Origin of the sequence: Luteococcus sp. H91, from assembly GCF_038433135.1 — a bacterium.
GTDB lineage: Bacteria > Actinomycetota > Actinomycetes > Propionibacteriales > Propionibacteriaceae > Luteococcus.
In genome coordinates this window covers 1-57,671 of sequence record NZ_JBCDMV010000023.1, presented here as the reverse complement: position 1 = coordinate 57,671, position 57,671 = coordinate 1, and the positions used below count along the sequence as shown (strand labels likewise).

General features: G+C 68.4%; 48 protein-coding genes (1 of these 48 running past the window's edge). 32 read left to right on the top strand and 16 right to left on the bottom strand.

What is annotated here, in order from left to right:
* Window positions 1-2,177, top strand: the 3' portion of a protein-coding gene (locus AAEX57_RS12380) for an FtsK/SpoIIIE family DNA translocase (protein ID WP_342092570.1). 325 nt of this gene lie to the left of the window's left edge; 2,177 of the gene's 2,502 nt are visible here — the last part of the coding sequence; its start codon lies off the left edge, out of view; its stop codon occupies window positions 2,175-2,177.
* Window position 2,178: 1 nt separating this feature from the next.
* On the opposite strand, the gene AAEX57_RS12375 is transcribed toward AAEX57_RS12380, so the two are convergent.
* Window positions 2,179-2,616 carry a hypothetical protein gene (locus AAEX57_RS12375; RefSeq protein ID WP_342092569.1) on the bottom strand — a complete coding sequence of 146 codons (438 nt, stop codon included), beginning with the start codon at window positions 2,614-2,616 and terminating at the stop codon, window positions 2,179-2,181.
* A gap of 135 nt (window positions 2,617-2,751) precedes the next feature.
* Here AAEX57_RS12375 and rimO point away from each other — a divergent pair, with 135 nt between their 5' ends.
* From rimO to AAEX57_RS12355, 4 genes are all read left to right on the top strand, one after another.
* Complete coding sequence (gene rimO / locus AAEX57_RS12370) at window positions 2,752-4,242, top strand: 30S ribosomal protein S12 methylthiotransferase RimO (RefSeq protein WP_342092568.1); 1,491 nt, start codon at window positions 2,752-2,754, stop codon at window positions 4,240-4,242.
* Between the two features lie 72 nt (window positions 4,243-4,314).
* On the top strand, window positions 4,315-4,935 hold the full coding sequence (gene pgsA, locus AAEX57_RS12365) for a CDP-diacylglycerol--glycerol-3-phosphate 3-phosphatidyltransferase (protein WP_342092567.1): 621 nt from the start codon (window positions 4,315-4,317) through the stop codon (window positions 4,933-4,935).
* Window positions 4,932-5,417, top strand: coding sequence for a CinA family protein (locus AAEX57_RS12360; RefSeq protein ID WP_342092566.1), 486 nt, complete (start codon window positions 4,932-4,934; stop codon window positions 5,415-5,417). Before pgsA ends, AAEX57_RS12360 begins: the two co-directional genes overlap by 4 nt.
* A 200-nt stretch (window positions 5,418-5,617) precedes the next feature.
* Window positions 5,618-5,884 carry a helix-turn-helix domain-containing protein gene (locus AAEX57_RS12355; protein WP_342092565.1) on the top strand — a complete coding sequence of 89 codons (267 nt, stop codon included), beginning with the start codon at window positions 5,618-5,620 and terminating at the stop codon, window positions 5,882-5,884.
* 53 nt (window positions 5,885-5,937) lie between these two features.
* Here AAEX57_RS12355 and AAEX57_RS12350 read toward each other — a convergent pair whose 3' ends face one another.
* Together AAEX57_RS12350 and AAEX57_RS12345 are read right to left on the bottom strand one after the other, a co-directional pair.
* Window positions 5,938-6,708, bottom strand: a complete 771-nt coding sequence (locus tag AAEX57_RS12350; RefSeq protein WP_342092625.1) for a DeoR/GlpR family DNA-binding transcription regulator — start codon at window positions 6,706-6,708, stop codon at window positions 5,938-5,940.
* Between the two features lie 109 nt (window positions 6,709-6,817).
* Entirely contained in the window at window positions 6,818-11,338 is a 4,521-nt protein-coding gene (locus tag AAEX57_RS12345) for an ATP-dependent helicase (protein ID WP_446721148.1), read from the bottom strand.
* A 57-nt stretch (window positions 11,339-11,395) separates the two neighbouring features.
* Here AAEX57_RS12345 and AAEX57_RS12340 point away from each other — a divergent pair, with 57 nt between their 5' ends.
* The 4 genes from AAEX57_RS12340 to rny all read left to right on the top strand — a co-directional run bounded on the left by AAEX57_RS12340 (window position 11,396) and on the right by rny (window position 15,191).
* On the top strand, window positions 11,396-11,590 hold the full coding sequence (locus AAEX57_RS12340; protein WP_342092563.1) for a DUF3046 domain-containing protein: 195 nt from the start codon (window positions 11,396-11,398) through the stop codon (window positions 11,588-11,590).
* Between the two features lie 225 nt (window positions 11,591-11,815).
* Window positions 11,816-12,871 (top strand): recombinase RecA, encoded by a 1,056-nt coding sequence (gene recA / locus AAEX57_RS12335; RefSeq protein ID WP_342092562.1) that lies wholly within the window; start codon window positions 11,816-11,818, stop codon window positions 12,869-12,871.
* 2 nt (window positions 12,872-12,873) lie between these two features.
* Window positions 12,874-13,434 carry a regulatory protein RecX gene (locus AAEX57_RS12330; protein ID WP_342092561.1) on the top strand — a complete coding sequence of 187 codons (561 nt, stop codon included), beginning with the start codon at window positions 12,874-12,876 and terminating at the stop codon, window positions 13,432-13,434.
* A 62-nt stretch (window positions 13,435-13,496) separates the two neighbouring features.
* On the top strand, window positions 13,497-15,191 hold the full coding sequence (rny, locus tag AAEX57_RS12325; RefSeq protein ID WP_342092560.1) for a ribonuclease Y: 1,695 nt from the start codon (window positions 13,497-13,499) through the stop codon (window positions 15,189-15,191).
* 36 nt (window positions 15,192-15,227) lie between these two features.
* Here rny and AAEX57_RS12320 read toward each other — a convergent pair whose 3' ends face one another.
* Both AAEX57_RS12320 and AAEX57_RS12315 read right to left on the bottom strand, forming a co-directional pair.
* Window positions 15,228-16,133, bottom strand: a complete 906-nt coding sequence (locus tag AAEX57_RS12320; protein ID WP_342092559.1) for an aldose 1-epimerase family protein — start codon at window positions 16,131-16,133, stop codon at window positions 15,228-15,230.
* 21 nt (window positions 16,134-16,154) lie between these two features.
* A complete protein-coding gene (locus AAEX57_RS12315; RefSeq protein WP_342092558.1) occupies window positions 16,155-17,051 on the bottom strand; it encodes a YwqG family protein in 897 nt (298 codons plus the stop codon).
* Window positions 17,052-17,172: 121 nt separating this feature from the next.
* Here AAEX57_RS12315 and miaB point away from each other — a divergent pair, with 121 nt between their 5' ends.
* Together miaB and AAEX57_RS12305 are read left to right on the top strand one after the other, a co-directional pair.
* Window positions 17,173-18,657 (top strand): tRNA (N6-isopentenyl adenosine(37)-C2)-methylthiotransferase MiaB, encoded by a 1,485-nt coding sequence (gene miaB / locus AAEX57_RS12310; protein WP_342092624.1) that lies wholly within the window; start codon window positions 17,173-17,175, stop codon window positions 18,655-18,657.
* A 110-nt stretch (window positions 18,658-18,767) separates the two neighbouring features.
* Entirely contained in the window at window positions 18,768-20,351 is a 1,584-nt protein-coding gene (locus AAEX57_RS12305) for a glycoside hydrolase family 10 protein (RefSeq protein ID WP_342092557.1), read from the top strand.
* Window positions 20,352-20,435: 84 nt separating this feature from the next.
* Here the strand turns inward: AAEX57_RS12305 and AAEX57_RS12300 are convergent, their stop codons facing one another.
* Window positions 20,436-20,636 carry an antitoxin gene (locus AAEX57_RS12300; protein ID WP_342092556.1) on the bottom strand — a complete coding sequence of 67 codons (201 nt, stop codon included), beginning with the start codon at window positions 20,634-20,636 and terminating at the stop codon, window positions 20,436-20,438.
* Between the two features lie 151 nt (window positions 20,637-20,787).
* Here AAEX57_RS12300 and miaA point away from each other — a divergent pair, with 151 nt between their 5' ends.
* The 4 genes from miaA to AAEX57_RS12280 all read left to right on the top strand — a co-directional run bounded on the left by miaA (window position 20,788) and on the right by AAEX57_RS12280 (window position 26,196).
* Window positions 20,788-21,747, top strand: coding sequence for a tRNA (adenosine(37)-N6)-dimethylallyltransferase MiaA (gene miaA / locus AAEX57_RS12295; RefSeq protein ID WP_342092555.1), 960 nt, complete (start codon window positions 20,788-20,790; stop codon window positions 21,745-21,747).
* Between the two features lie 14 nt (window positions 21,748-21,761).
* Window positions 21,762-22,595, top strand: coding sequence for a diaminopimelate epimerase (gene dapF, locus AAEX57_RS12290; protein ID WP_342092554.1), 834 nt, complete (start codon window positions 21,762-21,764; stop codon window positions 22,593-22,595).
* A gap of 43 nt (window positions 22,596-22,638) precedes the next feature.
* Window positions 22,639-24,123 carry a GTPase HflX gene (hflX, locus tag AAEX57_RS12285; RefSeq protein WP_342092553.1) on the top strand — a complete coding sequence of 495 codons (1,485 nt, stop codon included), beginning with the start codon at window positions 22,639-22,641 and terminating at the stop codon, window positions 24,121-24,123.
* A 135-nt stretch (window positions 24,124-24,258) separates the two neighbouring features.
* Window positions 24,259-26,196: an ATP-dependent DNA helicase gene (locus AAEX57_RS12280; RefSeq protein WP_342092623.1), complete on the top strand. Its 1,938-nt coding sequence runs from the start codon at window positions 24,259-24,261 to the stop codon at window positions 26,194-26,196.
* Between the two features lie 4 nt (window positions 26,197-26,200).
* Here AAEX57_RS12280 and lexA read toward each other — a convergent pair whose 3' ends face one another.
* Window positions 26,201-27,004 (bottom strand): transcriptional repressor LexA, encoded by an 804-nt coding sequence (lexA, locus tag AAEX57_RS12275; protein WP_446721147.1) that lies wholly within the window; start codon window positions 27,002-27,004, stop codon window positions 26,201-26,203.
* Window positions 27,005-27,281: 277 nt separating this feature from the next.
* On the opposite strand from lexA, the gene AAEX57_RS12270 reads away from it, so the two are divergent.
* Entirely contained in the window at window positions 27,282-27,677 is a 396-nt protein-coding gene (locus AAEX57_RS12270) for a hypothetical protein (protein WP_342092552.1), read from the top strand.
* 79 nt (window positions 27,678-27,756) lie between these two features.
* Here AAEX57_RS12270 and AAEX57_RS12265 read toward each other — a convergent pair whose 3' ends face one another.
* A complete protein-coding gene (locus tag AAEX57_RS12265; RefSeq protein ID WP_342092551.1) occupies window positions 27,757-28,554 on the bottom strand; it encodes an RDD family protein in 798 nt (265 codons plus the stop codon).
* A gap of 113 nt (window positions 28,555-28,667) precedes the next feature.
* Here AAEX57_RS12265 and AAEX57_RS12260 point away from each other — a divergent pair, with 113 nt between their 5' ends.
* The 6 genes from AAEX57_RS12260 to AAEX57_RS12235 all read left to right on the top strand — a co-directional run bounded on the left by AAEX57_RS12260 (window position 28,668) and on the right by AAEX57_RS12235 (window position 35,296).
* Entirely contained in the window at window positions 28,668-29,063 is a 396-nt protein-coding gene (locus AAEX57_RS12260) for a DUF2752 domain-containing protein (RefSeq protein WP_342092550.1), read from the top strand.
* A 283-nt stretch (window positions 29,064-29,346) separates the two neighbouring features.
* Window positions 29,347-29,838 carry a transcriptional regulator NrdR gene (gene nrdR, locus AAEX57_RS12255; RefSeq protein WP_342092549.1) on the top strand — a complete coding sequence of 164 codons (492 nt, stop codon included), beginning with the start codon at window positions 29,347-29,349 and terminating at the stop codon, window positions 29,836-29,838.
* Between the two features lies 1 nt (window position 29,839).
* A complete protein-coding gene (locus AAEX57_RS12250) occupies window positions 29,840-32,734 on the top strand; it encodes a vitamin B12-dependent ribonucleotide reductase (RefSeq protein ID WP_342092548.1) in 2,895 nt (964 codons plus the stop codon).
* A 258-nt stretch (window positions 32,735-32,992) separates the two neighbouring features.
* Window positions 32,993-33,949, top strand: a complete 957-nt coding sequence (locus AAEX57_RS12245; RefSeq protein ID WP_342092547.1) for an aldehyde dehydrogenase family protein — start codon at window positions 32,993-32,995, stop codon at window positions 33,947-33,949.
* 298 nt (window positions 33,950-34,247) lie between these two features.
* The gene (locus AAEX57_RS12240; RefSeq protein ID WP_342092546.1) at window positions 34,248-34,838 is read left to right on the top strand and encodes a CueP family metal-binding protein; all 591 of its coding nucleotides are present in this window, start codon (window positions 34,248-34,250) and stop codon (window positions 34,836-34,838) included.
* A 254-nt stretch (window positions 34,839-35,092) separates the two neighbouring features.
* Window positions 35,093-35,296 (top strand): hypothetical protein, encoded by a 204-nt coding sequence (locus AAEX57_RS12235; protein WP_342092545.1) that lies wholly within the window; start codon window positions 35,093-35,095, stop codon window positions 35,294-35,296.
* Here the strand turns inward: AAEX57_RS12235 and AAEX57_RS12230 are convergent.
* Both AAEX57_RS12230 and AAEX57_RS12225 read right to left on the bottom strand, forming a co-directional pair.
* Window positions 35,209-36,504, bottom strand: coding sequence for an acyltransferase (locus AAEX57_RS12230; RefSeq protein WP_342092544.1), 1,296 nt, complete (start codon window positions 36,502-36,504; stop codon window positions 35,209-35,211). The genes AAEX57_RS12235 and AAEX57_RS12230 overlap by 88 nt on opposite strands.
* A gap of 27 nt (window positions 36,505-36,531) precedes the next feature.
* Entirely contained in the window at window positions 36,532-37,056 is a 525-nt protein-coding gene (locus AAEX57_RS12225) for a ferritin (RefSeq protein WP_342092543.1), read from the bottom strand.
* A gap of 90 nt (window positions 37,057-37,146) precedes the next feature.
* On the opposite strand from AAEX57_RS12225, the gene AAEX57_RS12220 reads away from it, so the two are divergent.
* The 5 genes from AAEX57_RS12220 (at window position 37,147) to hrpA (ending at window position 44,930) form a co-directional block, all read left to right on the top strand.
* The gene (locus AAEX57_RS12220) at window positions 37,147-38,094 is read left to right on the top strand and encodes an AEC family transporter (RefSeq protein WP_342092542.1); all 948 of its coding nucleotides are present in this window, start codon (window positions 37,147-37,149) and stop codon (window positions 38,092-38,094) included.
* A 33-nt stretch (window positions 38,095-38,127) separates the two neighbouring features.
* Entirely contained in the window at window positions 38,128-39,102 is a 975-nt protein-coding gene (locus AAEX57_RS12215) for a T3SS (YopN, CesT) and YbjN peptide-binding chaperone 1 (protein ID WP_342092541.1), read from the top strand.
* Window positions 39,103-39,159: 57 nt separating this feature from the next.
* Window positions 39,160-39,555 carry a pyridoxamine 5'-phosphate oxidase family protein gene (locus AAEX57_RS12210; protein ID WP_342092540.1) on the top strand — a complete coding sequence of 132 codons (396 nt, stop codon included), beginning with the start codon at window positions 39,160-39,162 and terminating at the stop codon, window positions 39,553-39,555.
* A gap of 101 nt (window positions 39,556-39,656) precedes the next feature.
* On the top strand, window positions 39,657-40,538 hold the full coding sequence (locus tag AAEX57_RS12205) for a universal stress protein (RefSeq protein ID WP_342092539.1): 882 nt from the start codon (window positions 39,657-39,659) through the stop codon (window positions 40,536-40,538).
* Window positions 40,539-40,994: 456 nt separating this feature from the next.
* Window positions 40,995-44,930 (top strand): ATP-dependent RNA helicase HrpA, encoded by a 3,936-nt coding sequence (gene hrpA / locus AAEX57_RS12200; RefSeq protein WP_342092538.1) that lies wholly within the window; start codon window positions 40,995-40,997, stop codon window positions 44,928-44,930.
* A 4-nt stretch (window positions 44,931-44,934) separates the two neighbouring features.
* Here hrpA and AAEX57_RS12195 read toward each other — a convergent pair whose 3' ends face one another.
* Window positions 44,935-45,819, bottom strand: a complete 885-nt coding sequence (locus AAEX57_RS12195) for a LysR family transcriptional regulator (protein WP_342092537.1) — start codon at window positions 45,817-45,819, stop codon at window positions 44,935-44,937.
* Between the two features lie 70 nt (window positions 45,820-45,889).
* Between AAEX57_RS12195 and AAEX57_RS12190 the strand changes: the two genes are divergently transcribed.
* From AAEX57_RS12190 to AAEX57_RS12180, 3 genes are all read left to right on the top strand, one after another.
* Entirely contained in the window at window positions 45,890-46,873 is a 984-nt protein-coding gene (locus tag AAEX57_RS12190) for a YeiH family protein (protein ID WP_342092535.1), read from the top strand.
* Window positions 46,874-46,907: 34 nt separating this feature from the next.
* Window positions 46,908-47,765, top strand: coding sequence for an acyl-CoA thioesterase (locus tag AAEX57_RS12185; RefSeq protein ID WP_342092534.1), 858 nt, complete (start codon window positions 46,908-46,910; stop codon window positions 47,763-47,765).
* A 214-nt stretch (window positions 47,766-47,979) separates the two neighbouring features.
* On the top strand, window positions 47,980-49,611 hold the full coding sequence (locus AAEX57_RS12180) for a DUF222 domain-containing protein (RefSeq protein WP_342092533.1): 1,632 nt from the start codon (window positions 47,980-47,982) through the stop codon (window positions 49,609-49,611).
* On the opposite strand, the gene AAEX57_RS12175 is transcribed toward AAEX57_RS12180, so the two are convergent.
* The 3 genes from AAEX57_RS12175 to AAEX57_RS12165 all read right to left on the bottom strand — a co-directional run bounded on the left by AAEX57_RS12175 (window position 49,559) and on the right by AAEX57_RS12165 (window position 53,440).
* Window positions 49,559-50,080, bottom strand: coding sequence for a hypothetical protein (locus tag AAEX57_RS12175; RefSeq protein WP_342092532.1), 522 nt, complete (start codon window positions 50,078-50,080; stop codon window positions 49,559-49,561). The two genes, AAEX57_RS12180 and AAEX57_RS12175, sit on opposite strands and share 53 nt — an antisense overlap.
* Window positions 50,081-50,231: 151 nt before the next feature.
* Window positions 50,232-51,152 carry a sigma-70 family RNA polymerase sigma factor gene (locus AAEX57_RS12170; RefSeq protein ID WP_342092531.1) on the bottom strand — a complete coding sequence of 307 codons (921 nt, stop codon included), beginning with the start codon at window positions 51,150-51,152 and terminating at the stop codon, window positions 50,232-50,234.
* 158 nt (window positions 51,153-51,310) lie between these two features.
* A complete protein-coding gene (locus AAEX57_RS12165; protein WP_342092530.1) occupies window positions 51,311-53,440 on the bottom strand; it encodes a S9 family peptidase in 2,130 nt (709 codons plus the stop codon).
* A 193-nt stretch (window positions 53,441-53,633) separates the two neighbouring features.
* Between AAEX57_RS12165 and AAEX57_RS12160 the strand changes: the two genes are divergently transcribed.
* Complete coding sequence (locus AAEX57_RS12160) at window positions 53,634-54,974, top strand: RNA polymerase sigma factor (protein WP_446721146.1); 1,341 nt, start codon at window positions 53,634-53,636, stop codon at window positions 54,972-54,974.
* Entirely contained in the window at window positions 54,974-55,489 is a 516-nt protein-coding gene (locus AAEX57_RS12155) for a GNAT family N-acetyltransferase (protein WP_342092529.1), read from the top strand. Before AAEX57_RS12160 ends, AAEX57_RS12155 begins: the two co-directional genes overlap by 1 nt.
* On the opposite strand, the gene AAEX57_RS12150 is transcribed toward AAEX57_RS12155, so the two are convergent.
* On the bottom strand, window positions 55,486-56,922 hold the full coding sequence (locus AAEX57_RS12150; RefSeq protein WP_342092528.1) for an FUSC family protein: 1,437 nt from the start codon (window positions 56,920-56,922) through the stop codon (window positions 55,486-55,488). The genes AAEX57_RS12155 and AAEX57_RS12150 overlap by 4 nt on opposite strands.
* Before the next feature lie 71 nt (window positions 56,923-56,993).
* A complete protein-coding gene (locus AAEX57_RS12145) occupies window positions 56,994-57,533 on the bottom strand; it encodes an NUDIX hydrolase (RefSeq protein WP_342092527.1) in 540 nt (179 codons plus the stop codon).
* Window positions 57,534-57,671: the final 138 nt, after the last annotated feature.

Below are 57,671 nucleotides of genomic sequence, written 5' to 3'. Positions count from 1 at the left end.
TCTGGTTCCTGCTGGCCGGCCCGGTCGGCGGGGCAATCTATGTGGCCGTCGCCAGCATCTTCGGCGGGCTCAGCTTCGCCGTGCCGCTGCTGTGCTTCGCGATGGCCTGGCGCACCCTGCGCCACCCGGAGCGCAATGGCGCCACCGGTCGACAGGTGGTCGGGTGGACTGCCTTCCTGCTGGGGCTGCTCGGCCTGTTGAACATCGCCCACGGCCTGCCGCGGCCCAGCGAGCCGGAACTGATGCGTGAGGCCGGCGGCATCCTGGGCTACATCTCGTCCAGTCTGCTGGCCGATCTGCTGACCGTCTGGGTCGCGGTGCCGCTGCTGGTGCTGCTGATGTTCTTCGGCATCGTGGTGATCATCGGCGTGCCGATCCACGTGATGGTGGATCGGGTGCAGGAGGCCCGCGAACTCGCCGCGGAGCGACGCGCCGCCCGCCCGCGCCCGCAGATCGAGTACGGCGCCGATGAGGCCTACGACACCCCGCTGATCAAGGGTGACCTTGCTCCGGACCCGTCCGGTGACGACGAGGTCTTCGACGTGGACGCCTTCGAACCGAAGGAGCTCACCGGCAAGCCGGTGGTTGCGGGGCTGCCGCCCGAGAAGGCCGAATCCGTGGCGGCGGGCAAGATCGAGGTCAACCAGCCGTTGGAGGCGCCGAACCGCACGCCGATCCCGCAGCGGGTGGAACAGCTCACCCTCTCCGGTGACGTGCAGTACATGCTGCCGGATTCCGGCACCCTGAAGCCCGGCAGTGTGCCCAAGGCCCGCTCCGAGGCTTCCGACCAGATCGTCAGCCGGCTCTCCGAGGTGCTCAGCCAGTTCGAGATCGACGCCCAGGTCACCGGATACACCCGTGGCCCCACGGTCACCCGCTACGAGGTGGAGCTCGGCAATGCCGTCAAGGTCGAGAAGGTCACGGCGCTGAGCAAGAACATCGCCTACGCGGTGGCCTCGCCCGACGTGCGAATCCTCAGCCCGATCCCCGGCAAGTCCGCGATCGGCATCGAGATCCCGAACCTGGACAAGGAGGTGGTCAGCCTCGGCGACGTGCTGCGCTCCAACAAGGCTCGCAATGACCATCACCCGATGGTGGTGGGTCTGGGCAAGGACGTCGAGGGCGGCTTCGTGATCGCCAACATGGCCAAGATGCCTCACCTGCTGGTGGCCGGTGCCACCGGCTCCGGCAAGTCCTCCTTCGTGAACTCGCTGATCACCTCCATCATGATGCGCGCCACGCCCGACGAGGTGCGGATGCTGCTGGTGGACCCCAAGCGGGTGGAGCTCAACCACTACGAGGGCATCCCGCACCTGGTCACTCCCATCATCACCAGCCCGAAGAAGGCCGCGGAGGCCCTTCAGTGGGTGGTGAAGGAGATGGACATGCGCTACGACGATCTGGCGGCCTTCGGTTTCCGGCACGTCGACGACTTCAACAAGGCGGTCCGCGCCGGTCAGGTGCAGGTGCCCGAGGGCAGCGAACGAGTGCTCGCGCCATATCCCTACCTCCTGGTGGTGGTCGATGAGCTCGCCGACCTGATGATGGTGGCCCCCCGCGACGTGGAGGACTCGATCGTCCGGATCACCCAGCTGGCCCGTGCCGCCGGCATCCACCTGGTGCTGGCCACCCAGCGTCCGTCCACCGACGTCGTCACCGGCCTGATCAAGGCCAATGTGCCCAGCCGGTTGGCCTTCGCCACCAGCTCCATGACCGACTCCCGGGTGATCCTGGACCAGCCGGGTGCCGAGAAGCTGGTGGGCCAGGGCGATGGGCTCTTCCTGCCGATGGGTGCCGGCAAGCCGGTGCGTGTGCAGGGCTCCTGGGTCACCGAGGCGGAGATCCGCGAGGTGGTGGCCCACGTCACCGAGCAGCTCAAGCCGCAGTACCGCGAGGACGTCACTGCCGCCGCCGGCGCCAGCAACAAGGTGGCCGAGGACATCGGCGACGACCTGGAACTGGTGCTGGATGCGGCCCGTCTGGTGGTGGAGCTGCAACTGGGTTCCACCTCGATGCTGCAGCGCAAGCTGCGGGTCGGCTTCGCCAAGGCCGGACGCCTGATGGACATCCTGGAGACCCGTGGCGTGGTCGGCCCGTCGGAGGGTTCCAAGCCTCGCGAGGTGCTGGTCAAGCCCGACGACCTGGAGGACGTCCTGGTCAACCTCGCCAACGGCTGACTCAGGCCGCAGCCACCCGGCTGTCGTCCATCCGGACGGTCCCGGTGGTCGTGGCCAGGTAACACCCCAGATCCGTGACGCCAGCGTCCTGGCACGCCAGTGCCAGGGCGCTGCGCCATGTCTGGTCCCAATGGGTCTGCACGGTGGCGCCGCGCCGGGCGATCGCCAGGGCCAGTGCCCCGCCGGGGCAGACCTGGCTCACCACCTCGCACAGCCGGTGCACCAGCTGGTGCTGCTGGAACTCGTCGCAGCCCACCGGCACGTCGTCGATGGTGATCGGTTGCAGCAGCCGCAGGTCGGGGCTGGCCAACAGGGCCAGGATCGTGCCCTTGTCACGATCGCTCTGGCGGGCAAACAGGTCAACCACGCCGCACAGCAGTTCGGGATCGTCCAAGGCGTGCTGGTCCCAGTCCTTGGGGAGTTGCTCGAAAGTAGTCATGCCGCCATCCCATGTGCTGCGCGCGTTTCCGGCAAGGACCAGTTGCTGGCCTGTGGACAATTCCTCGGTCGCTCGGAATCTGTGGACAAGTTCTCAGTTCCGCGAGGCGGCCGGCCGGGTGATAATTGACGGACCATGACTGACACCACGCTCGGCACCGTCCCGGATCACCTGACCACCGTCCATCTCGTCACGTTGGGCTGTGCCCGCAATGAGGTTGATTCCGAGGAGCTGGCGGCCCGGCTGGAGGCCGGCGGCTTCCGGCTGGTGGACGACCCGGAGACCGCGGAAGCGGTGATGGTGAACACCTGCGGCTTCGTGGAGCAGGCCAAGAAGGACTCCGTCGACACCCTGCTGGCCGCCGCGGACCTGAAGGAGTCGGGCAGCACCAAGGCCGTCGTGGCGGTCGGCTGCATGGCGGAACGCTACGGCATCGAGCTGGCCAGCTCCCTGCCGGAGGCCGACGCGGTGCTCGGCTTCGACGACTACTCCGACGTCGCGGACAAGCTGAACCGGATCCTGCACGGCGAACACCTCGACTCGCACGTCCCGCGGGATCGTCGTACCCTGCTGCCGCTCACCCCGGTGGCCCGACGCCAAGCCGCCGAGCAGGTCTCCGTACCCGGCCACCACACCGGCCTCCACACCGAGGACCTGGCCGACCTGGCGCCAGGCGTGGTGCCCCAGAGCGGACCGCCGGTGCTGCGACGCCGGCTGGGTCACAGCCCCAGCGCCCCGCTGAAGCTGGCCTCGGGTTGCGACCGGCGCTGCGCCTTCTGCGCCATCCCGTCCTTCCGCGGCTCCTACCTCTCGCGCACCGCCGACGAGATCCTCGCCGAGGCCCGCTGGCTGGCCGAGCAGGGCGTCAAGGAGGTCTTCCTGGTCAGCGAGAACACCTCCAGCTACGGCAAGGATCTGGGTGATCTGCGCAGTCTGGAGAAGCTGCTGGCGGAGCTGTCCGGCGTCGACGGCCTGGACTGGATCCGGGTCAGCTACCTGCAGCCCGCGGAACTGCGACCCAGCCTGATCGAGGCGATGGCAGGCACCGACAAGGTGGTGCCCTACTTCGACATCAGCTTCCAGCACGCCTCGGCGTCGGTGCTGCGCCGGATGCGCCGCTTCGGCGACCCGGAGAGCTTCCTGGCCCTGTTGGAGCAGGTGCGTCGGCACGCCCCGCAGGCCGGCATCCGCTCCAATGTGATCGCCGGCTTCCCGGGCGAGACCGAGGCCGACGTCGAGACCCTCAAGGAGTTCATCACCGCCGCCCGGCTCGACGTCCTGGGTGTCTTCGGCTACTCCGACGAGGAGGGCACCGAGGCCGCCGGTCTGGGCGGCAAGCTGGATCCCGACGAGGTGGAGGCCCGGCGCAGCGAACTGGCGGACCTGGCCACCGAACTGTGTGACCAGCGCGCCGAGGAGCGGATCGGCGAAGAGGTGGAGGTACTGGTCGAATCCGTCGTCGACGACGATGGCGAGCCTGCCGTGATCGGCCGGGCCAGGCATCAAGGGCCGGAGGTGGACGGTTGCACCGAGCTGCCCGACGCCGACGTGCGCGTTGGCCAGATCGTTCGGGCCACCGTGGTGGACAGCCTGGGCGTCGACCTGGTGGCGAGCATCCACGGCTGAACGGCGGCGGAGCGTTATCGTGTGGTGCACGGTCGCTTCCCCGGCCCCGTCCCGACCACAACGAGGAGACCCATGAGTTCCGACGGCCCGGCCGCCAAGGCCCCCAGCCAGTGGAATGTGCCCAATGTGCTGACCGGCGTGCGCATGGTGCTGGTGCCCGTCTTTGCCTGGATGCTGCTCAGCCACCCGCACGAGTGGGACTGGCGGCTGTGGACGACGGCGGTCTTCTGCATCGCCATCGGCACCGACTACGTCGACGGCAAGATCGCCCGCAAGTACAACCTGGTCACCAATTTCGGCAAGCTGTGGGATCCGATCGCCGACAAGGCCCTGACCGGCATGGCCTTCGTCGGCCTCTCGATCCTCGGCGAACTGCAGTGGTGGGTGACCATCATCATCCTCGTGCGGGAGTGGGGGATCACCATCCTGCGCTGGGGCATCATGAAGTACGGCGTGATGGCGGCCAATCGCGGCGGCAAACTGAAGACCTTCATCCAGGCGCTGGCGCTGGTGCTCTACCTGATGTGGCTGCCCCGGCTGCCCGAACCCCTCCAGTGGCTTGCCTGGGGCCTGATGGGCGCGGCCTTGGTGCTGACCGTCCTGACCGGTCTGGACTACCTGCGTGAGGCCTCCCGGATGCGACGCGAGGCGCTCGCCCGTTGGGCCGAGGAAGGGCACCCGGGGCGCCCGTGAGTGCGTCGGCAACTGAGCTGATCGCGGATCTGGCCGCCCGGGGACTCACCCTGGGCACCTGCGAATCGCTGACCGGCGGGCAGGTGGCGCAGAGTCTCACGGCCGTCCCCGGTGCCTCGGCGGTCGTGCGTGGGGGGCTGGTCACCTATGCCAGCGACCTGAAGGCCAGCCTGGCCGGTGTCGACGCCGACTGGATCGCACAGCATGGGGTGATCAACCGGACCACGGCGGAGCAGATGGCCATCGGGGCCCGACGGGCGTTGGGGGTTGATCTGGCCCTGTCCTGCACCGGGGTGGCCGGCCCGGACCCCCAGGACGGAGAATTTCCCGGTACCGTGTGGATTGCCGTTTGTGGGCCCAGACCCGATCAGGTGACCAGTCGACTGTTGCGGTTGACCGGTGACCGGCAGGCGATCCGGACCCAGACGGTGGGAGCACTGCTGGCACTGCTGGCCGAGCTTTCCCAGCAATTTCACGAGTGACTGAGACTGTCGGGCAACTCCTCGAACCCGAGGTGACATTTTTCACGACATCTGGTCACCCAAAGGTGGGTAATTGGCGAATTTTCTGTGCGTTGGCTGAATCGGATCCCCACTTTTGGAATGGATCGTGGAAGCTTTGTTGTTGTACGCATCGTGACCGCGCCGAGGCTGGAGCGGACTGTCGAGAGAGTGGTGGCCCCATGAAGCCTGTGCTGGTCCGTGAATTGCTTGGTGAGACCCTCCGTGAGCAGCGCTTCGCCCAGGGACGCACCCTGCGGGAGGTGTCCATGGCCGCCCGGGTGAGTCTGGGCTACCTTTCCGAGGTGGAGCGTGGCCAGAAGGAGGCCTCCAGCGAGTTGCTGAGCTCCATCTGTCAGGCGCTCGAGGTGCCGGTCTCGGTGATCTTCGGGACCGTGAGTCAGAAGTTGGCCGCCGCCGAGAACGCCCGGGTCAACGTCGCCGCCTGAGCCACCCGCAGCAAGAACTTTCCCAAGACCCCGGCCCAAGTGCCGGGGTCTTGTCATGCCTCGGCAGGATCCTCCTCGGCCGGCACGATCCTGACGTCGACTCCCGCCTGCCGGATTCGCGCCAGTTCCGCCGGGTCGGCCTGCGAATCCGTCACCAGCACGTCGATCTCCTGCAGACTGGCCAGGCGGGCCAGCGTCACCCGCCCCAGTTTGGAGCCGTCAGCCACGGCGATCACCCGCTGGGCGCGCTCGATCATGGTGTGGTTAGTATGCGCCTCCACCTCGTCGTGAGTCGTCAGGCCACCGGCCACGCTGACACCATCGCAGCCGACGATCGCGGTGCCCACATTGATCTGCTTGAAGGTGGCCTCGGCCAGCGAACCCACCAGTTCCAACGAATTGGGGCGCAGGATGCCGCCGGCGATCAGTACCCGGGACTGGCCCTGTCCGGCCGCCTCCAGGGCCAGTCCGACCGAATTGGTGATGATGGTCAGGTCGTGTCGGTGGTGCAGGGCGCGCAGCACCTCGGTGGCGGTGGTGCCGCCGGTCAACGCGATCGCGTGCCGGCCACCGGGGATCAGGGAGGCGGCGGTGTGCGCGATCGCCTGCTTCGACGCCCGGTGGGTGCCGTCGCGCAGGCTGACCGGCAGCTCGTTGGCGGGCCCGACGCTGCGGGCCCCGCCGTGGGTGCGCACCAGCAGGCCCTGCTCGGCCAGGGTCGCGACGTCACGCCGAATGGTGGCGGGGGAGGCCTGCAGTCGCTCCGACAGTTCACTCAGTTGCAGGGTGCCGTGCTCGGACAAGGCGGCCAGGATCTCCACCATCCGGGCCGATCGTTTGACGGAGTGGGACACCTCGGCGGCCATCGGGCACCTCCAGACTCAGGTGATGAGCGTTCGCTCACCATTGGGTGATCATATCGCTCATTCTGGGTCAGGGGTGGCGCGGGGTCGAGCGGAGTCGGAAGCCCTGCGGCGTCATCGTGAAGCCAGCAGCGGTCAACAGCCCTCCAAGGTCACGCTGCGTCAGTACCGGTTGGGAATTCGCCTTCTCGATGGTGATGGTGCCCAGGCGGGCGGTCCTCACTCCGTCGGCGACCGCCTGCAGCGCACGGGCAAGACCCTCCTCGTCGGCACCGAAGGTGACCAGGGTGTGCACCCCGCGCTCCAGGTAGAGGACGGGCAGGCCGTCATCCAGCACCACCAGAGCGCCGGCCTTGCGAGCGGGGCGGTGTCCGTCGCTGGCGGGCCACGGCAGGGCGGCTCCATAGGGATTGGCCGGATCACAGGCCGCGAGCAGCAGCGGTGCGGATTGCGGCAGGGATTCCCGCAGCCGGTCCACCGCCCCGGGCAGGGCGAATTGTGCCGCTCCCAACCCCTCCACGAAGTAGCCACGTCGGGCCACGCCGGTCTCCTCCAGGGCGAGCAACACCCGGTAGGCCTCGCTGAAATTGCCGCCCATCGGCTCGGTGAGCACGCTGCCGCGGGTCAGGATGCCGTAGCGGCCCAGCTCCAGCCCCAGCTCGGCCAGCCGCCGGGCCGTCGGGTCCGAATGCGTGGAACGGACCGCCGCCCAGCGTCCGCCGACGCCCTGCGGCGGCAGCGCGATCCGGGCCGGGCGCATTGTGGCCCGACGCGAGGGCCGGGCAGTCGTGCGGTGCTTCAGCGCACCGCGACCGCTCATCTTGCGTAGCGGAGCGAGGCTGGTGCAGGTGACCTTCCCGGCCCAGACCAGCTCCCACAGGGCATCCTCCGCGGCGCTCTGGCCGACCTCGTCGGGCGAGATGTCTGCCAGTCGCCAGGCCCCGCCGTCGGCGAAGCGGGTGAACAGTTGGTGGGCCAGCTCACCGAGCGACGGCGCATCGGGCCGGCTGTCATCCGCGTCGGTGAGCACACAGTCGGCGGGCCACAACTGCACCCAGCCGTCGTGCCGGCCAATCGCGCCCCGACCGCTCCAGACCACCTCGCCGGAGGTCAGCGCCTCGTCCAGCAGCGACGGCTGGTAACCGGCCACCCGGGCGGGCAGTACCAGGCTCTCCAGCATCGACGCCGGGATTGGATAGCCCGCCAGCGCCTCCACCGCCGCCAGCAGCGCCTCCAAGCCACCCGACGGCTCATCCACCTCTTGCCAACGCACCAGATGCCGGGCGAACTGCCGCTGGTCGACGGCCTCCACCCCGGCCCGCAACGCCGCCAGCGTGCGGCGCTTGACCAGCGAGAGCACCTGCTGGCGGATGAACTGCGCACCGCCCAGGTCCGAGCGGCCGAAGTCACCGGCCACCAGCTCCCCGGCGCGTTGCCGCTTGGCCAGCAGCCCGGCGACGCTGCCCTCATCGACACCATGGCGGGCCGCCAGTTGGGCGGCGGTGAAGACCACATGGCACTGGCTCCAGCGGGTGACCAGTCGGCCCAGCGCGCGTGCCGGCTCGGTGCTGTCACTGGGCGCCGCGATCCGGGCGGGGACCGGGATGCCCAGGGCATCGCGCAGCAGCGCAAAGTCGTCGGCCACCGCCAGGTATTCCTGCCCGCCGAGCCGGTACCGGGCCACCCGACCGGCTGCCTCCAATTCGGCCAGCCAGGGGTCTGGATCCTCCGCGGAGCGCGCCCGGCACTCGTCGGGGCACAGCGGCCCAATGGTGCGCAGTACGTCCCACAGGTGCTCGGCGGTGCGGGCCCGACGGTGCTCCGCCAAGTGCTGCAACTCCAGCTCCAAATCCGCCATGACCTGCTCGTCCAGCACCTGCTGAGCGCCCTCCCGGCCCAGCAGTTCGGCCAGCAGTGCCGGGTCCAGGCTGAGCGCGGCCAGCTTGCGCTCGGCCAGCGGCTGGTCGCCGTCGTAGATGAACTCGCCGATGTAACCGAACAGCAGGCTCTTGGCGAAGGGCGAGGCTTCTTGGGTCTGCACCTCCACCAGTCGCACCCGCCGGCTGGCGACGTCGCGCAGCAGCGCGGTCAGGGCCGGCAGGTCGAAGACGTCCTCCAAGCACTCCCGCATGGTCTCGAGCACGATCGGGAAGTCCGGGTACTGACTGGCAACGGCCAAGAGCTGCGCGGCCCGCATGCGCTGCTGCCACAAGGGGGATCGACGGCCCGGGTCGCGCCGGGGCAGCAACAGGGCCCGCGCCGCGCATTCCCGGAAGCGGGAGGCGAACAGCGCCGAGCCAAAGACCTGGTCGGTGACAAGCTGCTCGACCTCGTCGGGGTCAACGAGCACCAGGTCTAGTCCGGGGGGTGTGGACTCCACGTCGGGAATCCGCAGCACGATTCCGTCATTGCTGGCGGTGGCCTGTGCCTCGACGCCGAAACGTTCCCGTGCCCGGGTCTCGATCACCAGCGCCCAGGGCTGCAGCACCGCGGTGCCGAGGCTGGAGTGCAGGCAGACGCGCCAGTCGCCCAGCTCATCACGGAAGCGTTCCACGACGATGGTCTGGGCGTCGGGCAGGACACCGGTGGCCTCCAGCTGTTCGGCCAGGTAGCCGACGAGGTTCTGACGGGCGCTGGCATCCAGCCCGGTCTGCGCCAGGATCTCGTCGGCCCCGTCCCCGGCCCGTTGCAGCTGCCGGGTGAACTCGCCGATCGCGACGCCCAACTCGGCGGGGCGGCTGGGGGAGTCACCCCGCCAGAAGGGCAGCCGGCCGGGCAGGCCGGGGGCGGGGGAGACCAGCACCTGGTTGGGAGTGATCTCCTGGATCCGCCAGGACGTGGTGCCCAAGGTGAAGACATCCCCGACGCGGGACTCGTAGACCATCTCCTCGTCCAGCTCGCCGACCCGTCGACCGGCCTGGTGCTTGCCGCTGGCGGTGCCCTCGCCTACCAGGTAGACACCGAACAAGCCGCGGTCCGGGATGGTGCCGCCGGAGGTGGAGACCAGCCGACGCGTCCCGGGGCGGCCGCTGATGGTCCTGGCGGTGCGATCCCAGACCAGCCGCGGCTTGAGCTCGGCAAAGTCCTCGCTGGGATAGCGGCCGCTCAGCATGTCCAGTACCGCCTCGAAGGCCGAACGAGGCAGCTCCCGGAAGCCGTCGCTGCGGCGCACCAGCCGCCAGACATCTTCCACCGGCCAGGTCTGCTCGACGCACATGCTGACCAACTGCTGCGCCAGGACGTCGAGCGGGTTGCGCAGCCGGTGCACGTGCTCGATCCGGCCCTCGCGCATCCGGGTGACCAGCACGGCCGATTCCACCAGGTCTCCGCGGTGGGTGGGCAGCAGGACACCCTCGCTGATCGCGCCCACCTGGTGCCCGGCGCGGCCGATCCGCTGCAGCCCGCTGGCCACCGACGGTGGGCTGGCCACCTGGATCACCAAGTCGACTGCCCCCATGTCGATCCCCAACTCCAGCGAGCTGGTGGCCACCACGCAGGGCAGGTTGCCGGACTTCAGCTCGGCCTCGATCTCGGCGCGGCGTTCCTTGCTGACCGAGCCGTGGTGGGCCCGGGCGATCACCGGCGAGCGGCTGCCGTCATTGCCGGCACTGGCCCCGGACTGGGCCATCACCTGGGCCGGTGGCAGGGTGGGCGTCGGGTTGGCACCGTCCGGGTCGAGCCGCTGGGCGTGCAGGTCGTTCAGGTGGGAGGTGAGCCGTTCGGCCACCCGTCGGGAATTGACGAAGCAGATGGTGGAGCGGTGCGTGTCCACCAGCTCCAGGATTCGGTGCTCCAGGAAGGGCCAGATCGAATTGGACACCGGGGCATCCGGATCCGTGAGGTCGACGCCGGGTGGGCTGGACAGATCGGTCATGTCCTCCAGCGGCACCTCGACGTCCAGCTGCCAGGTCTTGGCCGCGGGCGGGCTGACGACGTCCACCGGCCGGTCCCCGCCCAGGAAGGCGGCCACCCGCTCGGGTGGCTGCACGGTGGCCGACAGCCCGATCCGCTGGGCCTCGCCGGGGGCGGTGCGCAGCGCGTCGAGCCGTTCCAGGCTGAGCGCCAGGTGGGCGCCGCGCTTGGTGCCGGCCAGGGCGTGCACCTCGTCCAGGATGATCGTCTCGATGTCGGTCAGGGTCTCGGCCACCTGACTGGCCAGCATCAGGAAGAGCGATTCCGGGGTGGTGATCAGGATCTCCGGTGGATGGGTGAGCAACCGTCGGCGATCCGCGGCGGGGGTGTCGCCGGAGCGCACCGCCACCCGGATCTCGGGGGCGGGCAGACCCAGCCGCTGGGAGGCGAGCTGGATGCCGCGCAGCGGTGCGCGCAGGTTGCGTTCCACGTCCACCGCCAGGGCCTTCAGTGGGGAGACATAGAGCACCCGCACCTTGCCGGGGCGGGGATCGGCGGCCAGCCGGTCCAGGGAGTGCAGGAAGGCGGCCAGGGTCTTGCCGGAACCAGTGGGGGCGATCACCAGGGCATGCCGCCCGCTGCCGATCGCCCGCCAGGCAGCGCTCTGCGCGGGCGTCGGGGCGTCGAAGACCCCGCCGAACCAGGCCTGGGTGGCTGCACTGAAAGTCATGCACGCCATTGTGGCGCGCCCCTGTGACAAATTCCGTGGTGCCCGCAGCGCGGCTAGGCTGTGCCGGTGAGCGAGACCGAACTGTGGCGACGAATGGCCGAACATCTGCCGCCCGGCCGGTTGGAGATCTGGGCCGAGTCGATAGTGCTGGGTGATCTGGGCGGGCGCACCGTGCAGGAGGCGATTGCCGACGGCCTGCCCTTCACTACCATCTGGCGGGCGGTCTGGGCGATGTTGGATCTGCCTGCGAGCTATCGGTGACACGCCGCGTGCGGGACTTGTTTCGTTCGAACAGGCGTTCTACTATGAACACGTATCGAAGCCACGACGCCCACCGGGGCGACCTCTGAGAACTTGTCCACAGCCCGAGTTGTCCACAGCTCGCGGCTGGCCCTGAAAAAATGTCAGAGGCGATTTCTAGAGTCTGTGGTGTTGGTTCGAACACTCGCTCATCCGGGCAGATCCCGGTCAGGAAGGAAGGCCGTCATGGCTGTCGCAGATCGTCAGAAGGCCCTGGAGGCCGCGCTCGCCCAGATCGAGAAGGCCCACGGCAAGGGCACGGTGATGCGCCTGGGCGAGGAGACCCGGGTGCCGATCGGGTTCATCCCCACCGGATCGGTGGCGCTGGACATCGCCCTGGGCATCGGGGGTCTGCCCCGCGGGCGGATCGTGGAGATCTACGGCCCGGAATCCAGCGGCAAGACCACCGTCGCGCTGCACGCCATCGCCAATGCGCAGAAGGCCGGCGGTATCTGTGCCTTCATCGACGCCGAGCACGCGCTCGATCCGGACTATGCGCAGAAGCTGGGGGTTGACACCGACGCCCTGCTGGTCAGCCAGCCGGACAATGGTGAGCAGGCGCTGGAGATTGCGGACATGCTGGTCCGTTCCGGTGCGCTGGACCTGATCGTGATCGACTCGGTGGCCGCGCTGACCCCGCGCGCCGAGATCGAGGGTGAGATGGGCGACTCGCACGTCGGCCTGCAGGCCCGGCTGATGAGCCAGGCGCTGCGCAAGATGACCGGCGCCCTGAGTTCCGCCGGCACCACCGCCATCTTCATCAACCAGCTGCGCGAGAAGATCGGCGTGATGTTCGGTTCGCCCGAGACCACCACCGGTGGCAAGGCGCTGAAGTTCTACTCGTCGGTGCGTCTGGACGTGCGTCGGATCGAGACGCTGAAGGACGGCACGGACATGGTGGGCAACCGCACCCGCGTCAAGGTGGTCAAGAACAAGGTGGCCCCGCCCTTCAAGCAGGCCGAATTCGACATCCTCTACGGCCAGGGGATCAGCCGCGAGGGCAGCCTGATCGACATGGGCGTGGAACACGGCATCATCCGCCGCGCCGGCTCGTGGTTCACCTATGGAACCGACCAGCTGGGCCAGGGCAAGGAGAATGCCCGCAGCTTCCTGAAGACCAATCCCGAGGTGGCCAACGAGATCGAGGCCAAGATCCTGGCGGCCCTGGGAATGGGAGACCAGCCGGAGCCCGAGGAGGTCCCGGAGGGGATTGATCCGGAGACCGGCGAGATCACCTTCTGAGCGTGGCCTTCAACCAACGGCCGCGTCGGCGGCCTGCCCGGGAGGCTCCCATCGTGGGGGTCTCCGGGCAGGCCGACGACCCGGATGCCGATCCGCTGGCCGTCGCCCGGGAGATCGCCCTGCGTCGGTTGACGCTGCGCGACCACTCCCGACGCGAGCTGGATGACGCGCTGGCAGCCAAGGACGTCCCCACCGACGTCCGGGAGGAGTTGTTGGAGCGTTTCGAGGAACTCGGGTTGGTCAATGACCAGAACTTTGCGGAGCAGTGGACCAGGGCGCGGCGCAATTCCCGCAAGCTCTCCAAGGCCGCGGTCCGGCGGGAGTTGCAGACCAAGGGCGTCGATCGGGAGCTGATCGACGAGGCACTCGAACCGATCGACCATGACAGCGAGGTGGAGCTGGCCACCGAGCTGGCACGCAAGAAGTGGCGCACGGTGCAGAACCTGCCGCGCCAGGTGGCCTACCGACGGATGGCGGGTGCCCTAGGGCGCAAGGGCTACTCCTCCAGCGTGGTCAGCCAGGTGCTGCGCGACGTGATGCAGGCCGATCCGGAAGAGCTCTGAACTCCTTGTCATCGCGGCATCGCCCGGTTGCACCGGGTTCAGCGGCGCAATAGCCTCAGCCCATGACTTGGGTGTGGATTGCGCTGACCGTGCTGGGCCTGGCCCTGTGCGTGCTCGGCGTTGCGCTGGTGGCCCTGCTGCGCCGCGGCCGTGACCCACAACCGGCCGCCGTGCAGCCGCTGGCCAGCCCGGTGGTGGACGAGCAGGTGATCGCCAACCGGATCGCCGAGGCCGTCGCGGCCCGGGAGGACCGGATCGTCGGCCTCACCGCCGAACTGGCCCGGCGTGACGAGCGGCTCACGGAGCAACAAGCCGAACGCGCCAGTCTCGACCAGCTGGGGGCCGATGCCCGGGCGCTGCGCGAGCAGGGCGAGCGCAAGCTGGCCGAGGCGGCCGCCACCCAGGCCGCGGCCGAGGACTTTGCCCGTCGGGAACGGGCAGACCTGCGTGAGCTGCGCACCCAGCTGGAGGCCCGCGAACGCCGGTTGGGGGAGCGGGAGGAAAGGCTGCTGGCCGAGAGCCAGACCCTGGAGGCCCGCTCCAGCCAGCTGGTGGAACTGCGCGGCCAGGCCGAACGGCTGCGCGACCAGTTGCAGGCCGATCAGCAGCAGGCCGCCGAGGAGTTGCAGCGCGTCGCCGGGCTGGATCGGGAGCAGGCCCACGCCGAGGTGATGGCCCGGGTGGAGCACGAAGCCCGGCTGGAGGCCACCGCCCTGGCCCGCGACATCGAGCAGGACGCCACCCGGGATGCCGAATCCCGGGCCCGGGGGATCATCGTCACCGCCATCCAGCGGCTGGCCGCGGAGCAGACCTCCGAATCGGTGGTCAGCACCCTGGACCTGCCCAGCGACGAGATGAAGGGCCGGATCATCGGCCGCGAGGGCCGCAACATCCGCCACTTCGAGCAGGTGACCGGCGTCAACGTGATGATCGACGACACCCCCGGTTCGGTGCTGCTGAGCTGCTTCGATCCGGTGCGCCGCGAGGTCGCCCGGCTCACCCTTGACGAGCTGGTGGCCGACGGCCGGATCCACCCCGCCCGGATCGAGGAGGTGCACGAGCGTTCCCGTGACCGGATCGAGCAGCGGATGCTGCGCGCCGCCGAGGATGCCCTGGCCGAGGTGGGCATCTCCGACCTGGATCCGGCGCTGCTGCCGATCATCGGGGCGCTGCGCTATCGCACCAGCTATGGCCAGAATGTGCTGCGCCACCTGACCGAATGCGCCCACATTGCCGGGATGATGGCCAGCGAACTCGGACTGGACGTCGCCACCTGCAAGCGCGCCGCCTTCCTGCACGACATCGGCAAGGCCCTCACCCATGAGGTGGAGGGCACCCACGCCATGATCGGCGGCGAGCTGGCCCGACGCCACGGCGAGCACCCGGACATCGTGCACGCCATCGAGGCCCACCACAATGAGGTGGAGCCGCGCACGGTGGAGGCGGTGCTCACCCAGGCCGCCGACGCGATCTCGGGCTCCCGCCCTGGCGCCCGTCGGGAGTCGCTGGAGGCCTATGTGCAGCGGCTGGACCGGCTGGAACAGATCGCCAGCGCGCATGACGGCGTCGATCGGGTCTTCGCCATGCAGGCCGGTCGCGAGGTTCGGGTGATGGTCAGCCCCGAGGTGGTCGATGACGTCACCTCGCACGCCCTGGCCAAGGACATTGCCCGCCAGATCCAGGACGAGCTGACCTACCCCGGCCAGATCCGCGTGACGGTGGTGCGGGAATCCCGGGCCAGCGAGATCGCCCACTGAACGGCCCCAGGACCAGTCCCGCGAGGCAGTTCGGCCTCAGACGGCCTCGCTGCGCAGTCCCCAACGGCAGCTGAAGCTCTCCCCAGGCTGCAGCAGCACCAGGTCGTCGTGGGTGGGGCCCGGGTTGTAGGCGTCGGGGCCCACCGTCATCGGCTCGATCGCGATGCTGCACCGGTCGCCGGGGGTGTACACCTGCAACCAGTCCATCTCCTCGCCGGCCCACAGGACGGTCCGGAAGCTCTCACCCTGCAGGACGGCCTGCCATTTGCCGTCGGCGACGACGGCGGTGGTGAAGGCGGTGTCCAGCTCCAGCCCGGCCACCGGCAGGGGGCCGCGCCGGTCAAAGACGGTCCCGGCCACGTCGTGCAGTTGCACCGGCAGCAGCCGATCGTCGGATTCCAGCCGTCGGGCGAAGGGCAGCACCAGCAGGTCATCGTCGACGCTCTCCTCGCCATCGGGCGGCAGCAGGTAGGGGTGCGCCGCATAGCCGAACGGCGCCGCGGATTCGCCCAGATTGCGGGCGGTGACCTCAATGCCGAGCCCGGCCTCGGAGAGCTGGTGGGTCACCAACAGCTCCAGGGTGCCGGGCCAGCCGTCGCTGGGCTCCAGCAGCAGCCGCTGGGTGAGGTGCTCGTCGCCCTGCTCGACGGTGGTCCAGAGCAGGTCCTTGACCAGGCCGTGGATCGCATTGCCCCGCTCGGGTTCGTTGACGGGCAGCTGGTAGTCGGTGCCCACCAGACTCCACTTCCCGTCGCGGATCCGGTTGGGCCAGGGCATCAGCTGCTGGCCCTGGCAGCCCTCGGGGGATGAGTCCTCGGAAAAACTGGTGACCAGTTCCCGGCCGTCGACGGCATAGCTGCGCAGCCCGGCCCCCAACTCGGTGACGACGGCGCGCTGGCCGCCCAGGGTGAGGACGTGCTGGGTTCCGGTGGGGGTGCTCATGCGGTCAGCCTAGGACCTTCATCATCCGGACTGCATCTCGAACCAACAACGGTCAAAGCGTGCTGCGGCCAGGTCATTGATTCGGATGTTGAAGTACACCGCGCCACCGTCGCACCAGGTGAAGGATTCTCCTTCTCCCAGTTGCAGCAACAGCCGCCACTGTCTGGCCTCTGGGGCGTCCTTCCAGGTCTCGTCGACGGTCGGTTCTCGGCCTTCATCAATGCCGCGCAGCATGGCGGCGGCGCGCGGACGGGTGTCGGACTGCACATGATCCGGGGTGCCCAGGAGCCGATGTTCGGGGGCAGGTGAACAGGGGAGGGGAACGAGCCGCAGGGGATCGTCCGAATCCAGCAGATCGTCGTAACCTCTCAGGTGCATGCTGAGTTGCCAGTAGGCATCTCGCTGTTCCTCGGTGAGATCGAGGTCTTCCATCTCCAGCAACGCGAGGTCTGGCCAGGTCATGATGCTCTGCGCCCGCACCGGGGTGTCAAACTCCCACTGGTCGGGCGGCGGCGGTCCGTCTGCGCGATCCGGCAACTCGCTCTCCGGCGTGTGGATGACCGCAAAACCCGAACGATCCGACGTATTGTGCCCACTCGCGAAGTCTCGGTCGTCCAGATAGTCGCAGAGGAAGAAGCTGAGCACCCCGTCCCGGGGCAGCAGCCCGTCGATGTCGAAGGGGTGCAGCTCGGCCAGGTCGAGTTGCGCCAGCAGGCGCAGCGGTTCGCCGCGACGGGTGGGGACCTGGCCGACGGGCATCCGCGGGCGGCCACCCAGCCGGCTCCAGACTCGAGCATCCTGATCCTGGGTCAGTCCAATCGCCACTTGGGCCAGGCCCGCGATGGTCTGGGCATGCTCCGCGAGCCCCGCTGTGCAAAGAAGTTGCCGGAACTGTTCACGCGCCAGGCTGGGGTCCATGGGGAGAGCCTGCCACCGGCAGGGGCCAGGATCGGCTCCGGGTCACACCCGAAATTCCGCAACCGGGCAGGCGGCAAACTACAGTTGTCCCACCATGTCGAATGCCAGCACCGCCCCCACCATGCCCGCTCCCGCCGACGGCCAGCCCCGCAGTTACCGGGTGATCACCTACGGCTGCCAGATGAATGTGCATGATTCGGAGCGGATCTCCGGCCTGCTGGAGGACGCCGGTTTCGTCCGCAATGAGCGCGAGGTGGCTGACGAGGGCGGAGCCGACATCGTCGTCTTCAACACCTGCGCGGTGCGGGAGAATGCCGACAACCGGCTCTACGGCACCCTGGGGCACATGGCCGCGGTCAAGCGCACCCGACCGGGCATGCAGATCGCCGTCGGCGGATGCATGGCACAGAAGGACCGCGACGTGATCGTCGGCAAGGCCCCGTGGGTCGATGTGGTCTTCGGCACCCACAACGTCGGCAAGCTGCCGATCCTGCTGGAGCGCGCCCGGGTGGAGGAGGCCAGCCAGGTGGAGATCGTCGAGGCGCTGGAGACCTTCCCGTCCAACCTGCCCACCCGGCGTGAATCGCCCTATTCGGCGTGGGTGAGCATCAGCGTCGGCTGCAACAACACCTGCACCTTCTGCATCGTGCCGCAGCTGCGCGGCAAGGAGACCGATCGTCGCCCCGGCGACATCCTGGCCGAGATCCAGGCATTGGTGGACGAGGGTGTGCAGGAGATCACCCTGCTGGGCCAGAATGTCAACACCTATGGCGTCGAATTCGGCGACCGCGCGGCCTTCGCCAAGCTGCTGAGGGCCTGCGGCGAGATCGACGGACTGGAGCGGGTGCGTTTCACCAGCCCGCATCCGGCCAGCTTCACCAGCGACGTGATCGACGCGATGGCCGAGACCCCCAATGTGATGCCCAGCCTGCACATGCCCTTGCAGTCGGGCTCGGACAAGGTGCTGCGCGAGATGCGCCGTAGCTACCGCAGCGAGAGGTTCCTGCGGATCCTGGACGAGGTGCGCGCCAAGATCCCGCACGCTGCCATCACCACCGACATCATCGTCGGTTTCCCGGGGGAGACCGACGAGGACTTCGAGGGCACCATGCGGGTGGTCGAACAGGCCCGGTTCAGCGCCGCCTTCACCTTCCAGTATTCGATCCGCCCCGGTACCCCGGCCGGTGTGATGGCCAACCAGGTGCCCAAGCCGGTCGTCCAGGAGCGCTACGAACGGCTGCTGGAGCTGGTGAACCGCACCGCCTGGCAGGAGAACCAGAAGCTGGAAGGCACCGAGGTGGAGGTGATGTTCGCCGCGGGGGAGGGCAAGAAGGATGCCGAGACCCAGCGGATGAGCGGCCGCGCCCGGGACAATCGGCTGGTGCACGTCGCGGTTCCGACCGATCCGGCCGAGCGCCCGCGCCCCGGCGACATCGCCACCACCATCATCAGCCACGCCGCCCCGCACCACCTCAATGCGGATGGCGGGATCAGCAACCTGCGCCGCACCCGCGGCGGCGACGCCTGGCAGGCCCGGCACGACGCCCCGCCCGCCCCGAAGGGCGTCGGGCTGGGGATGCCAACCTTCGGCCTGCCGAAGAACTGACGCTCGCCGGGGCGCCGGTGAGTCGTTCAGCCGAAATTCACCACTGCTGTCTAACCTGACCTCCGATGCGCGTCGAGCCCCCGATCGGCGCCCCACCGAGAGGATCCCCGATGCCCCGACGCCCAGGCCTTCGCGCCCGTCAGGCCCTCCCCGTCGCCCTGCTGGCCACGCTGTTGGCCGGCGGAGTGGCCCCCGCATCCGCCAGCGCGGCCCCCAAACGGGTCTACCAGCCGGGTGATGCCAGCACCTGCAGCGTGAATCCGAAGCTGGCCAAGCACAGCATGCGGGCCATGTGGATCGCGTCGGTCAGCAACCTGAACTGGCCCAGCCGCGCCGGCCTGTCCCCAAAGCAGTCCCAGGCCGAGCTGATCGGCCTGCTGGAGCTGGCCAAACGTAATGGCCACAATGCGGTGGTCCTGCAGGTGCGTCCCACCGCCGACACCTTCTGGCCCAGCAAGCGCGAGCCCTGGTCGCACTGGCTCACCGGCACCCAGGGCCGCAATCCGGGCTGGGACCCGATGGCCTTCGCCGTCCAGCAGGCCCATCAGCGCGGGCTGGAACTGCATGCCTGGGTGAATCCCTACCGGGTGGCGCAGGACGCCACGGGCAAGAAGCTGTCCGCCAGCCATCCCGCCCGCAAACACAAGGACTGGACGGTCTCCTACGGCGGCAAGCTGTACTACAACCCCGGCCTGCCGCAGGTGCGCAAGCACGTGGTGGACACCATCACGGAGATGGTGGCGAAGTACGACGTCGACGCCGTGCACTTCGACGACTACTTCTACCCCTACCCGGTCAGCGGCAAGAGCTTCAACGACAGCGCCACCTATGCCCGCTACGGCAAGTCGATGGGGCTGGCCGCATGGCGCCGCTCCAACATCAACCTGCTGATCAGCGACACCCGCAAGGCCATCCAGCGGACCCGTCCCGGCACCCAGCTGGGCGTCTCGCCCTTTGCGGTCTGGCGCAATGCCCAGACCGATTCGCGTGGATCGGCCACCACGGCCGGGGTGGAGACCTACGACGACCTGTACGCCGACACCCGCACCTGGCTACGGGCCGGCATGGTGGACTACCTGGTGCCGCAGGTCTACTGGTCGCGCAGCCTGAAGGCGGCCCGCTATGGCACGGTGACCCAGTGGTGGGCGGATCTGGCCCGGCAGAGTCCACGATCGAATGTCTACCTGGGGGAGGCCAGCTACAAGGTCGGAGCCCCGGGTGACAAGGCGTGGCGCAACAGCCGGGAGCTGGTCTCCCATCTGGAGCTGGTCAGCAAGCAGCGCGATGCGCGCGGCCGTGCAGTACTGCAGGGGCACATGTTCTTCGACGCCTCATCGGTGCGGGCCAACAAGCTCGATGCCCACCGGATCGTGGCTCGAGAGTGGTACGGCAAGCCGGCCCTCACTCCCCGCACGCCCTGGCTGGATTCCCGGGCACCGGCCGCCCCGTCGGTGAAACGGGTGGGCAATGACCTGCGGATCCAGGCTCCGGGGGCCACCCAGCTGGTCATCTACCGGGTGGTGAAGCCGGGCCGGGTGAACGGCTGTGACCTGGCGGACACGCGCTTCGTCGCCGCCGTGGTGAACAACACCGGGCGTTGGACCATCCCGGCCGCCCAGCGCGGCAATGCCGCTTGGTTGGTGAGCGCGGTGGATCGCGGCTCCAACGAATCGGCGGTCACCCTGGTTCGCTGAACCGGCGTCACCCGGCCCAGGACGACGGCGGGGCGGATGCCGTCGCATCCGCCCCGCCGTCGTGTCCTGGGTGATCGGTGAGGATCACAGGTTGCCGGTCTTGTCCTTGATGAAGTCCTGGCCCCGGTCCACCTTGTCGGCGTACTTGGCGTCGGTCTTGCCGTCGACGAAGTCACCGGCCTTGTCGACGCCCTGGTCAACCTGCGCCTCGTGGCTGTTGACAGCGTCGCGCGCCTTGTCGGCATTGCCGGTCAGCGCATCCTTGGCCTTGTCGAAGATTCCCATGCGGTACTCCTAGGTTCGTGGGGCGACACCCCCTTTGGGGTGGCTTCCACCTCCATCGTCGCGCCGCGTGGTCCGCCTTTCAACGGCATCCGCTGGCAGCTGAATGGCAAACATCTTGGGCCGACGGGCGTGTCGCGGCCACAATGGGGGTGTGACCCTCCCACTGCTCGTGATCAACGGCCCCACCGCCTCGGGCAAGTCCAGCCTGGCCATCGAGGTCGCCCTCGCGCTGCGTGAGCGGGGTGTACCCAGTGAGATCGTCAATTCCGACTCGATGTTGATCTATCGCGGGATGGACATCGGCACGGCCAAACCAAGGGCAGCGGAGCTCACGCTGGTCAAGCACCACCTGGTCAACTGCTGCGAGGTGACCCAGCCCGCCTCGGTGGCGGAATTCCAGAAGCAGGCCCGCGAGATCATCGCCGAGCTGCGCGAGCGCGAGGTGCTGCCCGTCCTGGTCGGCGGGTCGGCGCTCTACGTGCATGCCATCTTGGACGAGTTCAGCTTCCCGGGCACCGATCCCCGGGTCCGGGCGCGCTACGAGGATCGGTTGGCTCAGCTGGGAGCCGAGGCCCTGCATGCCGAACTGGCCCAGCGCAGTCCCGTCGTCGCCGCCGGAATCCTGCCGGGCAATGGGCGCCGGATCGTGCGGGCGCTGGAGGTGCTGGAGCTCACCGGAGGGTTCACCCCAACGCTCCCCGAGTGGAGCTATGCCGTTGCCGGCGTGCTGCAGTTCGGGCTGGAACTCGACCGGGAGACCATGGACCGCCGGATCGACGAGCGGGTGGAGCAGATGTGGGCCGACGGCCTGGTGGCCGAGGTGGAGGCCCTGGTGCCGCAGGGCCTGCGCGACGGGCTGACCGCCTCGCGGGCCCTGGGCTACCGGCAGGTGCTGCAATTCCTGGATGGGGAGCTGACCGAGCACGAGGCCCGGGAACGCACCAAGAGTGGTACCCGCAAATTTGCCCGCAAGCAATTGGGCTGGTTCCGGCGCGACCCTCGGATCGTCTGGCTGGCGGCCGGCGACCCGACCAATGCCGAGACCATCGTGGCGGCCGCCCTGTCCGCACTCGACGGCGTGGACCCCGAGCTCGGCGACGTCGAGCAGTGAGTAGCGTTGATCGCATGAGGAAATGGAGTTTCGCCAAGGGGCACGGCACCAAGAACGACTTCGTGATCCTGCGGGACCGGCACGGCATGGTCAAGATGAGCGATGCCGACGTGCGCTACCTGTGCGACCGGCGCGGCGGGATCGGCGGCGACGGGTTGTTGCGCGTCACCCTGGCCAGCTCCATCCCGGAATGGGAGGGCGACCCGGACCTGTGGTTCATGGACTACCGCAATGCCGACGGCTCGATCGCCGAGATGTGCGGCAACGGTCTGCGGGTCTTCATCCGCTACCTGCTGGAGGAGGACATGGCGGCCGGTGAACAGATCACCGTCGCCACCCGCGCCGGCCTGCGCCACGCCTGGCCGCTGATCGACGGCCGGATCCGGACCGATCTGGGCACCGTCACGCTGGCCGACGAGCCGGTGGAGATCACCACCGGGGACTGCAGCTGGCAGGCCACCGAGGTCAGTGTCGGCAATCCACATGCCGTGTGCTTCCTGGCCGACGGGCAGGAGCTGGACGGCCTGGACCTCACCCGGGAGCCGAGCTGGAGCCCGGCCGAGCGCTATCCGCACGGCACCAATGTGGAATTCGTCGAGGTGCTGGAGGAGCGGCACATGCGGATGCGGGTGCACGAGCGCGGCGCGGGGGAGACCCTGAGCTGTGGCACCGGCACCGTCGCGGCCGCCGCCGCGTACGCTCGGCGCGCCGCGCTGGGCGACGGCGAGATCCGGGTGGATGTGCCCGGCGGTTGGCTGACCGTGGAGTTGGCCGGGGACCGGGCGATGCTCACCGGCCCCGCCGTGATCGTCGCCCGAGGCGAGGCCTGGCTGCCCGATTCGCTGTAATTGGCTGGCATTGCCTGGGCCGGGGTGACAAGCTTGTCCAACGATGACTCCACGCCGTTACCCTGACCCCAGCCCCGAGCCCGACGACTTCGACGACCTCTACGAGGACCTCGACGTCGATCCAGACGGCGAAGACCCCGAGGCGCTGGCCGCCGACTACGATCATGACGGCCTGCAACTGGACTTGGCCGAACGACTCTCGCTGAAGCGCGTCGCTGGCATGTCCACCCAGGTGGAAGACATCAGCGAGGTCGAATACCGAGACCTGCAGCTGGAACGCGTCGTGCTGATCAGCGTCTGGACCACCGGCACCGAACAGGACGCCGAGAATGCCATGACCGAGCTGAAGGCGCTGGCGGAGACCGCCGGCGCCCAGGTGCTCGAAGGGCTGATCCAGCGACGCAAGTCGCCCGACCCGGCCACCTACATCGGCCGCGGCAAGGTGGACGAGCTGCGCGAGGTGGTGGTGGCCACCGGCGCCGACACTGTGATCTGCGACGGTGAGCTGCAACCCGCACAGCTGCGCAACCTGGAGGACCGGGTGCGGGTGAAGGTGATCGATCGCACCGCGCTGATCCTGGACATCTTCGCCCAGCACGCCGAGAGCGTGGAGGGCAAGACCCAGGTGGAGCTGGCCCAGCTGCAGTACCTGCGCCAGCGGTTGCGCGGCTGGGGTGGCAACCTCTCCCGTCAGGCCGGTGGCCGGGCGGCGGGCGGCGCTGGCATCGGTGGCCGTGGCCCCGGTGAGACCAAGATCGAGACCGATCGTCGCCGGATCAACACCCGGGTCGCCATCCTGCGCAAGCGGATGCGCGAGCTGGACGCCACCCGGGAGAACAAGCGCGCTGACCGCAAGCGCAACCGGATCCCGTCGATCGCGATCGTCGGCTACACCAATGCCGGCAAGAGTTCCCTGCTGAACCGGTTGACCGACGCCGGGGTGCTGGTGGAGGACGCCCTGTTCGCCACCCTGGACCCGACGACGCGTCGGCACACCACGCCGGACGGCCGGGTCTACACCCTGACCGACACCGTCGGTTTCGTCCGTCACCTGCCGCACGACCTGGTGGAGAGCTTCAAGTCGACGCTGGAGGAATCCGCCCAGGCCGACCTGCTGCTGCACATCGTCGACGGTTCCGACGCGGATCCGGTGGGCCAGATCCAGGCGGTGCGCACCGTGCTGAACGACATCGACGCCGGGGACGTGCCCGAGCAGCTGGTGATCAACAAGACCGATCAGGCCAGCACCGAGGCGCTGCAGATGCTGCGCACCCAGTACCCGGAGGCGATCTTCGTCTCCGCCCGTACCGGGCAGGGCGTCGACCAGCTGCGCGCCGTCGCCGAGAGCCGGCTGCCCAGCCCGGAGATCAGCATCGAGGCATTGATCCCCTACGAGCGGGGTGACCTGGTGGACAAGATCCATCGCAATGGGCAGTTCATCACCATCGAGCACACCGGCGAGGGCACCCGCGTGGTGGCCCGGGTGCACCCCGAGCTGGCCGGTGAGCTGGAGCCCTTCGCCAGCTGATCCGGGTAGGCTGGATCGGTGCCCGACGCCGAGGAGAACCAGACCGACCAGACCGCCGCCAAGCACACCTCCGCCGAGGTGCTGCAGGCGGCGGTCGCGGCGATCGGCGGCACCCCGCGCGAGGGCCAGCAACGGATGGCCGAAGCCATCGAACGGGCCATTGACACCGGGGAACACCTGCTGGTGCAGGCCGGCACCGGCACCGGCAAGTCGCTCGGTTACCTGGCGCCGGCGCTGCTGCACGTGCAGGGCAGCCAGCAACGGATCGTGATCGCCACCGCCACCCTGGCGCTGCAGGCCCAGTTGGCGAATACCGACATCCCCAATGCGCTCAAGGCCGTCGCCCAGGTCACCGGCCGGGAGCCCAAGCACGCCATTCTCAAGGGCCGCACCAACTACGCCTGCCTGCTCAAGATCCGCGACGGGGTGGTCGACGAGCAGGACACCCTGCTGGGCGGTGCTGATCTGGCCGCCAACCTGAAGCAGTCCAAGGCCGACGCGGAATCCGTGCTGGGCGCCGAGGTGCTGATGCTGCGCGACTGGGCCGAGGAACAGATCAAGACCAAGGGACTGGCGGACAAGGACGACGCCCCCGCCCACACCCCGCGCGCCTGGGGCCTGGTCTCCATGCCGGTGCGGGAATGCCTCGGCGTGCAGCGCTGCCCCTACGGCACCGAGTGCTTCGTCGAGGCCAGCCGGGAGAAGGCGCGCGGATCGGATCTGGTGGTCACCAACCACGCGCTGCTGGCGATCGACGCGATGCATGGGGGCACCGCCCTGCCCGAGCACGACATCGTGATCATCGACGAGGCGCACGAACTGGTCAGCCGGGTCACCGGCGCCGCCAGCGACGAGCTCAGCCCGCAGACCGTGGAACGCGTCGCCAAGCGGGCGCTGCCGTGGCTGAGCGATGACCTGGGGCTGGAATTCCTGGAATGCGGCGACATCCTGGCCGCCGCGCTGGAGGACACCGAGCTGGCTCGGATCACCCAGCCGTGCGCCGCCACCACCGCGTTCGAGACCATTCGCGACGTCTCCCGCCGGGTGGTCACCGGGCTGGGCAGCAAGGCCGAGAAGGGCAAGAAGGACGTCGACCCCGAACAGCAGCAGGCCGCCAGCGCCGTCAAGGAGGTCTTCGACATCGCCGAGCGGATGGCGGCGCTCAGCAGCAATGACGTGGTCTGGGTGAGCGAGCGGGAACGCTTCGGGCGGCAGGCGCAGGTGGCGCCGCTGAGCGTCGCCGGGTTGATGCGCGAGCGGGTGCTGGGCGAGGCGACCACCATCATGACGTCGGCGACGCTGAAGATCGGCGGCGACTTCAACCAGGTGGCCGGGCAGATCGGGCTGCGGAAGGCGGACCGGCTGGAGGGGGAGCGGCACGATCCGGACAACCCGCTGGCCTGGCGGGCGCTGGACGTCGGCACCCCGTTCAACTACCAGCGGCAGGGCATCCTGTACTGCGCCACCGGACTGCCCAATCCACGGCGCGACGGGATCACCCAGGAGGCGCTGAGCGAGGTCGCCGAGTTGGTCTGGGCGGCGGGCGGCCGCACCCTGGGGCTGTTCGCATCGCAGAAGGCCGCCGAGACCGCCGCCGCACACGTCCGCAAGCAATTGCCCAAGATGACCATCCTGTGCCAGGGCGACGCCCAGCTCTCCGAGCTGACCCGACGTTTCGTGGCGGAGCCGGAGGTCTGCCTGTTCGGCACCGTCAGCCTCTGGCAGGGGATCGACGTGCCGGGCGAGACCTGCGAGCTGGTGATCATCGACAAGATTCCCTTCCCGCGCCCCGACGACCCGCTGATGCAGGCCCGCCAGCAGGCGGTGGCCGAGGCCGGCGGCAATGGCTTCATGTCGGTGGCGGCCACCCATGCCGGGCTGCTGCTGGCCCAGGGCGCCGGCCGGCTGATCCGACGGGTCAGCGACAAGGGCGTGGTGGCGGTGCTGGATCCCAGGCTGGTGACCGCCCGCTATGGCGGCTTCCTGCGCGCATCGATGCCGGACTTCTGGATGACCCGGGATCGGGAGGTTGCCGTCCAGGCGCTACGACGCCTGCAGGCCGCGCGGGAATAGTCGATCAGACGCGGCGCAGGACCGCGACCACCTTGCCCAGGATCTTCGCGTGGTTGCCGTCAATGGGGGAGTAGGACTCGTTGTGCGGCAGCAGCCAGACCTGGCCGGGGGTCTTCTTCAGCGTCTTGACGGTGGCCTCGTCGTCCAGCAGCGCCGCGACGATGTCTCCATTGTTGGCGTCGGGCTGCTGCCGGACCACCACCCAGTCGCCGTCGCAGATGGCGGCCTCCACCATCGAGTCACCGTGCACCTCCAGCATGAAGGTGACGCCGTCACCGACCAGCTGCTTGGGCAGCGGGAAGACCTCCTCGAGGTGTTCCTCGGCCAGGATCGGGCCGCCGGCGGCGATCCGGCCGACCATGGGCACGTTCACCGCACTGGGGAAGGCATCGTTGATCCCGGTGATGTCCCCGGTGGGTTCGGCGGTGGGGGCGGACGCTTCATGCTGCGCCTTGAGCGAATTGGGTAGGTGCAGTTCCATCGCGCGCGGCTGGCCGGGCTTGCGGTGGATGAAGCCCTTGAGCTCCAGCTGCTTCAGCTGGTGGGCGACGCTGGAGGAGCTGGCCAGGCCGGCGGCGTCGCCGATCTCCCGGAAGCTCGGCGGGTAGCCGTGGGTGGCCAGCGAGTCGCGGATGATCTCCAGCATTCGTCGCTGGCGTCCGCTCAGGCCGTCGACGTCGACCGGGCCGTCGGGCAGCATCTTGATCCGTCCACGGCCTGCCAGTTCCCGACGAACCTGCTCATTGGTGGGGCGGCCCACGGGGCGCTTGCCCTTCTTGCCGGTCTTCTTCTCGTCGCCTGTCGCCATGGCTCAATCCTAGACTCCACAGGTGTTCGATTCAAACGCTTGTTCGAGGTGTGTCGGGCTCTTCCTGGGTGTGGCATCAGGCGTCCCGCAAAAAATGTCAGAGGCGCCTGTTTGACTCATGCTAACCCTCGATCGGGTGGTCTTCCCCGGAGGAGACGGCACGCCATTCGAACGACTGTTTGAATGGATCGGACGGGGGCGCTAGTATTTGTGTCGAACACTCGTTCGAAGGCCGGATGGGTCCTCGAGCAGGTTCGCCCAAGACCAAGGAGTAACCATGAGTGCATCGCTGATTGCCAAGGCCGAGGCCGTCACCCCGGCTCCGACCCGCCGCCGCGTGCGTGAGCCGCAGCTGCGGGGGCCCCAGGCTCGTCCGCAGGGGCTGGCCGCCCCGGGTGGCCGTCCGCTCCAGCCGGTTGCTCCGGGTGGGCACGGCGTCCCCGTCCAGCTCGTGCTGGACGTCCCGCTGCCGAGGCGCACCGTCCCCGCCCCGGCCGGTTCCGGCACGCGGGTGCAGCTGACCGATCGCGGGATCCTGGCCATCGTCATCCTGTTGGCCGTGATTGCGGTCGCCACCGTCGTGATCGGCCTGGTCTCCTTCTTCAGCGTGAGCAATGCACCGCTGGAAGAGGGCGCGCCGCAGCAGAGCGTCGCCGCCAGCCTGCAGAGCTAGCCCGCGCGCAGCGAAGGCCCCGACCCAATTGAACTGGTCAAAGGGGTCGGGGCCTTCGCGGGGAGCCGCTTGGCTGTGCCTACTTGGTGTCGATCACCAGAGTGCCGACGATCTTGTCCGCGATGGTCTGGCGCTTCTTGTCCCACAGCGGGAAGAGGTAGCCGACAAGACAGATGATCGCGTCGATGAAATGGGCGAGCTGGCGCAGGAAGGCCTTCAGTGGGCCGATCGGCTGGCCGGTCTCCTCTCTGACCAGCTTGGTGCCCATCACCTGGCGGCCGACCGAGACGCCATTCTTGCCGTCCCGGTAGACCATGTTGTAGAAGAACCAGGCCCACGCGAGGAGCATGAGGATGATGCCGAACGTGGGGTTGGTGCCCTCTGGCATGTTGGGATCCCATGTGCTCTCCAGGCCAACCATCGGCTCGGCGATGCGGTACAAGATGCTGTAGGGGAGCCAATCGATGATGTAGCTGGCCACACGCTTCACCCACGGGGTCAGCTTGGCGCCGCCATAGGGCTGGCCGTAGCCGGGCTGGGCGTACATCGCATTGGGGTTGGCCATCGCATTCGGATCGCCATAGGCCGGCGCGCCATGGATCTGCTGGCCATAGGGATCGCCAGTGGGCTGGCCGTAGGGATTGGCCGACGGCTGCGCGTAGGGGTCGCTCGCGGAAGGCTGCGGGTAGGCCTGCGGCTGCTGGCCGTAGGGATTGGCCGACGCCTGGCCATAGGGGTCATGGGCGGCCGGCTGCACCGGCTGCGCCGGCTGGCCGTAGGGATTGGCCGGCGGCTGGCCGGCCGGATTCTGGTTGCCCGCATTCTGCGGATTCCACGGGTCGTTGTTGGGGGTGTTGTTGTTGGGGAAGTCGTTCACAAGGGCCTCCGGGTTGGTGATCTGCCTTGATGCTAGGGGGCCAGTGGGGCAGCTGGAGCGCCACACACCGTTGCCCGGTGAGTCTTCAGCCGAAAGCGGGCAGAATCGACCACATGGAAGCCCCATCCTTCGACGCCAACCGCGCCCTGCGCGGGGTGGGTGCGTTGGCGCTGGTCGCTGCCGGGCAGCTGGGGCTGGTGCTCGTGCTGGGGCGGGGTGTGCCCTGCCCGTTGCGTGCCACCACCGGACTGCTCTGCCCGGTCTGTGGCAGCACGACGGCCGGTCTGCACCTGCTGCGGGGCGAGTGGCTCGCCGCCTGGCAGGCCAATCCCTTCGCCCTGCTGGTGGGGGCGGGGCTGACGCTGTGCACGCTGGCCTGGCTGGTGGAGGCTCGCGGTGGCCCGGCGCTGCGCCCGCCGCGGTGGCTGCGGCCACTGACCTTCGATCGGGTGCTGGTGCTGATGGCCGGTCCGGCGCTGGTCTTCGCGGTGCTGCGAAACCTGCCCTGAGATCGGCTGCGCGGGGAGCGATTGTGCGCCCGGCGAAGCATCCGGTCAAGGCGGCACGCGGGGCTGGTCGGGAGTTGCCGAAAAGCCAGCCGACGCGCCGCCGACACACCTCTGAGAGCGGTTTGACGTTGTGTCCCGAACGACCTACGGTAGCTACATCTAGTGGTTGCAGGCGTGTGATTCATCTACAGCTAGTGGTTGAAGGCACAAGGGTTGCCCACTTGTCCAGTCCATCGACGACACCTTCGGGTGCATGTCGTCATGCGCCCGAAAGGAGCCCGCCATGCACTGTCCCTTCTGTCGCAATGCCGACTCCCGGGTGCTCGACTCCCGGGCCGCGGACGACGGTTGCAGCATTCGCCGTCGCCGCCAGTGCCCGGCCTGCGAGCGCCGGTTCACCACCATCGAGCAGGTCCAACTCTCCGTCGTGAAGAAATCCGGCGTCGCCGAACCCTTCAACCGGGACAAGGTGATCTCCGGCGTCCGCAAGGCCTGCAAGGGCCGCCCGGTCAGCGAGGCCGATCTGGCCCGGCTCGGCCAGCGGGTGGAGGAGAGCCTGCGGGCCAGCGGCCAGGGGGAGATCCCCACCGACGAGGTCGGCGTGGCCATCCTCGACCCCTTGCGGGAACTCGACCCGGTGGCCTACCTGCGCTTCGCCAGTGTCTACCAGCACTACCAGAGCGTCGAGGACTTCGAGACCGAGATCGCCCGCCTGCGCAGCACCACACCCAAGACAAGCTCCCAATCCGACGATGAACCCACCGAAGAAGGCTGATATGACCGAGACCACCAGGACCACACGCCGCAGCACCAAGAAGGCGCCCGGCCTGACCATCGAACGCGTCTTCTCCACCGAGGGTGTCCATCCCTATGACGAGGTGACCTGGGAGAAGCGCGACGTCGTCCAGACCAACTGGAAGACCGGCGAGAGCGTCTTCGAGCAGAAGGGCGTCGAGTTTCCCGACTTCTGGAGCCTGAATGCCTCCACCATCGTCACCACCAAGTACTTCCGCGGCGCCCTGGGCACCCCGCAGCGCGAGACCGGCCTGAAGCAGCTGATCGATCGCGTGGTCACCACCTACTCCAAGGCGGGCCTGGAGCACGGCTACTTCGCCACCGAGGCCGACGCCCAGGTCTTCGAGGACGAGCTGCGCTGGATGCTGCTGCACCAGTACTTCAGCTTCAACTCCCCGGTCTGGTTCAATGTCGGCACCGCCAGCCCGCAGCAGGTCAGCGCCTGCTTCATCCTGAGCGTCGACGACTCGATGGATTCCATCCTGAACTGGTACAAGGAGGAGGGCTTCATCTTCAAGGGCGGCTCCGGCGCCGGCCTGAACCTGTCCCGGATCCGTTCCTCCAAGGAGCTGCTGAGCTCCGGCGGCACCGCGTCGGGGCCGGTGAGCTTCATGCGCGGCGCCGACGCCAGCGCCGGCACCATCAAGTCCGGTGGCGCCACCCGTCGCGCCGCCAAGATGGTGGTGCTGGACGTCGACCACCCGGACATCGTGGAATTCGTCGAGACCAAGGCGCGCGAGGAAGACAAGATCCGCGCCCTGCGCGACGCCGGTTTCGACATGGATCTGGGCGGCAAGGACATCACCAGCGTCCAGTACCAGAACGCCAACAACTCGGTGCGGGTCAGCGACGAGTTCATGACCGCCGTCGAGGGCGACACCATGTTCGGCCTGAAGGCCCGCGGCGACGGCCGCACCATCGAGGAGGTGAAGGCCACCGAGCTGTTCACCAAGATCGCCACCGCCGCGTGGGAGTGCGCCGATCCGGGCATCCAGTACAACGACACCATCAACGACTGGCACACCAACCCGAACACCGGGCCGATCACCGCATCCAACCCGTGCAGCGAGTACATGAGCCTGGACAACTCGTCCTGCAACCTGGCCAGCCTGAACCTGCTGAAGTTCCTGGGTGACGACGACGTCTTCGACGCCGAGAAGTTCACCAAGGCCGTCGAGCTGATCATCACCGCGATGGACATCAGCATCTGCTTTGCCGACTTCCCGACCGAGGCGATCGGCGAGACCACCCGCAACTTCCGCCAGCTGGGCATCGGCTACGCCAACCTGGGCGCCCTGCTGATGGCGCTCGGCCTGGGCTACGACTCCGAGGGTGGCCGGGCGCTGGCCGCCGCCATCACCTCGCTGATGACCGGCACCTCCTACCGGCGCAGCGCCGAGCTGGCCGCCGTCGTCGGGCCGTACAACGGCTACGCCGAGAATGCCGAGCCGCACCAGCGGGTGATGCGCAAGCACCAGGCCGCCAGCGAGGCGCTCAAGCCGCTGCACACCAATGACAACCTGGTGGCCAAGGCTGCCGCGGACCAGTGGGAGCAGGTGGTCAGCCTGGGCGCCACCAACGGCTTCCGCAATGCGCAGGCCTCCGTGCTGGCCCCCACCGGCACCATCGGCTTCATGATGGACTGCGACACCACCGGTGTGGAGCCCGACTTCAGCCTGGTCAAGTTCAAGAAGCTGGTGGGCGGCGGCTCGATGCAGATCGTCAACCAGACCATCCCGCGCGCCCTGAAGAACCTGGGCTACGGCACCGCCGACGCCGACCAGATCGTCGCCTACATTGCCGAGCACGGTCACGTGATCGACGCCCCGGTGCTCAAGTCCGAGCACTACGAGGTCTTCGACTGCGCCATGGGTGCCCGCGCCATCCAGCCGATGGGCCATGTGCGGATGATGGCTGCCGTCCAGCCCTTCCTGTCTGGCGCGATCAGCAAGACGGTCAACCTGCCCGAGTCCGCGACGGTGGAGGAGATCGCCGACGTCTACCTGCAGGGCTGGAAGCTGGGCCTGAAGGCCCTGGCCGTCTACCGTGACAACTGCAAGGTGGGCCAGCCCCTGAGCGACGGCAAGAAGGGTGACGGCAAGAAGGTGGCCGACGCCGCCGAGGCGGCCGCTGCTCCCGCCCCGGCTCCCGAGGTGCGGATCGAGTACCGGCCGCGGCGTCGCCGCCTGCCCAAGAGCCGCGACGGTCGCACCACCAGCTTCTCGGTGGCCGGCGCCGAGGGCTACATGACCTCCAGCCAGTACGAGGACGGTCAGCTGGGCGAGGTCTTCCTGAAACTGGGCAAGCAGGGTTCCACCCTGGCCGGCGTGATGGACGCCTTCTCGATCGCGATCTCCATCGCGCTGCAGTACGGCGTGCCGCTGGAGACCTATGTGCAGAAGTTCACCAACCAGAAGTTCGAGCCGGCCGGCATGACCGACGACCCGGACATCCGGATCGCGCAGTCCATCATGGACTACATCTTCCGTCGGCTGGCGCTGGACTACCTGAGCTTCGACGAGCGCAGCGAGCTGGGGATCTACACCTCCGCCGAGCGCGCCCGCTACGTGGAGACCGGCTCCTACATCAGCGAGGAGGACGAGGCGGCGATGCCCGAGTCCGAGTCCCTGAAGAATGATGCCGCCGACGACCTGCGGGTGGATGAGGCGGGCCCGATCCAGCCGTCGCTGATCCAGGCCACGCCCAGCGTGCAGCAGGAGACGGTGGGCAGCGCGCACACCACCACGGAGATGATGGAGGGCCTGACCGGGCACGCCATCGACGCGCCGCTGTGCATGACCTGCGGCACCAAGATGCGCCCCAGCGGTTCCTGCTATGTCTGCGAGGGTTGCGGCTCCACCAGCGGTTGCAGCTGATCCAGATCAAGACAGGTGCCCAGCCTTGCATGGCTGGGCACCTGTCGGCACGGCTGGGGCACGGGTGAGCAGGTGGCCCGGCCAGCAGCCTGACCGTCGGGCGGCATTGTCTGGCTGGCTCACCTCTCAGGCGAGCGCAACACCAGGGCGCGCAGGGCCAGGTGCAGGTCGAGGCGGCCCGGACCCGACTGCCAGCCCTCGCCCAGGAGGCTGGCCGAGCAGGGCATCAAGCCCGCTACGTGATCGAATGCGCCGGCCATGGGCACCCGCAAGATCGGCCCGGCGCTGGCGGCCAGCTGCACCGTGGTGATCAAGCCAGCGTCCGCGACTCCATTGACCATGCTCTACCTGATGCAGACCCTGCAGGACGTGGGCGTTCCCGACGGCGTGGTGAACTGCGTGGTCAGCTCGAAATCGAGCGTCGTCTCGAAGCCGATCCTAGACGATCCGAGGTTGCGCAAGTTGACCTTCACCGGGTCGACCGAGGTGGGGCGGGCGCTGCTGCAGCAGGCGTCCGCGAGTGTCCTACGGACGTCGATGGAGCTCGGCGGCAATGCGCCCTTCGTGGTGCTGCACGACGCAGACGTGGCCCAGGCGGTGAAGGGCGCCATACCCGCCAAGTTCCGCAACAACGGCGAGGCCTGCACCGCAGCCAACCGCTTCTACGTCCACCGTGACCTGGCCGAACAGTTCCTGACGCAATTGGTGGCCGAGGTCGAGAAGCTCGTTGTCGGGCCCGGAAATTGCGAGGGTACGACGCTGGGCCCGCTGGTCGACCAGGCCACCCTCGACAAGGTCGCCGAACTCACCGAGGACGCCGTCGCGAAGGGAGCTCGGGTGCTCACCGGCGGGAAATGCGTCGAGCGGGATGGTTTCTTCTTCGAGCCCACCGTGCTGGCCGACGCGCGGCTGCTGAAGGAGGAGATCTTCGGACCGGTCGCCCCGATCGTGGTGGTCGACTCGGACGAGGAGGCGATCACCCGCGCTAACGACACCGAGTTCGGGCTGATGTCCTACGTCTTCTCGCGCGACGTGTCGAGCGGTCTGAAGGCCGTCGAGCAGATCGAGTCGGGCATGGTGGCCTTCAACACGGGCGTCGTCTCAAACCCGGCTGCCCCCTTTGGCGGGGTGAAGCAGTCCGGCCTCGGACGCGAGGGCAGTCACGAGGGCCTGGAGGAGTACTTGGAGACGAAGTACGTCGGAATCACGCTCTGACGAGGGTGTTCCTGGCAGGACGAGTACCACCATGCAGGCAGGAGAACGCACAGACCAGGCCCTCCGGCCTCAGCGGACGGACGTTGCGACTGATCGCCCGGGGACTGCTACTGGTGTCACGTTGGCGGCGTCCTTCGTCAGAGGCAGAGTCGAGATCTGGTGCTTCTAACGGGGCTGCCGCGTCACTGGCTGCAAGGCGGCCGCGTGGCCCTTGTCATTCACCCACTGATGGATTCGCTGGATTGGCACGGTAGATTACGGGCAAATCAGGTTCGCATCCCATCCCCAGGAGTTTCCGATGACCCCCCGCACCCTCCGTCTGGCTGCCGCACTGGCGGCTCCCTTGCTGGCGCTGTCGTCCTGCTCTGCGCAGCCCACCCAGCCGACCCCCTCGGCCGTCGCCAGTGCCAGCGGCGGCTCCGACGTCCTGGAGCGACTGGGCCTTGCTGATGCGGATGCCGTGACGCTGGTCAACACCCTGGACCGCTCCACCGACGCGCGCCCGCTGGACCTCAAGGCCTCGGTGAAGGCCAACGAGGTGGTGCTCACCGACGGCGCGGGCGAGCGCATTCTGCCGCTGCCGGCCGACAAGTTCTACCTGTCGATCGCGCCCTACCGCGAGACCACCCACGAGTGCTTCGCGCACAGCCTGTCCGGCTGCCAAGGCGAGCAGGTGAACAAGCAGGTCAAGCTCACCATCACGGACCAGCAGGGCAAGAAGCTGGTGGACAAGCAGACCAGCACCGCCACCAATGGCTTCGTCGGGGTCTGGTTGCCGCGTGACATCTCCGGCACCGTCACCGCGACGATCGATGGCCGCACCGGCACGGTGCCCTTCGCCACCACCGCCGACAGCCCGACCTGCCTGACCACCCTGCAACTGCGCTGAGGGCGGCCCGAACCGCTGCGGGATCCGCCCGCGCGGGAGTAACGTCGATCCATGGACAAGGTCACCCGACCAGGGTGGGCACGGGTGCTGCCGGGGCTCGACGCCCTGACGCACTACCGGCGGGAATGGCTGCGGGGTGACATCCTGGGCGGCATCACGATGGCTGCCTACCTGGTTCCCCAGGTGATGGCACCTCCGTTGACGAGCTGGATCGGCTGCGGGAGATCCTGGAGGGCTGCGGGATCGAGTTCGCGATGGCCCGGGTCAAGCAGGATCTCTTCGACCAGTTGCAGGCCGCCGGCTTCGTGCAGAAGGTGGGCGTCGACCGGATCTTCGCCACCCTGCCAACCGCGGTGGCCACTTTCCGGCTCTACGACGCCGACGGCCGGTTGGCCGCCCACGCCAAGAGTGCGGACCCCGCCCAGACGCCGATCACCCCGAGCGATGACAGGGGCTGACCGGGGTGCACCACCAGCCCGTGCCGCCACACCCCGACCAGTGACAGGGTGAGCAGCACCAACGCGCCGAAGGCTGCCGGGCCGTTCTGCCGGGGGCCCAGCGGGGGGATCATCCGCAGATCCATCCGGGCAACCAGCGGCACCACCAGCGCAATCAGCGCCAGCGCAATGGTCAGGGTGAAGAGCGGGAAGGTGGTGATCCCCACCGCGGAGGGGATCAGCATCGCCAGCCCGATGGCGATCCCGAAGGAGACCACCACGCACGGCATGTGCCACAGGTAGGTGGTCATCAGCAGGGCATTGACCACGCCCATCGCCTGCTGCACACGCGGGCGCTCCAGCAGTGTCAGGCGGCGTCGGGCCAGCAGCCCCAGCACCCCGGTCTGGGCCAACCCCAGCCAGGCCATCGCCACGGTGGGCGGCTGCAGGTTGGAGATCCAGCGAGAACCCATCCCCAGCGCCGGCACCGGCCAGCCGCCCATTGCGCCGAAGCGGAACTGCAGCAGCACCACGATCGCCACCGCACCCAGCCCGATGGCCGCGATCGGCTGCCACAGCGGGCCGCGGCGCAGGAAGCCGCGCTGGTGGGCAATCCCCAGCTGATGGCACAGCGGCCAGACGATGATCAGGTTCCAGTAGCGGTTGTCCAGCGCCCCCGTGTGGATGGTCCACACGTCGACGGTCGTGCCGGCGACCAACAGCAGCACCGGAACCAGCCAGGCGGAGCGGTCGTGCAGCCAGACCATGGCCGGCGCGATCTGCACGATGAACAGGTAGGCCACCAGGAACCACAGCAGCTTGGTCAGGTTGTGGCTGATGAAGACCGCATCGTCCATCCAGCCCAGCCAGGCCGCGATGCTGCTGGGAACGGCAAACAGGGTGATGAAGACGGTGGTGGGCCCCACCAGTCGTCGCCCCCGGTTGGCGAAGTAGTGCGCCAGGCCGGTGCCGCGTCGGTGCATCTTGTCCACCACGATGGCGTGCGCAAAGCCGCCGGCGACGAAGAAGAGTGGCATCACCATGAACAGCCAGCTGCCGTACCAGCCCAGCGGCCCCATCTCCATGGTGCGGGCCTGCCAGCCGGTCTCGGTGCGGTAGACGCGCCACAAGCCGGCGTGGAAGAAGACCACCAGGCAGACGGCCAGAGCGCGAGCCGCGTCGATCAGCAGCTCGCGCTCTTTGGTCTTCTGTTCAGCATGTTCGGCCACGAACCACAAGGGTAGGGCCGGTGAGGATCAGGCGGCGCCGGTGTTCTCCGTGCCGGTAGCGGGGCGCTGGCCCAGCTCCTGGTCCAGCCGCAGCAGGCCGGGGCCATCGTCGTTGATCATCGTGATCCGGCCGATGATCTCGCTGACGGTGGCCTCCTCCTCCAGCTGCTCGTTGATGAACCAGCTGAGCAGGGGCCGCGAGTCCAGATCTCCGGCGGCCTCGCCCTCGCGGTAGAGGTTGCGGATCGACTCCGACACCTTCTGCTCGTGCTCCAGGGCGGCGGTGAAGACGTCCAGCGGGGTCATCGACGCCTTCGTCTTGGGGGCGGCCACCGCGCCGATCACGGGGTGGTTGTCCCGGTCCAGCAGGTGGTCGATGAACTTGTTGGCGTGCACGATCTCCTCGTCGGCCTGATGGCGCAGCCAGGCGGCCATGCCGGGCAGGTCCTGCGCGTCGACCTCGATCGCCAGCTGCCGGTAGACCGTGGAGGCCGCCAGCTCCAGCGTGATCTGGTCGTTGAACAGCTTCTCGAGTTCCTTGGTCATCTTCATGACCCCTAGCCAAGCACGTTCCCGGTTCGCGCACGAGGCATTCCTCCATCGGCTGACGACCAAGTGGTAAGAGGGTCGTAGGGTGGAATGGTGACGGGTGTGCTGGGCGGTTTCTTCGCGATCTGGTCGGTGGTCGGTGTGGGCTGGCTGTTGGCCCATCTGCGCGTCCTGGACACCACCTCCCAGCTGGTGCTGACCAAGCTGAGCTTCTTCGCCGGCAGTCCCGCCCTGATGCTCACGATGATGTCCGACGCGGACCTGAAGCGGATCTTTGCAGAGAACCTGCTGGTTAGCGTGCTGGCGACCCTTGCCACGGGATTGGTGGCGCTGGGGCTGTTGCGCTGGGTGCTGCGCGACGAGCAGGGCCGCCAGCCCGGCCTGGGGCACACGGTGATCGCCACCTTCTGCGCCAGTTACGTCAACGCCGGCAACATGGGGCTGCCGATCGCCGCCTATGTGCTGCACGATGTCACCTGGATCGCCCCGCTGCTGCTGGTGCAGGTGGCGGTGCTGCAGCCGATCGGCCTGGCCTTCCTGGACGCCGACGCCGCCCGCACCGGCGGGGGCGCCAGCTCCCGGCGGCGCAATGTGATGCTGCCACTGCGCAACCCGATGACCATCGGCGTGCTCACGGGTCTGGCGCTCAACCTGACCGGCGCGCGGATCCCGCAGGTGTTGGACGTGCCGCTGACCATGCTCGGCGGGCTGGCGGTGCCCACCATGCTGATCGCCTTCGGGGTCTCGCTGCGGCTGGGGCCGCTGCCCGGACGCGGCCCGCTGTGGAACGAGACGTTGGTGCTGTGCGGGCTGAAGCTGCTGCTGCAGCCCCTGCTGGCCTTCCTGCTCTCGTTGGCCTTCGGACTGGACCAGGTGACCATGCTGGCGGTGATGGTGCTGGCCGGGCTGCCGACGGCACAGAACATCTTCAGCCATGCGGTGCGCTACCAACGCTCGGTGGTGCTGGCCCGTGATGTGGTCTTCATCACCTCGATCGTGTCGATCGGCACGATCATGGCGATGGCCCTGATCCTGGGCTGAACCCACGAAACCGGCGTGTACTAGGTTGGCGGCATGAGCAAGGACGTGGGCCAACGGGAAACCTTCGACTTCGACGCCAGCACCGCCCAGGCCTGGGCGTTGTTCACCGACCGGCTTGCCGAGGTGGTCTCGATGATCGACGACGGGGCGGCGCTGCGGGTGGGCACCCTGACCACCGAGGCCGAACCGGCGCCCTTCGTCAGCTTCACCTGCGGCCAGCGCACGGCCAAGGACGAGCCGCCGATGATCCTGGCCGAGGCCGCCAGCAATGCCGTGTTGGGTGACGGTTTCCAGCTGGGTGCGGGACAGCTGGACCAGTTGGCCACCCTCGGCTGGCAGTCGCCGACCGTCGAGGAACCGCACCCCACCCCGAATTTCTGGGCCGAGCACGTGCAGGACGACTGCGTCTGGCTCGCCGAGCTGGCCGTCCAGACGCTGCGCGACGTCTTCGGCGTGCAGCACCCCGTCTTCCTGGCACCTGACCAGCTGGCCGAGATCCTGGCCACCGAGCCGGTTGTGAGGGAGGCCTCCACCGGTGCGACGGCCGCCGCGCAGCACCCGGGGGAGGAGCATGACTACGTCGCCAGCATGCCGGCGGATTGGGATGAGCTGCACGACTTCGTCCGCACCGAACTGGCCCACATGTTCGGCCACGAACCGATCACCGACGAGGAGGGCGACTTCACCATTCGGGTCGGCTCCTCGATGGTCTTCGTTCGGTGCTCCGCCGATGCTCGGGAGGTGCTGCTGTTCAGCGCCCTGGTCCATGACCTGGAGGGCCGTGGCCGCGCCGTCGAAGTGCTCAATGACCTGAACACCGAATCCCGCTTCGGCCGTTTCTCGCTCTACAAGGACAGGGTATTCGTGTCGATGAGCCTGCTCGCGCGGCCCTTCGTCCCGGCTCACCTGCACGAGGGCGTGCGGATCATCACCCGGATCGCCGACGGGATCGATGACGACCTGGCCGCCAAGCTGCGTGGCCGGGTGACCTTCACCGACGGCGAGTGAGCTGCGCGGCCTTTCCGGTCCGATACGATCTGAACAGTTCAGGAGAGGTGGGGTCCGATGGGTGAGGGGCATTTCGAGGTTCTCGATGCGGCCGAATGCAGTCTGCTGCTCCGTGAGGCCTCGGTGGGCCGCTTGGCCTTCGACGGCCCCGACGGGCTGACGGTGCTACCCCTGTCCTACGCCCTGGACGACGAACGAATCGTCCTGCGCACCGGTGGGCAGACCCAGCTGGCCAGTCTCGCCGACGGCACCCCGGTGGCCTTCGAGGTGGACGAATTCGATCCCGCCTGTCGCAATGGCTGGAGCGTCGTGGCCCGCGGATCCCTGGGGCGTCCGGCCGAGGGTGAGCTGACGGTGGAGGCCGGGCCGGAGCCCTTCGTCCCCGACACCCGGGAGCTGCTGTTGGTGATCAGCGACGCCACACTGACCGGCCGGGCGGTCGCCGCAGCCTAGCCCTGCACAATCCCTCGTCGGCGTGGAAGAATGGCATCAGGGCAAGCCAACGCCGCAACCGGCCCTCGCTGGTCGGCTGTGGCCCTGCGAGAGGGGAAGCCATGAGCACCGCCGCCACCCACGATGACCGCTCGGTCCGGATCGAGGGCCCCAGAGTCCTGGTGGGGGTGGATGGCTCCGAGGACGGTCTGCGCGCCGTGCGCTACGGCGTCGGCGCGGCCGAGCGTCGCAAGGCCACCCTGCACTTGGTGCATGCCGTGGACGACGCCGTGATGGCCGGTGCTTGGGGCGTGGTCTACGACCCGAGCGCCCTGCAGGAGGCCGGCGAGCATGCGAATCAGGCGGCGATCGAGCTGGCCACCCAGGCCGGGCTCGGTGAGGATCAGATCCACGCGGAGGTGGTGCTGGGCAATGCCGCGGCCGTGCTGGCCCGACTCAGCGAGGGGGCAGACCTGCTGGTGGTGGGGCGCCGCTCCGTCAGCGGCCTGGAGCGGATGTTCATCGGCTCCACCAGCGTCGCCCTGGCCGATGCCGCGCATTGCCCGCTGGTGGTGATCTCCGCCGCCGCGACGCCCGGCCTGACCGGTGGGATGGGGCGGATCGCCGTCGGTGTCGATGCCCAGAACCACTCCCCGCACACCCTGGAGTGGGCGATGGCCGAGGCGGAGGCGCGCGGCGCGACCCTCAGCGTGGTGCACGTGGCCAAGCAGATGGATGCCGGGCCTGCCTTCGACGAGGTGGAGCGCGCGGCGCGACAGGGGATCGAGGGTTTGCTCGAGCCATTGCGGGCTGCGCACCCGGAGGTGCCGGTGGAGGTGCAGATTGCCACCGGGTCTCCGGTGGATGAGCTGGTTGACCTGTCCTCGACGGTGGACCTGCTGGTGCTGGGGGTGCAGAAGGCCAAGCTGCTCGGGATCCACCTGGGCGGCGTGATGCGGGCCGTGCTGGCACACGCCGGGAGTCCCGTTGCCCTCGTCCAGTGAAAACCCGCGGTGGTGGCGGAATGTGACATGGATCACACTGTCCCGTGAATGAGTGACAAGTAGAGCCGTCAATCGTCCCGGCGGGAGCGATTTGTCACCTGATCACGGGACATTGGCCGAACCATTCCTGAAGCGGCGCTGAAGCGCGAAATTTCGGCGTTCGACGTTAACTTGTGTTCAGTATTAACAGCAGGAAGGATGAAGTCATCGCCCAGCAGCCACTCGGGGGAGTGGCCACGGGGGATCCGATTCGGGGGAATCGGGCTCTTCGTCGAATCGGGGGATTCGGCGAAGGAGATGGACCAGTCGGGGGACTTGGTCCAACCAGCACAGGTCGTCATTCGGGGGAATGGTGGCCATGCGCAACGAAGTTGCGGGCCCGGGAGCGAGAGCTTCCGGGCCCGGTTGCGTTCACCGAAGGAAATGGCTTGCCCGGGGCTCTAGGCTGGTTCGGTCATGACACAAGCGCCTTCCGTACCGCAGCCCCGTCTGCACTTCGACCCGTCGCTGCCGATCGCTGAGCACGCCGACGAGATCGCCGACCTGATCCGTGACCACCAGGTGGTGGTGGTCGCCGGTGAGACCGGCTCGGGCAAGACCACCCAGATCCCCAAGATCTGCCTGCGGTTGGGGCGCGGCCGGATTGCCCACACCCAGCCCCGCCGGATCGCGGCCCGCACGGTGGCCGAGCGGATCGCCGAGGAATGTGACACCCCGCTGGGCGAATTGGTGGGTTACCAGGTGCGGTTCACCCGCAAGGCGGGCAAGGACACCAAGGTGAAGGTGATGACCGACGGCGTGTTGCTGGCCGAGATCACCCATGACCGGGATCTCAAGCGATACGACACGATCATCATCGACGAGGCGCACGAGCGCAGCCTGAACATCGACTTCCTGCTGGGCTACCTCAAGCAGCTGCTGCCCAAGCGGCCGGAGCTGAAGGTGATCGTCACCTCCGCCACCATCGACACCGCCCGGTTTGCCGAACACTTCTGCGACAAGGCCGGCAACCCCGCCCCGGTGATCGAGGTCAGCGGCCGCACCTATCCGGTGGAGATGCGCTACCGGCCGCTGGTGGCCGAGGGGAAGGACGCCGATTCCGGCGACCAGATCGACGGCATCTGCAAGGCCGTCACCGAACTGAGCCGGGAGGGGCTGGGCGACATCCTGGTCTTCCTCTCCGGGGAGCGGGAGATCCGCGACGCCGCCGAGGCCGTCAACGGCCTGAAACTTCCGGACACCGAGGTGCTGCCGCTCTATGCCCGGCTCAGCTCCGCCGAGCAGCACCGGGTCTTCACCGCCCACAGCGGGCGCCGGGTGGTGCTGGCCACCAATGTGGCCGAGACATCCATCACCGTACCCGGGATCCGTTACGTGGTTGACCCGGGAACCGCCCGGATCAGTCGCTATTCGGCGCGGACCAAGGTGCAGCGGCTGCCGATCGAGCCGGTCAGCCAGGCATCGGCCAACCAGCGCGCGGGTCGGTGTGGCCGCGTCGCCCCCGGCATCGCGATCCGCCTGTACAGCGAGGACGACTTCCGCACCCGCCCGGAGTTCACCGAGCCGGAGATCCTGCGCACCAACCTGGCCAGCGTGATCCTGCAGATGGCCGAGGCCGGGTTGGGCGACATCGGTTCCTTCCCCTTCGTCGAGGCCCCGGACCGCGGACAGATCACCGACGGCCTGCGGCTGCTCGACGAGCTGGGTGCGCTCAAGCCCGGCAGCCATTCCCACCCGAAGCTCACCAGGATCGGCCACCGGCTGGCCCGGATCCCGCTGGATCCGCGGCTGGGCCGGATGCTGCTGGAGGCCGAGAACCAGGGCTGCGTCCGCGAGGTGCAGGTGCTGGTGGCCGGCCTGGCCATTCCCGACGTCCGGGAACGCCCGGCCGAGAAGCGGGAACAGGCCGACCAGTTGCACCGTCGCTTCTGGACCCCGACGATGCCCGAGGAGCCATCCTCGAACCCGTCGAGGGAGCAGAACGCACCCGCCCGCCATACCGCGCATACCCGCGCCGCGGAGCGAGTCGCCAGTAGCGGGGGGGAGCCGGACTCTGGTGGCGACCTGATCGCCATGCTCCGGCTCTGGAATTACCTGCGCGACCAGCGCAAGCAGCTGTCCGGCAATGCCTTTCGTCGGTTGTGCCGCGACGAATTCATAAACTTCCTCCGGGTGCGCGAATGGGAGGACCTGCACACCCAGCTGCGCGACATCTCCAAGGAGATCGGGCTGGAGCGCAACCACGCTCCGGCCCCGGATGACAAGGTGCTCACCGCGGTGCTCAGCGGCCTGCTGGGGCACGTCGGGCTGGCGGATCTGCGGGAGCAGGACCAGCCGAAGAAGGATCGCACCGGCAAGCGTCGTCGCCCCGGCCCGCGGGAATACCTGGGGGCGCGCGGCGCCCGGTTCGCGATCCAGCCCGGATCGGCGCTGGCCAAGAACCCGCCGCCGCTGGTGATGGCCGTCGAGCTGGTGGAGACCAGCCGGTTGTGGGCTCGCACCGTCGCCGCCATCACCGCCGAGCAGGTGGAGGAGGTGGCCGGGGAGCTGTTGAAGCGCAGCTATTCCGGGCCGCACTGGTCCAGCAATTCCGGCTCGGTGGTGGCCTATGAGAAGGCCGCGCTGTACGGCGTGCCGATCGTCGCGGAACGGCCGGTCAGCTATGCCCGGATCGATCCGGTGGTGGCCCGGGAGATCTTCATCCGCTCCGCATTGGTGGAGGGCCAGTGGCGCACCCGGCACCACTTCTTCCACCACAACCGCACGGTGCGCGAGCAGGCCGAGGAGCTGGAGGAACGCAGCCGTCGGCGCGACATCACCGTCGACGACCAGCAGATCTTCGACTTCTATGCCGCCCGGATCCCCGCCGACATCGTCAGCGTCAACCACTTCGACGCCTGGCTGCGCCGCCAGCCGGACAAGCGGCTGCTGGAGATGGGGCTGGACGACCTGCTGGCACCGCAGGCAGAACAGGTGGATGCCGGTGACTTCCCCGACCACTGGACGGTCTCATCCCGGGCCGGGGGCGAGCTGGACCTCGAGATCGACTATGTCTTCGACCCGGGAAGCGGCCACGACGGTGTCTCGGTGGCCATCCCGCTGGCCCAGCTCAACCAGGTCAGTGCCGAACCCTTCAGCTGGCAGGTGCCGGGACTGCGGGAGGAGCTGGCCACCGAGCTGATCCGGGCCCTGCCCAAGCAGGTGCGCACCAACTTCGTGCCCGCCCCCAACCATGCCCGGGCAGCGCTGGGCTGGCTGGACGAGATGGCCAAGGTGGGTGAGGGGCCGGACCACTCCCGTCGCTTCTGCGACGAACTGGGCCGGGCGCTGCGCCAGCTCACGTCGGTGACGGTGGAGCCTGGCCAGTGGAAGCCCGAGGCGGTGCCCGAGCACCTGCGGGTGGCCTTCCGGATCACCGAGAATGGCCGGGAAACGCGGCGCAGCAAGGACTTTGCGGAGCTACGGCAGGATCTGGCGCGCAAGGTCAGCCAGACCTTGACCAAGGCCTCGGCGAAGAAGGCGATCACCGGCGCGACCAGCTGGAGCATGGGGCCGATCGATGCCAGCCTGAGCGTGGAGAAGAACGGCACCCGGGCGGTCGGTTACCCGGCGCTGAAGGACGAGGGAGCCAGCGTCGGGGTCGTGGTGCTGGACACCCGCGCCCGCGCCAGCCAGTCGCACGCCCGGGGCCTGCGCCGGTTGCTGGTGCTCACCCTTCCCGACCCCACCAAGTGGGTGGTCAGCCACCTGACCAATGCCGACAAGCTGTCGCTGGGCAATTCGCCCTATGCCAGCGTCCCGGCGTTGCTGGCCGACGCCCGGCTGAAGACGGCCGAACAACTCGCCCGTCGCTGGGCCGCGGAGAACGGCACCAGGCTGGACGATGTCCGCGACGCCGAGACCTACGAGCGGCTGGCGCTGTTCGTCCGGCAGGAGCAGGCCGACGCGATGCGCACGGTGACCGCCACGGCGGCCGAGACCCTGCGCAATGCCACCGACGCCCGGCTGGCGATCGCCTCCTTCCCCGCAGGCGACGTGCGCGACGACGTCACCGCCCAGCTGGAGAACCTGGTCTTCACCAACTTCATCAGCGCCACGCCGGACCCGTGGTACGGGCACCTGCCGCGCTATGTGAAGGGCATCACCGTCCGGCTCGCTGCTGCGGCTGCCAGCCCGGCGCGCGACCGGCAGGGGGCGGCGCTGGTGGATGAGCTGGAGGCCGAGTATGCCGAGCTGTGCACCGCGCAACCGCCCGGCCCGCTGTCCGCGGCGGTGGAGGAGATCGGCTTCCTGATTGAGGAGTTGCGGGTGCAGCAGTTCGCGCAGCACCTGCGCACCGCCGTCACCGTCTCTCCCAAGCGGATCCGCAAGGCGATCCAGGACGTGGGCTGAAAGATCAGCCGGCCACCCGGATCAGCTCCCGGGCCAGCGGGTCGGGGCTACGCCCCAGCCAGATGGCCCGCAGTTGCCGGGTCAGCACGTCGGGCTCGGCCAGTTCCACCAGCGCCACCCGGCCCTGCTGCACCGCGGCGCCAACCGCCAGCTCGCTGAGCACCGCCGGCCCGGCACCTGCGGCACAGGCGCCCAGCACCGCGGTATTGCTGCTCAGCACCAGCGTCGGGGCGGCGACCGGCAGTCCCGTCATCGCGGCGTCCAGGGTCTCCCGGGTGCCGGAGCCCAGCTCGCGCACCACCAGGGAGGTGTGGGCCAGCTCACCCAGCGACAAGGGGCGATGGCGTCGGGCCCAGGGGTGCTGCGGGTCCACCACCACGCACAGCCGGTCGGTGTGCACCGTACGGCTGGTGATCCCCGACGGCAGGTCCGGGGTCTCGATGAAGCCCACCGGCACCTGCCGGGTCAGCACCAATGCCGTCACGGTGCTGGAATTGGTCACCCGCATGTGCCAGCCGGCCGCCGGATCTCCCCTGTGCAGCCGCGCCAGCCAGACCGGGGCCAGGTATTCGGCAATGGTCTGGCTGGCGGCAAATTCCATCCGGCTTCCATGTTCGGTGGTCAACGCGGCGACGCCGTCGGTGAAGGCCCCGGCCTGCGCCAGCAGCGGTTCGGCCAGTTCCGCCAGTTGGGCGCCGACGGCGGACAGCGTCGAGCCGCGGTGGGTGCGGACCAGCAGCGTGGCGCCGACCCGTCGTTCCAGCCGCGCGATGGAGCGGCTGGCATTGGGCTGGGCGATCCCCAGCTGGCGGGCGGCGGCGGTCAGGCTGCCGGTGCGCCCGGTGGTCACCAGCAGTTCGAGCGTGCCCAGCTCCGGCCAATCGGTCATGCCTGCATGATATGACCCCATGTCGCACTCGGTCTTCCGCATCACCGCTGGTGGGGAAAGGATGGATCAAGTGAAACCACTGCGTCACCTCCTTCCCGGCCTGCTCTTCTGCGCCGCCGGCGCTGCCCTTGCGGTGCTGGTCAACCGCGCCGTCCCCACGCTGAGCGCCCTGTTAGTCGCGATCCTGCTGGGGGTGGTCTACACCAACATCTTCAGCATCGCGCCGGCGCTGGTGCCCGGCGTTGCCTGCAGCTCCAAGCGAGTGTTGCGAATCGGCATCGTGCTGCTCGGCCTGCAACTGGTCCTCGGCGACATCGCCAGGCTGGGGGCGGGCATGGTGCTGGTGATCGTGGCCGTGGTGACTGGCGGCATCCTGGGCAGCATGGCGATCGGCCGGGCGCTGGGGCTGGCCCACAACCAGTGCCTGCTGATCTCGTCGGGCTTCTCGATCTGCGGTGCGGCGGCGGTTGCGGGTGTGAACTCCGTCGTCGACGCCGACGAGGACGAGGTGGCCACCGCGATCGCCCTGGTGGTGCTCTACGGCACCCTGATGATCCCGATCGTGCCGGTGCTGGCCAAGCTCTTCGGGCTGGGGGAGGTGGCCTCCGGGCTGTGGGCCGGTGGCTCCATCCACGAGGTGGCGCAGGTGGTGGCCGCCGGTGCCGCACTGGGACCGGCTGCGCTGAAGGTGGCCGTCGTGGTGAAGCTGGCGCGTGTGCTGATGCTGGCACCCGTGGCCGTGGCGATCGGCTGGTGGGTCCGGCGCTCCCAGCCCACGCGCGACGACGGCAAGCGCCCGCCGATCGTGCCGCTCTTCGTCGCCGGCTTCGTCGCCATGGTGGTGCTGCGTTCGCTGGACGTCGTGCCGCACGCCTGGCTGCCGATGATCAAGACCATCCAGACCGCCCTGCTGGCCGCCGCGATGTTCGCGCTGGGGCTCGGGGTGAAGGTGAAGAGCCTGATCCACGTCGGGCCCAAGCCCTTCCTGCTGGGGCTGTTGAGCACTATCCTGGTGGGCAGCATCGCCCTGGGTGGTGTGACCCTGGTCAGCTGACGCGGCACCGTGCAAAAGGTGGAAAACTGGGCGGGTGCCACAGACCACCGAAGAACTCGTCAACCTGCTGGAACTCGAAGAGATCGAGATCGGCCTCTACCGGGGTCACCAGCCCCAGACCATGCTGCAGCGCACCTATGGCGGGCAGGTGCTGGCCCAGTCGCTGATGGCTGCCTATGGAACGGTGGCGGAAGACCGGATGTGTCACTCGCTGCACGCCTACTTCCTGCGCGGCGGCGCCATCGACAAGCCGATCATCTACGACGTGGAGAGCGTGCGCGACGGCGGCAGCTTCAGCTCCCGTCGGATCGTGGCCCGGCAGGGTGGGACGTCGATCTTCACGATGAATGCCAACTTCCATGTGCAGGAGGGTGGTCTGGACCACTCCGATCCGATGCCGCAGGGCGTGCCCGCACCGGAGGACTGCCCGTCGCTGGCCGAGCTGATGCGCGAACGGCTGGGGGTTTCGGCCAAGGTCTTCAGCGAATGGGATGCGCTGGACGTGCGCTTCGCCGGCGATTCCGGCCAGTCCAAGCTGATCCAGCCCGGCGCACATCAGGCGCACATGCGGGTCTGGGTGCGCACCACCAGCGCCCTGCCCGCTGACCAGCGGCTGCACCAGGCGATCCTGGCCTACCTGAGCGACATCACCTTGCTCAGTGTCTCCACAGTCCCTCACCCGGTGGCCTTCGTCTCGCCCAAGATGAACATCGCGTCGATCGACCACGCCATGTGGTTTCATCGCCCGGTCCGCGCCGACGAGTGGATGCTCTACGACCAGGTCTCCCCGTCGGCCAGCAATGCCCTGGGCTTCTCCACCGGTCGGCTGGTGCAGGGCAATGCGCTGGTGGCCTCCTGCAGCCAGGAAGGCATGATCCGGGTCGTCGAGTGAGTTGACCGGCGTCCGACGCAACCACGCTGGCCGAGCCTGTCGAGGCCTCCTCTCAGAGTGGCCCCAAGAAATGTCTGAGGTGTCTGTTTGACTGGTTCCATGGCGGATTGTGCCCAGTTCAGGTTCGAAAAACAATCACGATAAGTCCTTGTTGTGAAGGGCTGTGCGGGGTAGGATTAGAACAGTTCAACGACGAGCCTCGGGGGAGGTCACCATGAGCACCACACACGCATCACAGCCGGGTGCCGACCTGCCCCAGAATGCCGTGGCGACGATCGAAGCCCTGCGCGCCGAACGGCACGTGCGCCGGGAGTCCGAGGCGCGGGAGTTCCGGTTGATCGCCCACCTGGCTGATCTGTACTCCGGCGTGGAGGCCGCCGAGCCCGCGCTGTCTGAACCCCCGCTGCCGGGGCGGGAACGCCTGGTGTCGATTGGGTCGGACGGTACCCCGGAGGTGGCTGAGGGCTGCGTGCTGGAACTCGCGGCGGACCTCCATGTCCGGCCCGAGGAAGCGCACCAGCTGATTGCCGCCGCGTTGGACTGTCGGCATCGCCTGCCGGAGTTGTGGGGGTTGGTGCAGGGCTTGGAGGTGCCGGTCTACCAGGCCCGCCACATCGCGCAGGCCACCCACGAGTTGGACGCCCAGCATGCGGGGTTGGTGGATCTGGAGTTGTCCCGGCAGATCGTCGGGATGAGTTTCCGGCAGGTGAAGAAGCTGACCGCCGCCGTGGTGCTGCGCCAGCTCGACGCCGAGCAGGCCGACCAGCGTCGACGGGATGCGTTGGAGGCGCGGGGTGTGTGGGTGGCGCAGTCCGACCACGGTGTCGCCGACGTGATGGCGGTGGTGGACGCGGCGGATGCGATCCTGCTGGATGCCCAGCTCGACCGGATCGCCACCATTCTGGAGACCGGCGGTACCCGCGGGACCCGTGATGCGTTGCGTGCCCGGGCTGTGGGGATTCTTGCCAACCCGCCCCTTGCCACCCAACTCCTGCAGGCCGACCTGCTCGACCAGCTCCCCGTCGGGGATGAGTTCGACAAGGTGTGTGCCCGCAACGGTCAGGCAGGGCATGTCTGCGGCACCATCACCGTCGACCCCGACCAGTTACTTCCGAAGGCCCAGCTCGTCGTCCACCTGAGCGACACCACGCTCGCGACGGGTGAGGGTCTGGTGCGGTGTGACAAGCTGAACCCCTTGCTGGCCGGGTGGTTGCCCGACGTGTTCGGTCATCATCGGTTCACGGTGCGCCCGGTGATCGACCAGAACCACCAAGTCCCCAGCGATTCATATGAGTGCCCGCCCACGATGCGCGAAGCGGTGATCTTGCGCAACCCGTGGGAGGTGTTCCCCTGGTCCACCCGTACCTCCCCAGGACTTGATTTGGACCACACCATTGCGTGGCAGCCTCGGATGAAGGCCCCTCGACAGGCTCGGGGAACGGGGGTTGCGTCGGGCGATGAGGTGACCACGGTGGCCGAGCCTGTCGAGGCGCCCTGCGCGAGCCCGCCCAACCCCACCACGGCGGCCGAGCCCGTCGAGTCACCCGGTGCTCGCCCACCCGAACCCACCACGATGGCCGAGCCCGTCGAGGCCTCCCCACCAACCAAGGCGACTGGACAGACTCATCCGGACAACCTCGGCCCGCTGTCCCGCCTGGCTCATCGAGCCAAGACCCACTTCGGTTGGCGCCTGTACCAGCCCCTGCCGGGGATCTTCCTGTGGCAGACCCCTCTTGGCTATCGCTACCTGCGCACGCCGAGCCGCACCCTGGACCTCGGCCGCCCCGACACACCTATCTGGAGTCGGCAGGACGAAGCGGCTCAACCGAGCCCGGCGGCGGTCTGAAGGTACGGGCCGGGACCAGGACGATGAGCCCGGCCAACGACGCCAGGCTGATCAGGTAGACCGGCCAACCCCACGGGGAATGCGTCGCGCCGCTGATCTGGTAGGTGTCGGCCAGCGCGATGCCGGGGCCGAAGGAAGTGAACCAGTGCATCGGGGCGGCAAAGGCCAGCAGGAGCAGGAAGGCGCTGGCGGGGGAGCGCCAGCTGGGCCGCGGTCGACGCAGGTGTTCGGCCAGCATGACCACCCCCGCCACCAGGTAGAGCGCGGCGATCCCCAGCACCAGCGGCGCATCCAGCGATTCCCCGGCCGCGGCGACGTCGGCCCGGATCTGCGCCAGGCTGCGTCCGGGCGCGCTGGCCAGTGGATTGAGCACCAGGTTCTGCGTCACCGACAGTGCGGTGACGGCCACCGTGGCCGCGAAGCCCGAGACACAGATGCGGCGGGTGAACGGGGTCGATTGAGCTGTCATACCATCACCTTCCGTTGCTTAATTTCGACCGTAGCGCGGGCGCGGGGGCAACCGGATCTGACCACGGGCCCAGAACCACACCCGCCGCCCACCCCCGAGGGGTGAGCGGCGGGCGCGGGTGGCGGAAGGTTCCCTCGACAGGAACCGGGTGTCAGGCGGCTTCCCGCAGCTGGGCGAGCGCATTGCGCTCGATCTGGCGAACGCGTTCGGCGGTGATGCCCCAGACGGCGCCGATGTCGGCCAGCTTGGCCTGGCGACCGTCGGAGAGGCCGTAGCGGCGACGGACCACGTCGGCGGAGCGCTCGTCCAGCCCGTCCAGCATGTCGTCGAGCGCCTGACGGTCCTCGGCATCCAGCACCATCTCGTCGGGGCCGGGGGCGGTCTCGCGAGCGATCAGGTCACCCAGGGAGGTGTCGCCGGACTCCTCGACGGGGGCATCCAGGGAGATGTGCTCGCGGCTGTAACGGATCAGGTCAACCACCCGATCCTCCTCCAGCGCCAGCTCCTCGGCGATCTCGGCCACCTCCGGCTCACGGCCCAGCTGGCGCTCCAGGTTGCGGCGCACCGCATTGACCTGGTTGACCTGCTCGGCGACGTGGACCGGGAGCCGCACGATCCGGCCCTGCTGGGCGATGCCGCGGCTGATCGCCTGGCGCACCCACCACGTGGCGTAGGTGGAGAACTTGAAACCCTTGGTGTAGTCGAACTTCTCGACCGCGCGGATCAGGCCGGTGTTGCCCTCCTGCACCAGATCCAGCAGCGGCATCTGCGCCCGGCCGAACTTGCGGGCGACGGAGACCACCAGTCGCAGGTTGGCCTGCACGAAGCGCTGCATCGCGGCCTCGCCCTCGTCGACCATCTGCTGCAGCTCGTCGGTGGAGACCTTCTTGCGGGTCTTCAGCTCACCGTCGAGCAGCGCCTTGGCGTACAGCCCCAACTCGATGGTGCGGGCCAGCTGCACCTCATCCTCGGCAGTGAGCAGGGGAGTGCGGGCGATGGTCTCGAGATAGAGGCCGACGGAATCCTTGCCGTCGATGCCCTCGCTGCTGCGCACTCGCGTTCGTGTGTCCATCTGGGTCACCTTTCACCGTTTCTCACCCCTGACAACGCACAAGGTTCCCGAAACGATCCACGAAAGTGCCCATGATCAGCCAAATCACGCTCTGAGCGGACAAGACCATACCCAGGGGGTAGTTCCCGCCCGCTCAGCTCAGGGTTTTCCCTGAGGGGTCACCCCGTGATCTGGCTGATGATCCACGCCAGCTCGAAGGCCTCCTCGCGCCAGGAGCCGTAGCGGCCGCTGACGCCACCGTGCCCGGCCACCATCTCGGTCTTGAGCAGGATCGGGCGCTGCGGGTCGCTCGCGACGGTCTCGCGCAACTTGGCCACCCACTTGGCGGGTTCGGTGAACAGCACCCGGGTGTCGTTCAGGCTGGTGGTGGCCAGGATCGCCGGGTAGCAGCCGGGGCGGATGTTCTCGTACGGGGTGTAGCCCTTCATGCAGGCGTAGACCTCGGGATCCTCGATCGGATTGCCCCATTCCTCCCACTCAACCACGGTCAGCGGCAGCTCCGGCTTGAGGATGCTGGTCAGGGCGTCGACGAAGGGCACCCCGGCGTGCACCGCCCGGAAGAGGTCCGGGGCCAGGTTGGTCACCGCACCCATCAGCAGCCCGCCGGCGCTGCGGCCGCGGGCAGCCAGCCGGTCCGGCGTCGTCCACCCGGTCTCCACCAGATGCCGGCCGCAGGCGACGAAGTCGCTGAAGGTGTTGGGCTTGGTCAGCTGCTTGCCCTGCTCGTACCAGGCCCGGCCCATCTCCCCGCCGCCGCGGACGTGTGCGATCGCGAAGACGATGCCGCGCTGCAGCAGGCTCAGCCGGGCGATCGAGAAGCTCGGCGGGATGCACACCTCGTAGGAGCCGTAGCCGTAGAGCAGGCACGGCGCGCTGCCGTCGGCGACGACGTCCTTGCGGTGCACCAGGCTGATCGGGATCCGGGTGCCGTCCTCGGCGGTAGCCCACAGCCTCTCCTGCACATAGTCGTCCGGGTCGTAGGCGCCGTGGACGGGGTGGTCCAACACCGGGGTGCGGCGCAGCAGGCTGGTCTTCCCGCTGGCCAGATCCAGTTCGAGCACGCTGGCCGGGGTGACCAGGGAGGTGTACTGCAGCCGCACCGTGCTGCTGGCCCAGTCGGGTTCGCTGTAGGACTGAACGTCGTGCAGCACCTCGTCGAAGGCCACCCAGCGGGGCTCGCCGAAGCCGTCGGCCTTGCGTTCCAGCACGGCGACGGTGCTCAGGCCGTCGCGCCGCCCGCTGAGCACCACGTGCGTGGCGTAGGCCTCGACGCTGTCCAGTCGCATCCCGGGCTTGCCGGGAACGACGGTGGTCCAGTGCTCGGCGCCGGGGGAGTGCAGCGGTGCCGCGGCCAGGCAGTAGTCCTCACAGTCCCGGTTGTGCAGCACCAGCACCTGGTCACCGGCCAGTTCCACCTGGTACTCGACATTCTCCTGCCGCCCGGCGACGGAGGTGGGGGTGCCCGCCAGGTCATCGGTGGGCAGCAGCCAACACTCGCTGGTCAGCTTGGAACCGGCCATGAAGACCAGGTGGCTGCGGTCCCGGGATTCGTCGACGCCCAGCCAGAAGCGCTCGTCGTCCTCCTGCAGCAGCAGCACGTCGTCATCGGTGTTGGTCTGCAACTGGTGGCGCCAGACCTGGAAGGGGCGCCAGGCCTCGTCCACCAGCGAATAGACGACGTGCTGGTCTCCTGCCCAGCACAGCCCGTGCGACAGGTCGGTGTGGATCGGGCCGAAGTCCTGCCCCGAATCCAGATCCCGGATGTAGGAGGAGAAGCGCTCGTCACCGGCATGATCCACCGACCAGGCCAGCAGCCGGCCATTGGGGGAGACACTGAACCCGCCCAAGGAGAAGAAGTCGTGCCCCTCGGCCTCGATATTGCCGTCGAGCAACACCTGTTCACCGGGAACCTCGCCGCTCAGGTCGGGCCGGGTACCGCTCAGGTCCGCCACCCGGCAGTGGATCGGGTAGTCCTTGCCCTCCACGGTGCGGGCGTAGTACCACCAGCCCTGTTCCCCGTCGTCATCGACGTGAGTGACGTGCGCGGGCACCGACAGGTCACTTTGCTGGGTGCGGGCGGAGATGTCGTCGAAGATCTCCTGCCGCAGGCGCTCCAGCGGGGCGGTCAGGGCGTCGGCGTAGGCATTCTCGGCCTCGAGGTGGGCGATCACCGCGGGATCGGTCTTGTCCCGCAACCATTCGTAGTCGTCGACGACGTCATCGCCGTGGAAACTGCGGGTGATCGGCTGCTTGGCTGCGACGGGAGGCCTCGGTGCTGTGGTCGACATGCCGCCAGCCTAGTGCGCCGCGGTGCCGCACCCGTTTGGGAAGTGGCCCGGGGCGTGCCAGAATGACTGCGGGAGTGCTCTTGACTTTCACCGGCTTGACCACGCCCTGAAATAAGTGAAGCCATCTGCATGACCCGTCCTTGCCCGCCGTTGCGGTTGGGACGAACACCCGGACTCCCGAGAGGATCCTTCCTTGACGCCCACCTCTTCCAAGAAGACGCCCGAGACCGACGAGAACGTCGAGGCCCCGGCCGTCGCCAAGAAGACCGCTGCGCGCAAGACCGCGGCCAAGACCACCGCGGCCAAGAACGCGGCGAAGAAGACCCCGGCCAAGCGTGCCACCAAGGCCGCAGCGAAGAAGACGGCCGCAGACGAGGAGATCGTCACCATCGGCGGAGCCGTCGAGGGCGAGAACCTGGAGGTCGTGGTCAAGCGTGAGGGCGACGACGTCGTGCTCACCGTCGGCGGCAAGAAGCGCACCCTCGACGACGTCGACGAGGCGGAGTTCAAGCCGGAGGAGACCGCCAAGGAAGAGAAGGAACTCGTCGAGGAATCGCAGGGCTTCGTCGTCTCCGACGCCGACGACACCGACGAACCCGAGCAGCAGGTGATGGTGGCGGGCGCCACCGCCGACCCCGTCAAGGACTACCTGAAGCAGATCGGCAAGGTCGCGCTGCTGAATGCCGAGATGGAGGTGGAACTGGCCAAGCGGATCGAGGCCGGCCTGTTCGCCGAGGAGCAGCTGAACGACCCGGCAATCAAGGTCAAGGCCGCCGACCAGGACGACTTCGAGTGGATCGCCGAGGACGGCAAGCGCGCCAAGAACCACCTCTTGGAGGCCAACCTGCGACTGGTCGTCAGCCTGGCCAAGCGCTACACCGGCCGCGGCATGCTCTTCCTGGACCTGATCCAGGAGGGCAACCTGGGCCTGATCCGTGCGGTCGAGAAGTTCGACTACACCAAGGGCTACAAGTTCTCGACCTACGCCACCTGGTGGATCAAGCAGGCCATCACCCGCGCCATGGCCGACCAGGCCCGCACCATCCGCATCCCCGTGCACATGGTGGAGGTCATCAACAAGCTGGCCCGCGTCCAGCGCCAGATGCTGCAGGACCTCGGCCGCGAACCCACCCCGGAGGAGCTGGCCAAGGAACTCGACATGACCCCGGAGAAGGTCGTCGAGGTGCAGAAGTACGGCCGCGAGCCGATCTCCCTGCACACCCCGCTGGGCGAGGACGGCGACTCCGAGTTCGGCGACCTGATCGAGGACTCCGAGGCGATCGTCCCGGCCGACGCGGTCAACTTCACCCTGCTGCAGGAGCAGCTGCACGACGTCCTGGACACCCTGTCCGAGCGTGAGGCCGGCGTGGTCAGCATGCGCTTCGGCCTGACCGACGGCCAGCCCAAGACCCTGGACGAGATCGGCAAGGTCTACGGCGTCACCCGCGAGCGGATCCGCCAGATCGAGTCCAAGACCATGAGCAAGCTGCGTCACCCGTCGCGCTCGCAGGTGCTGCGGGACTACCTCGACTGATGTCGAAGACTCCTTACCGGATCAAGCGCGCGGAGCACCCCGTCGAACTCGAGGGGGCCGTGCGCGCCCAGGCCCAGGCCTGGCAGGAGTCCTACCAAGGGCTGCTGCCGGGCGACCTGGTGGCCGCTCGAGCCCATGAGGGAGTCATCCAGCGACGCGTGATGGACTGGGCGATGGCCAGCCAGAACGACGTCTGGTTCTGGATCCTGCTGGACTCCCGGGACCAGCGGGTGGTGGGCGTCGCCAATGCCTGCCCTCGCCGGGAGGATGATGCGCCCGAGATCCTGGAGCTGGCCCAGCTCTACATCACCGACGAGGTGAAGGGCACCGGCGCCGCCGACCGGCTGCTGGAGATGGCCATCGGTGACATGGACTGCTACCTGTGGGTGCTGCAGGGCAATGATCGGGCGATCGCCTTCTACCGCCGCAATGGCTTCGAGCTGGATGGCGCCAGCCGCGCCAGCGACGACCTGGGCGGGGCCACCGAGCTGCGGATGGTTCGGCACGCCGACTAACGCACCAGCTTGCGCAGCCGCCCCCGCTTGGTCTTGCGCTTCTCCTGCTCCAACCGCGCCAGGGTTTCGGCATCCAGCCGGGGGATCACCTGGGTGGTCTCGTCGTCGTCCATGAAGTCGGTGACGACGCTGGCATTGTGCCGCGGGCGCAGCGACCGCGCGCGCATCCGGGCATGCCGGAAACGGTCGACCGGCGTGGTCCGCGGCCCGATCTGGCCCTCCGCCAGTCGTCGGCCGAGCTGGGAGGCCTTCCACCGGTCCCGGACCCGCACCCGCGCGTCGATGTCCAACTGCTGCAGCACCTGGTCGAGCGCCACCAGGATTCCGCCGCTGAGCAGCCACTGGTCGGCCAGGCTGTCCCCGGCGGCGATCAGCTCGGCCACCTCGGCGCGGGCATCGCGCAGGGCCCGGTAGTTGGTGACGAAGGCCTGGTGCGCCGTCTCCTCATTGCCATTGGCCTCGGCCTCCACCATCGTGCCGAAGGCATCCAGGCAGTCGCCCAGCCGGCGCAGCATCATGGCCACGGCCTGCTGCACCTCCCGGTCCAGACCTTCGTCGTCGGCGCTGGTCAGCCCGCGCGACGGATGTGCTGGGGCGGGGGCATGACGCTCCATCAGCAGGAAGATCGCGCGCAGGCTCAGCAGACAGCTCTCCAGGCTGTTGAGGCCGCTGGTGAGGATGGGGGCGATGTCGGCCCGGCCCATGGCACGGGAGTTGAACTTACGCAGGTCCGTGAGTTCGGTGACCTGGCTGTGCGCCTTGCTGATCTTCTCGGTCACGCGACGCGCCTGATCGATCCAGTGCGAGACCATCGGCTTGGTGACTGCCCCGGATTCCATGGCTTCCGCGGCCTTGTGCAGCACCTCCTGCTGGGCCCTGGCCACCCCGCGAACCGCCGACGACGCCGAGCGGAAGGGCACCGCCGGGGGCAGCACGAGCGGGAAGAGGATGCCGACCACGGCGCCGATCACGGTGGAGATGATCCGGGTCTCGGCGGCGATGTCGCCCTGGGTGGAGCCCAGGATCAGCATGGCGGAGATCGGCATCTCCAGCGAGGCATTGCCCAGGTGCAGGATCCGGGCCAGCATCAGGGCACTGAAGATCACCAGCCCCAGGCTCCACCAGTGCATGCCCAGCCAGCTGGCGGTGACCAGGGCGATCCCGACGCCGGAGCTGACCGAGACCATGCGGAGCAGGCCCATCTTGAAGGAACCGGCCGCTGAGGCCTGCATCACCAGCAGGGCCGTCAGGGCAGAGGTCAGGTCGATCGGTCCGCTGACCAGCCAGCGAGTCAGCCCAAAGGCGAGGACCGAGGCGACGGCGAGCCGGGCCATGTTGCCGATCACCGGCAGCAGGCGCGCCAACATCTCCGAACGGCCCGCCGGGCGGGACGGCCAGAGGAAGTTCAGGATCCGGGTGAGTTGGTGGCGCATCGTGCGGCCAGTCTAGGAGGGCGGTCTGACAGAATTCTGTGCGAAAGCTGGAGACCAGCTGAGCGCCAAGGTCAGCCCAGCAGACCCAGTTCCAGCGCCACGTAGCAGAGGGCGGCGATGCTCTCCGCGTCGGTGATCCGCCCGGCGCGCACCATCCGCATCACCTCGGGCCACGGCACCGGCTGCGCGGCCGTGATTCCCTCGGCGTCCTGTTCCAGCAGGCCGTCGGCGACGGGGGACAGGCCGGTTGCCAGGAAGATGTGTTCGGGGGCCCGGCAGACCCCATTCAGGGCATCCATCCGGCCCAGCAGGCGCCATTCGCTGGCCCGCAGGCCGGTCTCCTCGGCCAGTTCACGCTGCGCCGCCAGCAACGGATCCTCACCGTCGCTGCCGCCGGCTGGCACCTCCACCGAGACGCCGACGGTGTGCCGATCCACCGTGACCAGCCACACCTCACGGTCGTCGGTCATCGCCACCACCATCACCGCGTCGTGCCGAACGCTCATCACGCCGTAGACCCCGGGGCTACCGTCGGGACGGACGACCTGGTCCTCCTGGACGCGGATCCACGGGTTCTCATAGACGACGGTCGAGCTGGTGACGGGCCACATGGCCGCCAGCCTAGCCCGGAGATTTCACGGGGGTGGCTGGACGTGAAGGAGGGAAGTGCCCTCTGACCTGCGAAGATACCGATTGTCTAGGTCTGTATCAGCGTGGTTGAAGGAGCACTTCCCAGGTGAACAAGCGTA

Coding starts and splice junctions, on each gene's coding strand:
- AAEX57_RS12320 (WP_342092559.1), bottom strand. CDS start 16,133: ATGAGCACCCCCACCGGAACCCAGCACGTCCTCACCCTGGGCGGCCAG.
- recA (WP_342092562.1), top strand. CDS start 11,816: ATGGCTGTCGCAGATCGTCAGAAGGCCCTGGAGGCCGCGCTCGCCCAG.
- AAEX57_RS12280 (WP_342092623.1), top strand. CDS start 24,259: ATGGCCGAAGCCATCGAACGGGCCATTGACACCGGGGAACACCTGCTG.
- AAEX57_RS12240 (WP_342092546.1), top strand. CDS start 34,248: ATGACCCCCCGCACCCTCCGTCTGGCTGCCGCACTGGCGGCTCCCTTG.
- rimO (WP_342092568.1), top strand. CDS start 2,752: ATGACTGACACCACGCTCGGCACCGTCCCGGATCACCTGACCACCGTC.
- AAEX57_RS12225 (WP_342092543.1), bottom strand. CDS start 37,056: ATGAAGATGACCAAGGAACTCGAGAAGCTGTTCAACGACCAGATCACG.
- miaB (WP_342092624.1), top strand. CDS start 17,173: ATGCCCGCTCCCGCCGACGGCCAGCCCCGCAGTTACCGGGTGATCACC.
- AAEX57_RS12215 (WP_342092541.1), top strand. CDS start 38,128: ATGAGCAAGGACGTGGGCCAACGGGAAACCTTCGACTTCGACGCCAGC.
- AAEX57_RS12375 (WP_342092569.1), bottom strand. CDS start 2,616: ATGACTACTTTCGAGCAACTCCCCAAGGACTGGGACCAGCACGCCTTG.
- dapF (WP_342092554.1), top strand. CDS start 21,762: ATGAGGAAATGGAGTTTCGCCAAGGGGCACGGCACCAAGAACGACTTC.
- AAEX57_RS12150 (WP_342092528.1), bottom strand. CDS start 56,922: ATGCGCCACCAACTCACCCGGATCCTGAACTTCCTCTGGCCGTCCCGC.
- AAEX57_RS12270 (WP_342092552.1), top strand. CDS start 27,282: ATGAGTGCATCGCTGATTGCCAAGGCCGAGGCCGTCACCCCGGCTCCG.
- AAEX57_RS12245 (WP_342092547.1), top strand. CDS start 32,993: ATGGGCACCCGCAAGATCGGCCCGGCGCTGGCGGCCAGCTGCACCGTG.
- AAEX57_RS12300 (WP_342092556.1), bottom strand. CDS start 20,636: ATGGGAATCTTCGACAAGGCCAAGGATGCGCTGACCGGCAATGCCGAC.
- AAEX57_RS12195 (WP_342092537.1), bottom strand. CDS start 45,819: ATGACCGATTGGCCGGAGCTGGGCACGCTCGAACTGCTGGTGACCACC.
- hflX (WP_342092553.1), top strand. CDS start 22,639: ATGACTCCACGCCGTTACCCTGACCCCAGCCCCGAGCCCGACGACTTC.
- AAEX57_RS12205 (WP_342092539.1), top strand. CDS start 39,657: ATGAGCACCGCCGCCACCCACGATGACCGCTCGGTCCGGATCGAGGGC.
- AAEX57_RS12145 (WP_342092527.1), bottom strand. CDS start 57,533: ATGTGGCCCGTCACCAGCTCGACCGTCGTCTATGAGAACCCGTGGATC.
- AAEX57_RS12235 (WP_342092545.1), top strand. CDS start 35,093: ATGGCCCGGGTCAAGCAGGATCTCTTCGACCAGTTGCAGGCCGCCGGC.
- lexA (WP_446721147.1), bottom strand. CDS start 27,004: ATGGCGACAGGCGACGAGAAGAAGACCGGCAAGAAGGGCAAGCGCCCC.
- rny (WP_342092560.1), top strand. CDS start 13,497: ATGACTTGGGTGTGGATTGCGCTGACCGTGCTGGGCCTGGCCCTGTGC.
- AAEX57_RS12305 (WP_342092557.1), top strand. CDS start 18,768: ATGCCCCGACGCCCAGGCCTTCGCGCCCGTCAGGCCCTCCCCGTCGCC.
- AAEX57_RS12170 (WP_342092531.1), bottom strand. CDS start 51,152: ATGGACACACGAACGCGAGTGCGCAGCAGCGAGGGCATCGACGGCAAG.
- AAEX57_RS12350 (WP_342092625.1), bottom strand. CDS start 6,708: ATGGTGGAGATCCTGGCCGCCTTGTCCGAGCACGGCACCCTGCAACTG.
- AAEX57_RS12345 (WP_446721148.1), bottom strand. CDS start 11,338: ATGGCGTGCATGACTTTCAGTGCAGCCACCCAGGCCTGGTTCGGCGGG.
- pgsA (WP_342092567.1), top strand. CDS start 4,315: ATGAGTTCCGACGGCCCGGCCGCCAAGGCCCCCAGCCAGTGGAATGTG.
- AAEX57_RS12175 (WP_342092532.1), bottom strand. CDS start 50,080: ATGACAGCTCAATCGACCCCGTTCACCCGCCGCATCTGTGTCTCGGGC.
- AAEX57_RS12155 (WP_342092529.1), top strand. CDS start 54,974: ATGTCGAAGACTCCTTACCGGATCAAGCGCGCGGAGCACCCCGTCGAA.
- nrdR (WP_342092549.1), top strand. CDS start 29,347: ATGCACTGTCCCTTCTGTCGCAATGCCGACTCCCGGGTGCTCGACTCC.
- AAEX57_RS12315 (WP_342092558.1), bottom strand. CDS start 17,051: ATGGACCCCAGCCTGGCGCGTGAACAGTTCCGGCAACTTCTTTGCACA.
- AAEX57_RS12210 (WP_342092540.1), top strand. CDS start 39,160: ATGGGTGAGGGGCATTTCGAGGTTCTCGATGCGGCCGAATGCAGTCTG.
- AAEX57_RS12165 (WP_342092530.1), bottom strand. CDS start 53,440: ATGTCGACCACAGCACCGAGGCCTCCCGTCGCAGCCAAGCAGCCGATC.
- AAEX57_RS12250 (WP_342092548.1), top strand. CDS start 29,840: ATGACCGAGACCACCAGGACCACACGCCGCAGCACCAAGAAGGCGCCC.
- AAEX57_RS12355 (WP_342092565.1), top strand. CDS start 5,618: ATGAAGCCTGTGCTGGTCCGTGAATTGCTTGGTGAGACCCTCCGTGAG.
- AAEX57_RS12180 (WP_342092533.1), top strand. CDS start 47,980: ATGAGCACCACACACGCATCACAGCCGGGTGCCGACCTGCCCCAGAAT.
- hrpA (WP_342092538.1), top strand. CDS start 40,995: ATGACACAAGCGCCTTCCGTACCGCAGCCCCGTCTGCACTTCGACCCG.
- AAEX57_RS12260 (WP_342092550.1), top strand. CDS start 28,668: ATGGAAGCCCCATCCTTCGACGCCAACCGCGCCCTGCGCGGGGTGGGT.